Below are 57,671 nucleotides of genomic sequence, written 5' to 3'. Positions count from 1 at the left end.
CTCAAGGTCTGCTGCTGCACTGTCTTCAGGAACAGCTGCAATTCACTTAGCTCTTAAAGCAGCAGGAGTTGGAGAAGGGGATGTTGTTTTCTGTCCGACACTTACTTTCTCTGCTACTGCAAATCCAATCATCTATCAAAATGCAGTTCCTGTTTTTATAGATAGTGATTATGAAACTTGGAATATGAGCCCAAAAGCATTAGAAGAAGCTTTTGAAAAGTATCCAGAAGTAAAGGCGGTACTGGTCGTTCATCTATATGGTTTGTCAGCAGATATGGACAAAATTATGGAGATTTGTAAGAAGCATAACGTAGCGGTTATTGAAGATGCTGCTGAGTCTCTAGGTACTTACTATAAAGGTAAGCATACTGGAACTTTCGGTGACTATGGCATCTTCTCTTTTAATGGAAACAAGATTATCACAACTTCCGGGGGTGGTATGCTTGTTTCTAATAATGAAGAGGGAATTGCTAAGGCAAGATTTTGGGCCACTCAATCCCGAGATCAAGCAAGGCATTATCAACATAGTGAATTAGGATTTAATTACCGGATGAGTAATGTTGTTGCTGGGATTGGTAGAGGGCAGCTTAAAGTGTTAGATCAAAGAGTTGCCAAAAAGAACTACATTTTTGAGTTTTATAAAAGAGAGCTTGGTGGACTTGAAGGTGTTGAATTCATGCCTAGTAATGAATGGGATGAACCGAATTACTGGCTAAGTTCGATTACGTTGACTGGTAAAGTACGACCAATTGATGTATTTAATGCATTGGAAGCAGAGAATATTGAGTCAAGGCCGGTTTGGAAACCGATGCATCTGCAACCGTTCTTTGAAAAGTATGATTTTGTGGGTGAAGGTATATCGGAAAAGTTGTTTGAGAATGGGGTTTGTTTGCCGTCTGATACGAAGATGACGGATGAGGACTTAGAAAGAGTTGTGGAGAATATCAAAGGGTTGTGGTTTAAGTAATGAAAAATTCCAAAGGTGGTATTTATAGAAGATTTATAAAAAGACCGATGGACTTCATACTATCATTAATTGCCATTATTGTTCTTAGTCCAGTAATACTAGTAGTTGCTGTACTTGTGAGAACGAAACTAGGCAGTCCAGTTTTATTTAAACAGGAGCGACCTGGCCTTAATGAAGAAATATTCATGATGTATAAGTTTAGGACGATGACAGATGAAAGAGATAAGAATGGTACTCTACTTCCTGATAGTGTTAGATTGACGAGGTTTGGAAAATTATTGCGTTCTACTTCATTGGATGAACTGCCTGAATTATTTAATATTCTTAAAGGGGATATGTCTATTATCGGTCCAAGACCGTTATTAGGGAGATATTTGCCCTATTATACTGAAACTGAAAGGCTACGACACTCTGTTCGACCAGGACTTTCGGGCTTAGCACAGATAAACGGAAGGAATAACCTCAAGTGGGATAGTAGACTAGCAACAGATGTCGAATATGTGGATAATATAACTTTTCTTTTAGACTTAAAAATTATCTTAAAAACGATATTCAAAGCCTTTAAACGAGAAGGTGTTACTGTTGTTGACCAAGCCCCTTTAAAAGATTTAGATGTAGAAAGGAGATCACTCTTTGATAATTAAAGAATTAAAAATAGATGACTTTCAAGCCGACAAGGTTACCATTTTAGAATTATTAATTGAAACATACGTTACAAATTTAAATATTTCTAAAGAACAGAGTACTAGTTTATGTACTGAAAAAATTAATCTAATTCCTGATTATATCAATCAACAAAATGCGATATTGATAGGGGCATATGAAGGAGAAATATTAGCTGGTTTTTTATGGCTATATAAACATAACTATTTTGGAGAAATGCGTCTCCATATTAATCAAATTATTGTAGACGAACGATTTAGAGGAAAAAAGGTTGGAAGCCAATTGATGAAAGAGGCAGAGAGAGTTGCCAGGCAGTATGATATTAAAATTATTGATTTATTTGTGTCGGAAACAAATCTACAAGCGATTAATATGTATGATTCTATTGGCTATATCACAGAAAGACGGTACATGAAGAAGATATTGTAGGAGGGAAGAAATGTGCCAGTAGCAACTGAGAGTAATGTATCAGTAATACCTGAAGGAAATCTATCGGTAATAACTACGAGCGAAGATGAAAAATGGGACGAGATAGTTAAAAGCTTTAAGGATTATGATGTTTATTATCTGTCTGGATATACCAAGGCATTTGCAATCCATGGTGACGGTGAACCAGCACTTTTTTATTATGAAGGCAAGGATTTTAAAGCTATTAATGTAGTGATGATACGGGATATAGCAAGTGATGTAAGATTTTCAGATAAATTACCTGAAAACACATATTATGATATTACAACCCCATATGGATATGGAGGATTCTTAATTGAAGGTAAAGTAACCCAAGACAATCTACTAAAATTAAATGAGGAGTATATCCTTAAATGTCGGGAAAAAGGAATTATTAGTGAATTCGTCCGGTTTCATCCAGTTCTTAACAATAGTGAAGTAATGGAAGAATTATATGACATAACTAAACTTGGAAGAACTATAACAGTAGAATTAAGTTCCAAGGCACAGATATGGAGTGGAATTACTAGTAAAAATAGAAATGTAATTAGGAAAGCAATAAAGTCGGGAGTTTCAATATACTGGGGAAGAGATAGTAAGTTATTTGAAGAATTTATAGATTTATATAATGCAACTATGGATAAAGATAATGCAAAGGACTATTACTACTTTAATAAAGACTTTTATGAAAGTGTCCTCAACGACTTAAAATATAATTCAATGGTATTTTATGCCCTGTATGAAGGGAGAGTCATTGCAATGTCCATTATATTGTTCTCTAATCAGCAGATACATTATCATTTATCAGCATCAGATAGAAATTATCAGCATTTGGCCCCGACAAACTTATTATTATATGAAGCAGCTTGCTGGGGTAGTGAGAACGGATATAAAACCTTCCATTTAGGTGGTGGGCTTAGTAGTAAAGAGGATAGCCTTTATAAATTTAAAAAAGTATTTAATAAAAATTCAGATACTACTTTTTCAATTGGTACTAAGATAATTAATGAAGAAAAATATCGAGATTTAGTTGAGCTCAGAAGTGCAGAAACTGATTTTGATGAATCTACATCGTTTTTCCCTCTATATAGGGGATAATTAAGATAAAGAGTACTAGTACTAAAAAGGTATTATTGAGGAGAGTACAAAGTATGAAAAGGAATGTTTGGATTTGGAATCATTATGCCACCAATATGTTTAATGATCAAGCCGGCAGACACTTTTGGTTTGCTGAGAATTTAAATAAAAAAGGGTATAACCCTACTATATTTTGCGCGTCTACTATTCATAATTCCAATGAGACTATGGATACTGGTAATTTTAAATATATATCAAAAAAGGTTAATGGCATTCCATTTGTTTTTGTAAAAACACCATTTTATAAAGGAAACGGAAAACAAAGAATTAAGAACATGATTGCATTTTATAAGAATTTATTTTTGGTTTCTAAGAAATATGCAAGTGTTCATGGTAAACCTGATGTAATTTTAGCCTCAAGTGTTCACCCTCTGACCTTGATTGCAGGAATAAAGATAGCAAAAAAATTTAAGATACCATGCATATGTGAAGTGAGGGATTTATGGCCTGAGAGCATTGTTGCTTATGGTGCTTTAAAAAGGAACAGTATTATTGCAAAAGTATTATATCTAGGTGAAAAGTGGATATATAAAAATGCCGACTCTGTCATTATGACATGGGAAGGAGGCAGAAAGTATATTATGGATCAAAGATGGGATAAACAAATTGATTTAGAAAAAATCAAGCATATAAGTAATGGAGTAGTTATTGATGCGTTTGATCAAAATAGTGAAGAATACAAGATACATGATCCGGATTTAGATAATAAAGATTTTAAAAATATTGTTTATGCTGGTTCTATTAGAAAAGTTAATAATATTGGAATGCTGTTGGATGCTGCAAAACTAATTCAAAACCAGGGTAGAAAAGATATCAGGTTCTTGATATATGGATCTGGAGATGAAAGTGAGATGCTTAAAACACGCTGTAATGAGGAGAAAATTAATAATGTCATCTTTAAAGGTCGGGTTGAAAAAAAGTATGTGCCATCCATACTTAAAAAATCGTATATAAATATACTTCACAATTCAAGCACTTCTCTTGATAAGTATGGCCAAAGTCAAAATAAGTTTTTTGAATACTTAGCGGCTGGGAAATGTATTGTTCAAACATATACAACTGGTTTTAGTATTTGTGAAAAATATAATTGTGGAATTAGTGCTCCTGTGCAAAATGCAGAAGAGATTGCTAAGGCTATAATTACAGCAAGTAGTGATGAAAGAAATAATATTTTGATGGGGAAAAATGCGCGCGAAACTGCCTATCTTTTTGATTTTAATAGATTAACAGACAAATTGATTGAAATTGTTGAGAATATGGATGAAAGTGAGGAACAATTAAATGAGCTTGTACAAAAAAGTAGTTAATAGAGAGGAACAAATTTCAGTAGTTGGGTTAGGTTATGTAGGTATGCCAATAGCTGTTGCTTTTGCTAAGAAGGTGAACGTTATCGGATTTGATTTAAATGCACATAAAATTGGGCAGTATAAAAACGGTATAGATCCTACGAATGAAGTTGGTGATGAAGCTATTGCTAAAACTACAGTAGAATTTACGACTGATGAAACTAAGCTTCAAGAGGCAAAGTTTCACATTGTTGCGGTTCCCACACCAATAAATGCGGACAAGACACCAGATTTGCGCCCTATAGAAGGAGTAAGTGCAACAATCGGAAGAAATCTTACTAAAGGGTCGATTGTGGTATATGAATCCACGGTTTATCCTGGGGTTACTGAGGACATTTGTATTCCTATTCTTGAAAAAGAGTCAGGTTTAAAGTGTGGTGTTGACTTTAAAGTAGGATATTCTCCAGAACGTATTAATCCCGGTGATAAAGTACATCGATTAGAGAATATTATAAAGATTGTTTCTGGCACAGATAATGAAGCATTAGAAGAAATTGCAAAAATTTATGAACTGGTTATTGAAGTTGGGGTTCATCGTGCGAGTTCAATTAAAGTAGCGGAGGCTGCTAAAGTGGTTGAAAATAGCCAACGAGATATTAATATAGCTTTTATGAATGAGCTTGCAATGGTTTTTGATCGTATGGGTATTGATACACAAGAAGTAGTTAACGCTATGAATACGAAGTGGAATGCGCTTAAATTTAATCCTGGACTAGTTGGTGGGCACTGTATTGGTGTTGACCCGTACTATTTTATATATGAAGCAGAGAAACTTGGATACCACTCGCAAATAATTTTATCTGGAAGGAAGATTAATGATGGAATGGGTGAATTTGTTGCTGATGCAATCATTAAGAAGTTAATTCTTGCTAATAAAGTAGTCAAACAGGCAAAGGTTGTAATTTTAGGTATCACGTTTAAGGAAAATTGCCCTGATACACGTAATTCTAAAGTAGAAGATATTATTAAACGCCTCAATGAATATAATATTGATCCGATTATTGTTGATCCATATGCAGACCCTGTGGATGCAAAACATGAGTATGGTGTTGATTTAATTCCTCTAGATATGATAAATGATGCAGATTGTCTAGTATTTGCTGTGGCTCATGATATGTTTAGGGATATGAAGGTGGAGCAGTTAGACGGTCTTTTTGGAGAGTTTCCAAATGAGGAAAAAGTCATTGTTGATGTTAAGAGTATTTTAGATAAAGATATGATTGAAAAATGCGGATATAGTTATTGGCGACTTTAGGTACCATTTAAATATCTAATGACTTAGTAAATAAGTACTTGAATTAGTCTCGAGCTATGGAAATTTTAAATAAAAAAGAGTTTTTTTTAGTTAAACGAGTGTTGATGTTTTTTCCAATCATACATTATCAATCTAGAATATGTATACTAAGGTGGTTCATATAAAGTGATTAAAATTCTAAGTATAGGACATTCAGAAAAAGGTGGGGGAATACAGACAGTTTTTAGAGTCAATAATAGTATAAGTGATTCTAATGTTAAAGTAATTAAGGCTTTTCATTCTGATGACGAAAGTATTGCGGACATAGATCTAAATAGGATAAGTGACTATAAAAATCCAATCAAAAAAATCCTTTCTTACTTTTTTATTCCTAAGAACTATTTTGGATTAGCTAAATTTTTGAAAAAAAATAAAGTTGATATTATTCATATACATGCAAGTGCGAATTTAAGCTTGGGAATTTTGTTTGCAATTAAGAAGTATAAAAAGGAAGCTAAAGTTGTTTTTACATCCCATGGATATGGGTTAGCTTGTCCTGTTTACAGTTGTTATTCATATGGAAAGGGAAGTATTTGTACTGATTGTATTAAATTTGGTAAGGAAAGTAGAGTAATCAAAAATAAATGTGATAAACGAGGATATATATTTTCTACATTTAGATATATCGATTTCATAATTAGAAAAAAAGTAACAAATAATTATTCATTATATGATTGTATAGTAACTCCAAGTGAGTACTTACAACAGCTTTTAATAAAGTCAAGACATAAATTTAAGAATATAAAAGTTGTACCTAATCCAATTGAGATGGCGCCAAACATTGGTGATTACGACTCAAAAAGGAATTTAATCACATTTGTTGGGAGATTTAGCAAAGAAAAAAATGTTGATATGCTTATTGATTCTTTTGCTCAAATTATAAAAGATGATAACCTTTCTAATCTAAAATTAAATATTCTCGGTGATGGTCCGGAGAAAGAATATTATTTTAAAAAAATTAAAGAAAATGGTATTGAGTCAAAAGTCTTTATTTCAAATAAGTTCCTTGATCGTCCAGAATTAGAAAAATTATTAGTAGAATCTAAAGTTTTAGTCTTACCATCAGTATCACCTGAGACATTTGGACTTGTATTATTTGAAGGGGTTAGATATAGACTAATACCTGTTAGTCTAAATATTGGAGCGCAATCAGAAAATATTTCTAAATTAGGATTAGGATTTTTATATAGTGAAAATACAATAGAGAGTTTAAATGATGCAATCAAAAAGGCTATATTAAACTATGATAAATTAATAAATAGAATAGATCAGGCTAACCATATTATTGATAAGGATTTTTCAGTACAATCATATCAAGATAATATTATTTCTACTTATTATGAGGCTCTTGAAAATAATTAATGAATCTTCATTAGAACATATTAATATTTCTAACTTGTAGAGAGTCAACCCTCTGAGTACAATTTCTAGATATGTATCCGAAAGTTCTATAAATGTCAGTGATCATCATTACATTTTGTCTATCGAAGGTGTTCGGTAGTGATGATTTTTCAAAAACAGTATTATTATACTTAAATCTAAAGAAAATAAAATGTTTCTATACATTGCACTTTGGATCTAAAGTATATTTGAGGTGTTAATATAAATGAATGTGCTACACATATGTAATGATTATAGAGATAATAATTTATATTCTGTTATGTTTTCAAAATTGAATAAACTTGGTGTTAATCAAACTGTTTTTGTACCATTTAAAAATCATTTAGATATTAGTAGCACCCCAGAATATGAGGTATTCCACTCAGTTTGTTATAAAAATCTAGATAGATTTTTCTTCTTTAGGAAATCAAATAAAGTATATAAATCTTTATTAAACAACATAAATAACATAAATGATTTAGAATTAGTTCATGCTCACACATTGTTTTCAAATGGTATTATTGCATATAAACTAAAAAAGGATTTTAACATAGAATATGTTGTTTCTGTAAGAAATACAGATATAGAGGCTTTTTATAAAAGAATATTATGGTTGAGAAAAACAGGCATTAATATTTTACTTGAAGCTAAAAAAATTATTTTTGTATCGTTTGCTTTAAAAAACAATTTGATGTCGCTAATTAACGATAAAAGTATAAGAGATAAAATTGAAGAGAATTCAGAAGTTATGACAAATGGAATCAATGACTTTTGGTTAAATAATATCAATAAGAAATCAATTCCTACTCATGAAAAATACAATATACTGCAAGTTGGGTGGATTAATGCTAATAAAAATCAATTAAATTCAATCAAGGCAATAGAAATTTTAAATGAAAAAGGGTTTGAGTGTAATTTAACAATAGTAGGAGATATAGAATATAAGAAACACAAAAAGTATAAACAAAAAATAGATAATTATATTCAGAAATGTAAATGTAAGGAACAGGTATTTTTTCTAGGTCGACAAAATATGCAGGAATTGATAAAAACCTATAGGAATTCTGATATTTTCTTAATGCCTTCATTTAAGGAAACATTCGGATTAGTTTTTGTAGAGGCGCTATCACAGGGGCTCCCAATTATATATACAAAAAATCAAGGTGTTGATGGACTGTTTAACGAATATCCCGTAGGCGAAGGAATTAATCCTAATGAACCAAATAACATTGCTGATGGGATAATAACAGTTATCAATAATTATAAAAGTTATAGTGATAATACTGTTAATCAAGTAGAAAGATTTAGTTGGAATAATATCGCAAGTGATATTGTAAAAATTTATGAGGATTAATAAAGTAAATGCTTTGAAAGACCTCATTAAATTTATTATTAGCTGTATATGTTAAACAAATTAAACGGAAATCACTCTTAATAAAGAATTACCTTAATAACTGTTAGTGGAGAAAGTTTAGTATAGTCCTATTCCTTAACATTAGCAAAAATCATATTGTAAAATGCAAAGCTATATTAAGGACCTTAAGCTTTAACCTAATACTTGATAAATTATATTAAGAAAGTTGGAAAATAGAGTAGGTATTTCTCAAATATAGTTTTAATTAAAATTACAATCATAGGAAGGGATATATATGTATATTTTAATTATATCTCGTGGATATCCAACAGAGAAATATAAAATGAATGGAATATTTGAGTTTGATCAAGCAAAGGCGTTGGCAAAGGCTGGTCATAAAGTTATTTTTGCTGCAATAGACTTAAGATCCTTTAGGAGATCAAGGCATTGGGGTTTTGAGAGCTTTCAAAAAGATGGGGTTCAAATTGAAGCTATTAATATTCCTTGTGGGAATATCCCTAAGCCTATACTCAACAGGATGAAAGTCTTAGCATTTAAGAGACTTTATAAAATTATTGAACAAAAGTATGGTAAACCTATTATTATACATGCACATTTTGTAAGTACTGGCTACGTTGCTACACAAGTATTTAAGGACTCAAAAATACCTTTGGTGTTGACGGAACATTCCTCAGGTATAAATAAAAAAGAGATTGCCCCTTATCTAAAGAAAATGGGGGACTATACATACCCTCGTATAGATAAGGTTATTGCTGTAAGTAATTCTCTTTCTGCTAACATCAAGGAAAGTTTCAATAAAGAATCAATAGTTATACCAAATATAGTAGATACTAATAATTTTGAATTTAAAATGCAAAAAGCAAAGGATGGGAATTTCTATTTTATATCAGCTGGTAGTCTGATAGAAAGAAAAGGTATGGACCTTCTAATTAAATCTTTTTATAATGCCTTCAAAGGTGTGGAAAAAGTAAAGTTATATATATATGGAGAAGGACCAGAACGTAAACATTTAGAAAAAATGATTCGAGATTACGGATTAATGAACAGAGTATTCTTAATGGGTTTAGCTAATAGAAAAGAGATCGCTGAAAAAATGAGTGAAAGTGACTGCTTTGTTTTGGCATCAAGACTTGAAACATTTGGTGTGGTTTATATAGAAGCTTTATCTATGGGGCTGCCTGTGATTGCTACAAAATGTGGGGGTCCAGAAGAATTTATAACAGAAAAAAATGGAATATTAGTAAATGTGGATGACTCAGATCAACTTTCAAAAGCATTATATGATGTATATATAAATGCTAATTATTATGATAGAAAAAATATATCCTACTTAAGTAGGGCCAAATTCGGGCCTCAGACTATATCAAAGGAACTAACTAGAGTTTATGAATCCCTTTTGAATAAAGGTTAATAAGGATTTGAAAAATATATGTTAAAAATAGTTGTATATCTTAGTGCTTTAACATCTTTGCTAGGAGCTAGTATTTTTTCAATAAATTTAGGTGTATTTCAGTTATCGATATTTCGAAGTCTAATTTTATTTTTGGTGTTGGCTATATTTATAATATTGTTGCAAACTAATGCAAGTATTCAATTGTCTACGAAAAAGGAAAGTAATTATTCAATAAAATTTATGTTATTTTGGTTAATATATTCAATATTCACACTTATTTGGGTAAAAGATTATGATGCATGGATACGTAATATTTACTTCTTAAGTTTAGGTGTTGCGTGTATCATTATTTTCAGCATGTTCTTAAAAAAAACTAGTGATATTTTAACAACTTTTCGTTTCATGGTAATGATGATTATTATTCACAATCTAATTGGTTGGTACGAAGTTCTTACGGGTAATTATATGTTCTTGAGTGGTGAACTTATTTCATTATATGCACTGAATAATCACCCAGTTTCAATTTTCCATAATACAAATGGGTTTGCGACATTTATACTAATTTCGATTTTTATTGTCTATATTTGTGCAGTAAACGAAAAAAGATTCTTAATAAAGATAATTTATATAGCCACTATTATTTCATCAGTATATTTATTACTCATGACCAGTTCTCGTGCAAATATACTTGGATTAATACTAGCCTTCGCAGTCTTTGTGTATTTTTCTCTGAAAAATAGAAGAACAAGGGCAGCAATTATCTCTTTCTTGGCAGTGTTATTTACAATGGGAATGTTAATGCCTAACCTATTTGATAACTTCTTACAAATGGTTAATAACAATCTTCATTTTGGTTTTTCAAGTGAGACTAGCTCTGACACAGTTAGAACTAATTTAATAAAGAATGGATATATATTTTTATCCAACACATTTGGTTTTGGAACTGGAGCTGGTAATATTGAATATTGGATGGCAAACTATAGTGAATATTACACAGAAGGAATAGTAAATATGCATAATTGGTGGATGGAAATATTAGTTGGCTATGGTGTGATTATTTTTACTTTATATATAATATTTTATTTCAAACTGTTTAAAAGCTTTTATAAAAGATATAGGAATTCAAATGATAAAAAGGATATAACTATATCATTGGGAATTATGTGTAGTATGGCTGGTTTCATTGTAGGGAGTATAAGTAATAGTTCAAATATTAGTAACGAATGGCTTTGGGTGTATTGGGCAATAATTATAGCATTTCAAGGGATCGAATATAATAGGAAGAATAGTTTCAAGAATCTATAATCAGAGAAAAGAATGAATTGACCCGAAATCACAAAGTACAAACATTTAAAAGGAGTAATATAGATGTTTAAAAATAAAACTTTACTAATTACAGGTGGTACCGGTAGTTTTGGGAATGCGGTGCTGGACCGTTTTTTAGATACAGATATAGATGAGATTCGTATTTTTTCTAGGGATGAGAAAAAACAGGATGATCTGCGGCGGTTATATAAAAGCAATAAAATCAAGTATTACTTAGGGGATGTTCGTGATATCACAAGTATAAAGAATGCTATGCATGGAGTTGATTTTGTATTTCATGCTGCTGCATTAAAGCAAGTACCCTCATGTGAATTTTTCCCACTTGAGGCTGTAAAGACTAATGTACTAGGCACCGAGAATGTATTAACTGCTGCTATTGAATATGGAGTGGAAAAGTGTATTTGCCTTTCAACTGATAAAGCTGCATATCCTATCAATGCAATGGGCATATCTAAAGCTATGATGGAAAAGGTTTTTGTGGCAAAGTCAAAAACAGTTGATCCGAAAAAGACTCTAATCTGTGGTACGCGGTATGGGAATGTAATGGCATCAAGGGGTTCAGTTATACCACTTTTTGTTGATCAAATAAAAAGTGGTCAGCCCTTAACTGTTACAGATCCAAATATGACTAGATTTTTGATGAGTCTTGAGGAAGCAGTGGAACTTGTTGTTTTTGCATTTGAAAATGCAATAGCTGGTGATATTATGGTTCAAAAAGCACCAGCTTCCACTATTGGTGACTTAGCATTGGCAATTAAAGAATTATTTGAGGTAGATAACGACATAAAGATTATTGGTACTCGTCACGGAGAGAAATTGTATGAAACTCTTCTTACTAAAGAAGAACATTTAGTAGCTGAAGATTTAGGTGGTTTTTATAGAGTTCCGGCTGATAAAAGAGACCTTAATTATGATAAATACTTTGTTGAAGGGAACGAGAAGTTGCAACAAGTAGAGGATTATAATTCCCATAATACTGAACAGCTTAATATAAATGCTATAAAGGACAAACTTCTTCAATTAGAATATATCCAGGAAGAATTACGAAACTGGAGGGCTAAAAGATGAATATTCTAGTTCTAGGTTCAACTGGAATGGCAGGTCATATTATATCTATTTATCTAAAAGAAAAGGGTCATAATGTAACCGCCTTTAGCAGAAGGCGGTTTAAATATTGCGATAATATAATTGGTGATGTTACTGACTTTTCTTTTTTAAAAGGTATCATTGTAAAAGGAAACTATGATGTAGTTATTAATGCGATAGGTATCTTAAATAAAGACGCTGATATAAACAAATCTGCTGCAATTTTATTAAACGGATACTTACCCCATTATTTAAGTGAGATTACTAGGAATATGAAAACAAGAGTTATCCATATGAGTACAGATTGTGTCTTTTCAGGAAAAACAGGCGGTTATAGAGAAGACTCAATTAAAGATGGAGAAACATTTTATGATAGAACTAAAGCAATAGGTGAACTTGACAATAATAAAGATTTAACTTTTAGAAATTCAATAATAGGTCCAGATATGAATGAAGAGGGCATTGGCCTTTTTAACTGGTTCATGCAACAAGAAGGTGAAATTGAGGGATTTACAAAAGCAAAATGGACTGGTGTTACAACGTTAACTTTAGTAAAAGCGATGGAAAAAGCATTAGAAGAAAATCTGACAGGGTTGTATAATTTAGTGAATAATCAAGTAATTAACAAGTTTGAATTACTTAACCTTTTTAATAAGTACATGAAAAATGAATCTATACGCATTTTACCAAGTGAAACCATTGTTGTAGATAAATCGCTTATTAATAATAGAAAAGACTTTTCATTTGTGGTACCAAGTTATGATGAAATGATTATTGAGTTGAAAAAGTGGATGGAAAATCATAAATATCTTTATCCACATTATTTTAAATAAAGGGATGGGAAATAAATGAGAAAGTTAAAAGTTATGACTATAGTCGGTACACGCCCTGAGATAATTAAACTTTCAGAGATAATTAAAAAGTGCGATAAATACTTTGACCACATATTGGTTCATACAGGTCAAAATTATGATTATACACTTAATCAAGTGTTTTTTGAAGAATTGGGATTACGAGAACCAGATCATTACTTAGAAGTTGTAGGAGATAACCTGGGACAGACAATGGGGAATGTTCTTTCTAAATCTTATGAGCTAATGGTTCAGCAAAATCCAGATGCAGTTTTAGTTCTGGGAGACACAAACTCATGCCTGAGTGTCATATCTGCGAAAAGGTTGAAAATACCTATTTTTCATATGGAAGCAGGTAACAGATGTTTTGATGAAAATCTGCCTGAGGAAATTAATAGAAGAATTGTAGATCATACCAGTGATGTTAATCTTTGTTACACAGATCATGCTAGACGATATTTGAACGCTGAAGGTGTACCTAAAGAAAGGACATATGTTGTAGGATCTCCAATGGCTGAAGTTTTAAGCAATAATGTAGATAAAATTAATAGTAGTAAGGTTATGGAAACTCTTGGCTTAGAAAAAGGGAAGTATATATTACTATCCGCACATCGTGAAGAAAATATTGATAACGAGCAAAACTTTATTGAACTTATGAATGCAATTAATGTAATGGCAGAAAAATATAATATGCCAGTTATTTATAGTACCCATCCTAGAAGTAAACGATTTATAGAAGAGCGCCAATTTAAGTTCCATCCTTATGTAAGAAGCATGCAGCCATTTGGGTTTTCAGACTATAACCATCTTCAAAGTAATGCATATTGTGTTGTATCTGATAGTGGTACCATTGCTGAAGAGGCTTCATATTTTAAGTTTCCGGCAGTTTCCATTAGGACAAGCACTGAACGACCTGAAGCTTTAGATAAAGGAAACATGATAATAGGTAATATAACAACTGAGCAAGTTATCCAATCTGTAGATATGGCGGTCGAGATGAATGTTAATAATGAAATTGGAGCCGATGTACTGTATTATACAGATGAAAATGTTAGTGTAAAGGTGATAAAAATAATTCAGAGCTATACTGGAATTGTTAACAGAATGGTTTGGAGGAAGTTATGAAAAGGATTCTTATAGTTATGGGTAATCATTCACCGGTACCTTCCTCTGTAGCTAATTGCGTTGAACCCTTAGTAAAAAAAATGATTGATAGTGGTTTCGAAGTTGATGTAGTTACAAATAGAAAGCAAGTATCTTTTCCTAAATATGAAAGAATTCATAATGTTAATATATATAGGGTAGATGATTATAGAACCATGAATGCAGTCATTCTAAATGAGGCGCAACAAGTAAACTCAACTAAAGTTTTAAAACTACTAACTAGAATATTTTCATTATGTTTGAAGGGACTCTACTATGCAAAATATTGTGCATTTGCAAAAGAAAAGGAAACAGGTGGATGGCAGATACAAGAAGTAGTTGGAAAATGTCTTGAATTGCATAATCAAAAAAAATATAATGCTGTTTTGTCTATTTCACAACCATTTAAGAGTCATTATATTGCAGAAGAATTTATTAACAAGATAAAAGATCCAATTAAATGGTTTATATATGAGTTTGATCCATTTAGCTTTAATAAAGAAGTAACGAAGAGTCAAAAAAAGCGGAATAGGCTTTTAAAAGATGAATTTCGGATGTTTAATAAGTGCGATAAAGTATTCTTAACACCAGAGTTATTTAATTTCTATAAAAAAACTCCACTCAATAAATTTATGGAGAAATTCCAGTCAGTTCCTTTTGCAAATATGGAGCGAATAGAGTACAAAGAGGAAGAAGCTGCCGAAATTAATTTCAGTTCAGATAAAATAAATTGTCTTTTTACTGGGAGACTATACAAAGATATTCGTAATCCGAAATATGCATTGGATTTTTTCTCGGTTCTAAATAATATACATTTTACATTACTGACCAATTTCAGCAAAGAAACACTTAGACAATATGTTGACGATATTGAAAAGTTCACAATACTCCCAATGCAATCTAGGGATACTGCATTAAATTCTTTGATGAAGGCGGATATATTAGTTAATATAGGTAATTCAGTTGAGTTTCAAGTCCCAGGAAAAATATTCGAATATATGAGTTCTGGTAAACCAATAATTCACTTCTCGAAGTTTCCAGAGGACCCTGCACTCTATTACTTAAGGAAATATCCGTTAGTGTTTATAGTAAATGAGTGGGAAAGAAATACTATAGATTACTCCACAGAATTCGAAAGTTTTTGCCAAAAATATAAGAATTCTAAATTAAGTTTTGAAGAAGTCAAAACTCTCTTATATGAGTTTGATGGTGAAAATGTTGCGAAGGAATTTGTTAATAAATTAGGGAGTTTGATGGAGGATAGAATTTAATAATGTCTATGAGTAAGAGTAAGAAAAGCACCCTAATTGCATTGACCGCCATCTGTTCAACATTATTAAATGGTTTATTTGGATTAGTAATTACAAAATTAATAATAACGACTTATGGTTCGGATTTTAATGGCCTTAACTCAACTGCAAGTCAATTTATTAGCATGTTATTAATTATCGAAGGTGGTTTTACATTAGCAACTAATGTGGCACTTTTTAAGCCACTAGCAAATAGTGATTACAAATCTATAAATAAGATCATGGCAGCAACCAAAGTTATATTCAAAAAAATAGGGCTTTACTTCTTATTGATAGGTATTATTCTTTCGATTGGTTATGCAATGGTATTGAAGAGTGATTTACCGCCTATGATTATAGTATTAACATTGCTGATGACAGTGATTTCTACATCATTTAATCTCTTCTATGCTACAAAATATAGGATACTACTTCAAACTGAGCAAAGGGAATATATATTAAATATTATTAAAATTGGAACATTAGTGCTCTCGCAAGTGCTAATTATTGTAGTCATCTTTTCTCATGGGCATATGTTGTTAGTTAGATTTGTTACAATGATAGGAGCAATTATTAATAGTCTGTTAATAGGGTATGCGTGTAAGAAATATTATAGTTTTATAGATTTTAATGTAGAACCAAATTTCAAAGCAATTAAAGGAACAAAGGATGTTTTTATTCAAAAATTCACTGGTATGATTTATAGTACTATGCCTATTGTTTTTATATCGGCTACAGTAGGTACTTTATTTGCTAGTGTATATTTTGTTTATAATAGTGTTTTCACATTACTAAAGAGTATAATTTATTCGTTGATTAATGCACCGCGTATGGGACTAGGAAAACTTATTGCTGAGAAAAATAAAGAATATGTATTAAAAGTTTTTATACAATATGAGTTTATTGTAATCAATGTAATGCTTTGTCTCCTTACTACTGCTGCAGTGCTTATAATACCTTTTATTTCTATTTATACAAAGGGTATCAACGATTTTGAATATGTAGATGGATATATTGCGATGTTATTAATATTAATAACCTTTTTCGAAATTATCCATATCCCTAGTGGGAATATAATTAATATGTCTGGTAATTTTAAAATTGCAAGAAAAATTCAATCTATAGCAAGTGCTGTCTTAATTATTTTTATGATATTCGGAAACTTAATTTTCGGGTTTTATGGAATTTTAATAGCTGTTATGATTACTGCAATTATCTTGGCAGTATTAGAAATCGGGTATGTTCACAGAATATACTTTAGAAATCTTTCGACAAATTATTTTAAAATTTTACTTCCAAATGTAATTTTAGCTATTATAATTGTATATTTTGAATTAATGCTATTACCTGTAATAAAAGGGTATTTGCAGTTTATGTTTGCAGGCACTATACTAGTAGGTTTAAATGGAACTGTTTTTATTATATTTAATTTAATCGTTAATAGAAGCATTACTAATCAAGTATTAAGAAGAAGTTTAGGGGTCATTAAAAAAAGATTAACCTAATAAAAAAAGTTGAATTACAACTATATTAATTAAATATCTAAAATAACCCGCTGAACTAATGTGCTCGGCGGGCTTATTTGTATTGATTACTTTTTCCTAAAAATGAAATTCTTTATAATCAGTTCCTTGTAAAATAATGATACTCGTTTCAATATCTAAATGTATAGGTTTAAATCTTAAAAATTGCTCTGCCAATTCACGTCTTTCCATCACTATGGAATATTTGGTGATCGGTTTATCGTAAACAGCAAGCCTACCAAACCTCAGAAGAAGTTGTTGACGCCCCATTCCCATTCCAGTTGGATACTTACTTACATCTCTCGTATAAAGGAAATCAATATGCCATACTTCCTTCCCCTTAATTGCAACAATATCTCCAACAGATCCATGACTGTGGCGTTCTATATTATACCCCTGTGAAATTAAATTTGGAGTTATATATCTAATTGCCCTTTCCTCAAATTCCTTAATTTGGGCTAAATGTTTTGTTCTAGTGTCATTTCTAATCACTTTCACTTCATAATCAGATTCCCCAGTATAATCTTTTGTCAAATTAGTAAAATATTCAGGACTTACCTCTAATGCCTCTGATAATATGAAAATTTTATCATAAGGGAGATTTTTAATTCCCCCTGTTTCATACCTCTGCAAAGTAGACTTGCTGATACCTGTTTTATCTGCTAAATCTTGATATGTCATATTTAAAAAGAGTCGTCTTTCTTTTAATCGTCTTTGGAGTATTTCACGATCAGCCTTGCTCATTTCTTTTTTATCCACTATTAATACCCTCCATACTCTCACAACAACTATATTTGTATTATAAGCTATTTATGTGTTTTATGCAATTTTATATTAAAGTTGCATATTTGGGATTGACGCCATTATTCCACTTAAGTATAATGGAAATTGTTAGCAGAAAATAAATGCTTTTTTATTTTTATTATCATTTCCTAAATATGCAACTATGTTTATACTGTTGCAGAAAAGAAGGTGAAACTAATTGATACTTTGGAAAGTAACATAGATAATATACTTACTATACAGAACAAACGTTCTGTTGTAAAATATAATTACAGTGTACTTTTTCACTAAAAAGCTTCAACACAGTTGGGAGGAAAACAAATGATAAAAGAAGCTAATGTTAAGAGGGTTGAGTGTCCTGCTTGTGGACACAGACTAATGGATAAAAAAGAGGATGCAACTGGTAAGGTTCAAGTAAAGTGCAATAAAAGTAAGCATATATGGGAAGTTGATTTAGGTACCAATAATTTTAAATTAATAAGTGGAAGACGATACCGAGACGACAAGGAGTCAGAAAGTTAGAGGTTTAAGATGTTTCTAGAGCTACCTTAAGGGCCGGATACGATTATTTAATAATTGTATCTGGCTCTTTTTTTGTTTGTAAAAGTTCATATCACGATGATACCGAGCGAGGAATCGACTGCATTACCCAAGCCGGATGACGATATTTTGAGAAAAATGATCATCTAGCAAGTGAATGCACATTGAATCTTAAATATTCGGTACCGAGCAATGGAGTCGTGGTGTGAACTACCTATAGGCCGGGCACATATCAACCTACAAATAATGTGGGTGATTGTGCTCGGTCTTTTTTTTGTCCCTTTTTTCCCCCCTACGGCTCCTTGCCGGGCCATGGGAGGAAAAGAGAATGGAGAAGTTCATCAAAGTCGGCAAGGATAAAGTGCGTGTAAGTGAAGAGGTTTATAAAGAATTTTACAGAATGGATCGACGCGAAAGGTACATGGAAAAGGATATTAAGGTTGGACGGATTGTTGTTGATCCTAAGGCAGAAACGGTTGAATATATCCCAAGCAAGGAGGATTCAATCAATCGATTGATGGACCAGGGTGTCGATTTTAATGATGAACAAATGATTGAAGATATTCTTTGCGATAAAGCAACCCTATTAATCCTGCGGGTAGCAATGACTGCCCTTGATGAAAAAGAACAAGAACTAATTCAGGCAATATACTATAAAAATTTGACTGTAAGAGAAGTGGCGAAGGAAGAAAACGTCTCCCATGTGGCTGTTGTTAAACGGCATAAAAAGGTATTGGACAAGCTTAAAAAATATTTTTTGTAATTTTGGTTACCAAACCACCCTTCCCGTTGGCTAATAAGTGAAGGGCATTATCGAAGACGAGGAGGTGAGCGTGATGACAGCTCAAGTAAAGCAACAAGGTGTTAACAAAGATATGCAGGAAGAGATGGTTGGGGTCCTTACGGCTATCAGTATTGTTTCTAAGAGACTAGCAAATCGACTAAGCCAGCTTGATGAACAAAATGAAACGAAAGGAGAAAAGGTAAATGAGCAAAATTAAACTCGCTCTTGATGTTGTGACGGATTTACGTAATTTAGCAGGAAGTATTGAAACCTTGGTGTTTGCATTAGAAACGAATCAAACGGACTCTGCAACTCCTGTTGAGAAGAAACAAACGAAAGAAAACAAGGAACCTAAGAAACCAGCACAACCTCCGAAAGCTAAGCTTCCAACATTGGAAGATGTCAGAGCAAAACTTGCAGCACTTTCGCAAGATGGCAAACAGGTGCAGGTGAAAGAGCTAATTACGAGTTTTGGGGCAAAGAAATTAAGTGACATCTCAGCTGAAAAGTATCCAAAGCTTTTAGAAGAAGCGGGGAAACTTGGATGAAAAATACGGGAGTTGGATCTGTGAATCATTCAGAAAGAGCTCATGCGAGTTTAAGTGCTTCTGGTGCGAGTCGCTGGTTAGCTTGTCCACCAAGTGTTCGGTTGTCAGAACAGTACGAAGAAACGGCAAGCGTCTTTGCCAAAGAAGGTACATTCATGCATGAGCTGTCAGAGCTCTATTTGTCTCATGAACTAAAAAACATAACAAAAGCACAGTTGAACAAAAAGCTGAAGCAGATGAAACAAAGTGAATTTTATAACACAGAAATTGAACAGGCTGTAAAAACCTATGTAGATGTTGTTACTGAAAAGATGAACGAGGCTAGGGCATCTAGCAAGGATCCGCTCATCCTTATTGAGGAAAGGGTAGATTTTAGTCTCTATGTTCCAGATGGATTCGGAACCGGGGACGTATTACTGATTTATGGTGATAGATTAGAAGTTATTGATCTTAAGGGTGGGAAAGGTGTCAAGGTTTCAGCAGTTGAAAACCCACAAATGCGACTGTACGCTTTGGGTGCATTAAACAACTTTGGTGTACTCTATGATACTCAGAAAATAATGATGACCATTGTGCAGCCAAGGTTAGATAATATCTCCACTGATGAAATGCAGGTCGAAGAACTATTGGAATGGGCAGAGAATGAGGTCAAGCCCAAAGCGGAGTTAGCATTTAAGGGTGAGGGTGACTTCATGGCTGGCGAGCATTGCCGCTTTTGTAAGGTGAAAGCGACTTGTAGAGCGAGAGCAGAAGAAAATCTGAAACTTGCTTGTATGGATTTTCAGAAGCCTCCCTTACTGACAGATGATGAAGTAGTAGAAGTGTTAACTTCCATTGATCAGCTGCTGAGCTGGGCAAAAGATGTACAAGAATATGCATTTGCTATGGCGATGAATGAAAACAAGCAATGGCCAGGGATGAAACTGGTCGAGGGTAGAGGTAGCCGTAAGTATAGTGATGAAAATGCAGTAGTTGAGACACTTACTACTGCAGGATATGACAGTGATGTGATTTATAAGAAATCACTCAATACGATTACTACTCTAGAAAAAGAGTTAGGTAAAAAAGCATTTCAAGAGTTGCTGGGGTCGCTTATTACAAAAGCACCGGGCAAGGTCAAGCTCGTACCAGAAGAGGACAAGCGACCAGAAATAAAAGCTTCACCTGAAGCAGATTTTCAATAATGAGGAGGAAATAAGTTATGGTAAAAATCACAATTGGAACAAAGGAAAACCCAGTACGGTTCAGTTATGCAAATGTACATCAAGCAGTCAGCGTTAATGGAAGTGACCTGAAGTATTCAGTAAGTATCATTATCCCGAAGTCGGACAAGAAGACCATCAAAAAGGTTAAAGATGCGATTCAAAAAGCGACTCAAGAAAACAAGGACAAGTTTGGCGGCAAGGTGCCTTCGAATTTGAAGACGCCCCTGCGGGACGGTGATGTGGATCGTGAAGATGATGAGGCATATGCGGATTCCTATTTCATTAATGCCAACAGCAAGATTAAACCAGGAATTGTCGATGCGGATTTGAATCCAATCATGGACCAAAGTGAGTTTTACTCGGGCTGCTATGGACGTGTTAGTTTGACCTTTTATGGGTTTAACGTCAATGGAAATCGCGGGGTTGCTGCAGGGCTTCAAAACATTATGAAGACGGATGATGGAGACCCACTTGGTGGCCGAAGCAGTGCTGAAGCTGATTTCGGCGATGATAGTGACGACGATGAAGATGACATCTTAGGTTGATGTCTATGAAACTCTTATCCATTGATATAGAAACTTACAGTAGTGTAGACCTCATTAAATCTGGGGTCTATGCCTATTGTGAATCACCTGATTTTGAAATTCTTCTCTTTGCTTATGCCGTTGATGATGATGAGGTACAGATCGTTGATTTAGCATCTGGCGAAGAGATACCAGATGACATTTTAAAAGCAATGATGGATCCAGCTGTGATAAAGACAGCTTACAATGCCAATTTTGAAAGAACTTGTTTAGACAAACACTTTCACCAGCCGATGCCGCCAGAACAATGGCGGTGTTCATCGGTTCATGCTTTAATGCTTGGTTTGCCTGGTTATCTCGATGGGGTGGCGAAATGCCTTAGGTTGAAGGATCAGAAAATGAAGGAAGGGAAAGCTTTAATCCGTTATTTTTCTGTTCCTTGTAAACCTACCAAAGTGAACGAGGGAAGGACACGGAATCTTCCAGAACATGATTTGGATAAGTGGGTTACTTTTAAGGATTACTGCAAACAGGATATTGAGGTTGAAAGACAAATCCGAAAGAAACTAGAGGCTTTTCCCATTTCGAAGGTTGAACAGAAGCTTTGGGAGTTGGACCAGAAAATAAATGATGAAGGTGTTCTTATTGATTCAATTCTTGTTGAGAATGCTCTTCGAGCAGATAAGGAATTTCAGGACAGATTATTCGAGGAAGCAGTTCGTTTAACAGGACTTGAAAACCCGAACAGTCCGGCACAGTTGAAAGGCTGGTTGCTGAAGCAAGGGATAGAAGTCGATAGCCTTGCGAAGAAAAATGTAGAAGCATTGATGGGTGAAGTGGAAAATCCAGAGGTAAAGCGGCTGTTGGAATTAAGACAAGCAATGTCCAAAACATCGGTAAAGAAATACGAAGCGATGGAACGATCCATCTGTTCTGACCAAAGAATTAGGGGGTTATTGCAATTTTATGGAGCAAATCGTACAGGGCGCTGGGCTGGCAGGCTCGTTCAAATTCATAACCTTCCAAGAAACAGTTTAATAGATTTACAGATTGCAAGGGACCTATTGAAATCAGGAGTCTATGAAGCCTTGGAGCTTCTTTTTGAAAGTGTATCGGACGTGTTATCACAATTAATTCGAACGGCATTTATTCCATCAAAGGGCCATCGTTTTGTTGTAGCAGACTTTTCAGCAATTGAAGCTAGAGTGATTGCATGGCTTGCGGGCGAGCGTTGGCGGATGGATGTGTTCCAATCCCATGGGAAGATTTATGAAGCCTCTGCTGCACAGATGTTTAAAGTACCCATTGAAACCATCGATAAAGGTAGCCCGCTCAGGCAAAAAGGGAAAATTGCTGAATTGGCTCTTGGCTACGGTGGCTCTAAAGGGGCGTTGATGCAGATGGGTGCTTTAGATATGGGCCTGACTGAAGACGAACTTCCGGAGTTGGTTTCTGCTTGGCGAGAGGCTAACCCAAATATCGTGAAACTTTGGTGGGGCATAGAAGCGGCAGCAATTAAAGCTGTGAAGGAAAGAGCAGTAGTAAAGATGCAGTATGGTCTTACTTTTCATTACACCAAAGGGATTTTATTTATCACACTTCCATCAGGTCGTTCACTTGCTTATGTAAGACCCAGAATCGGGGTGGACGAGCGTTTTGGAAAAGAACAGCTTACGTATGAAGGAACAGAGCAAGGCTCCAAGCAGTGGGGGAGGATTCCTACTTACGGTGGCAAACTTACCGAGAATATTATTCAAGCCATTGCTAGAGATTGTCTGGCTGTATCAATGCTTCGATTGGATGAAGCAGGATACCGCATTAATTTCCATGTCCATGATGAAGTCATTCTTGATGTTCCTATCTCTACTGGGTCAATGGAAGAAGTCGAAAACATAATGGGGCAATCGATTGATTGGGCACCTGGTCTTCCTCTTGGGGCGGATAGCTTTGAAACCTTCTATTACAAGAAAGATTAAATACGGACAGGAGCGATGGCAATTGGCTGACATGGATACAGTGAAATTTCTAATGGCCTTAAAACGGTACAAAGATGTGCTACCAAAACAAACAATGAAAACATTAAAAGGCCAGGCTCTTTCCGGTGATGTGGAGGGAGCCAAAAAGGGCCTAAAGACCGTGCTACGTAGGAGGGTTGGTAGATGTGAAAGAGCTCAGTGAAAGAAGAAGCCACAGTATAAAACATGATGGAAATCTTACGATTGCAACCGGAAGAAACAGAAAAGAACTGAACTGGAAAAATCGGGATATGCTATGGTCTGAGGTGGTTCAGAAGCTAAGTAGCACGATTCGAACTCATGAAACGTATGAGGAATATAAAAAGCTTTCTAAATCAAAACAGGATGAGATTAAAGATGTAGGTGGCTTTGTAGGTGGTACTTTAAAGGGTGGCAGAAGAAAGCATGACAGTGTAGTTTGGCGACAAATTGTTTCCCTTGATGCTGACTTTGTGAAAGGGGACTTATGGGCATCTGTTGAGACCATGTTTGGCTATGGGTGCGCCATGTACTCTACTCATAAACACCATCCGAAGAATCCAAGGTTAAGACTAGTCATTCCGTTATCCAGACCAGTTACCGCCGATGAATATGTACCAATTGCAAGAAGGATTGCTGCAGATCTTGGAATTGACTTTTTCGATGATACCACCTATCAAGTACATCGGCTGATGTATTGGCCTTCGACATCATCTGATGGAGAATTTGTCTTTAAAGTACTAGACGAGCCATGGATTGATCCAGATGCTGTTTTGGCAAGATATCCAGATTGGCGGGATTCTTCCTATTGGCCGGAAAGCTCGAGAACCGTTCATGAACGAAAGAAGCTAGCGGATAAACAAGGAGATCCAAAAACTAAAGAAGGAATCGTCGGTGCATTTTGCCGGACGTACTCTGTCGTGGATGTGATTGAGAAATATTTAAATGATATTTACGTCCCTTGTGAGGATCCGAACCGTTACACGTATTCAGCTGGTTCCACAGCCGGTGGGTTGGTGATTTACGAAGATGGCGACTTTGCGTACTCTCATCATTCTACTGACCCTATTGGTGGAAGGCTTTGTAACGTATTTGATTTAGTTCGTATGCATTTATTTGGTGACCTGGATGAAACGGTGAAAGAAGGAACACCAATCAATCGATTGCCTTCGTATAAGGCCATGGTGGAAGAAGCGTTAAAGGATAAGCAGGTCAAACTGACTCTTGGTAAAGAACAGTTAAGTCTTGCTGCAGATGATTTTGAAGATGAGGATATGGAGTGGCTTACAGAACTAACAAGGGACCAGAAAGGAAATATCGTCTCGAGTGCACCGAATGTCATCCTCATTCTTGAAAATGATCCAGTTTTAAAAGACCGAATCGCTATGAACGATTTCGTACATCGGGTGGTTATAAAAGATGATTTGCCTTGGCGAAGTGCTGAAAGAGGAGAATATTGGTCAGACACTGATGATGCTAGTTTAAGAAATTACCTTTACTCCATCTATGGCATTAAAGGAGCGGGGGTTATTGCTGACGCTTGGAGTGAAGTGGCGGTAAAGTATGCCTTTCATCCGATTAAGGAATATTTAAACGGACTTGTTTGGGATGGCCAGGAGCGGATTGAAACCTTACTGATAGATTATCTTGGTGCTGATGATAATGAGTGCGTCCGAACATTTACTCGAAAAATTATGCTTGCAGCAGTGACAAGGATTTATAGACCGGGTGCCAAGTTTGATTACTGTGTTGTCCTTGTTGGCCCTCAGGGTGTGGGGAAGAGTTACATTATTAAGCTTATAGGCAAGGAATGGCACTCGGATTCCTTGATTACTGTGAAGGGCAAAGAAGCCTATGAACAGCTTCAGGGTGCATGGATTTTAGAGATGGCCGAGCTGACGGCAACAAAGAAAGCAGACACGGAAGCAGTAAAGCATTTTATTTCCAAATCCGAGGATACCTTTCGGGTCGCTTATGGCAGACACAATGAAACGTTCAAGCGGCAGTGCGTGTTTTTTGGAACCACCAATGATTATGATTTTTTAAATGATCCTACCGGGAACCGCCGCTTTTTACCCATAACGGTTAATGGTGGCGGTAGGAAAAACATGTGGGATGATTTGACGGAAGAGGAAGTGGATCAGATTTGGGCGGAGGCAAAGGTGCTGTATGAAAAGGGAGAGACCTTGGCTTTGAGTAAAGACATTGAAGAAAAGGCTTATGAACTTCAGGCTGCTCATACTCAGGAAAATCCGATTGCAGAAAGCATTCGAACTTATCTAGAAACAATGGTGCCAACGAACTGGTATGAACTAGATATTGGCTCAAGAAGAGCTTATTTGCATATGGACCAGCAGGGTGATGAATCAAGTAAAAAAATGAAGCTAACTAAGGTGTGTGCTCAGATGGTTTGGGAAGAACTTTTCCAAAAGGATGTATCCATTATGACCAGATATGATGCCAAAGAAATTAATATGATCATCCAACATACACCTGGCTGGAAAAGGGTTAGTACGATTCGTTTTGACAATAGTTATGGGACACAACGGGGATTTCGAAGAGAAGAATTGTAAACACGTAAACTTTGAAATTATTTTATTGTTTACAACCAACTCCTTATATCCTCTATCTATATACTTTGTAAACATGATAAACAACTATAACTATATAAGAAGAAATAGAGAATAACATATATAACCTATACACCCTAATAGCCATATATGTATAGATTAACTATTTTTATGTTTACTTGTTTACGAGAAGGTTGAAAGCATTATGAATACGGCGTTTTGACTGTAAACATTTATTTTAGGGGTGACCGATAGATGAATGAAGTGAGTGTAGAACAAAGGCTAAAAAGGAAAGTGAACGAACATGGTGGGTTGGCTTTAAAACTTGTGTCGCCCGGTTTTGCAGGTGTGCCAGATAGGTTGGTGCTCTTTCATGGATCAAGAGTTGCCTTTGTAGAATTAAAGGCACCAGCTAAAAAGCTACGAGCATTGCAACGAAAAAGGAAAAAACAACTGGAAGCATTAGGTTTTAAAGTTTATAAGATTGATAGTTATGAGGCAGTCGATCGATTGCTAGAGGAGATGGTTCTTTGAAATACAAACCATATCAATATCAAGCTTATGCCACTCAGTGGATTATTGATAAAAAGAAATCAGCTCTTTTTCTTGAGATGGGAATGGGGAAATCGGTGTCAACGCTGACTGCAATTTTGGAACTGATGTATGACTACTTCGATGTGGCAAAAGTGCTTGTTATTGCTCCGATCCGAGTGGCAAGTACCACTTGGGAGGAAGAAGTGGAAAAGTGGGACCATTTGAAAGAGCTTCGAATTTCCAAAGTGCTAGGAAGTGAAAAGCAAAGAGTAGCTGCTTTATATAATAAAGCTGACGTCTATATCATCAATCGAGAAAACGTCACCTGGCTAGTGAATTTGTTTGATGCCGACTGGCCTTTTGACATGGTGGTCATTGATGAGTTATCAAGTTTTAAATCTTCCAAAGCACAACGGTTTAAGTCTTTAAAAAGGGTGAGGCCATTTATTAAAAGATTGGTTGGACTAACAGGAACTCCAGCACCAAACGGTTTGATTGATTTGTGGCCACAGATTTATTTACTGGACGGTGGGGAACGATTGGGGAAAACAGTCACTGGTTACCGGGAAAAATACTTCCTTCCAGATAAGCGAAATCAAATGATGGTCTACACTTGGAAGTTAAAAGATGGAGCGGAAGATACCATTTATGAAAAGCTCTCTGATATTTGCGTGAGTATGAAGGCCAAGGATTACCTTGAGTTACCTGGAAGAATGGACAATGTGATACCTGTTGAATTGCCGAAAAAGGCAAAGGAGCAGTATGACCAATTAGAAAAGGAACTTATTTTATCGATTGAAGAAGCGGATGTGTTAGCTGGATCCGCAGCAGTACTGGCGAATAAGTTATTACAAGTAGCTAATGGTGCTGTTTACGATGAGGATGGAGATGTGAAGCATATTCATGATGAAAAGTTAAAAGCTTTGGATGAATTGATAGAAGCTGCAAGTGGAAAGCCAATGCTAGTGTTCTATGGGTACCAACATGATAAGGACAGGCTTTTACATCATTTAAAGAAACTAAAGCCGAGGCTCCTTCAAACAGACCAAGACATTAAGGACTGGAATCAAGGAAAGGTTCAAGTTTTATTAGCCCACCCAGCATCAGCTGGTCATGGGCTGAACCTTCAAATAGGTGGAAATATCATCGTTTGGTTTGGTCTAACCTGGAGCCTCGAACTCTACCAACAAGCCAATGCAAGACTATGGCGGCAAGGTCAAAAACAAACGGTCGTCATTCATCACATCATTGCAAAAGACACGATTGATGAACGAGTGATGAAAGCATTAGAAGATAAGGATGTGAGCCAAGCTGCACTGATTGAAGCAGTCAAGGCACGAATGAACCAATACAAAGAGGGTTTGCCACATGGATTGTAAAGACAGGAGGAATTGCCGGTGAACGCAAAAGAATATTTATCCCAGGCTCTTCAGCTTGATCAGAGAATAAACAGTAAACTTGTACAAGTTTCGATGTTACGAGACCTTGCTTTGAAAACAACATCCGTCCTTCAGGATGACAAAGTCCAAAGTACAAAACAGCAATCACCAATGGAAAGTGCCCTCGTTAAGTTAATGAGCCTTGAGGAGGAAATCAATGACGACATTGATCATTTGATTGATTTAAAACGTGAGTTGGCTACCTTCGTTTCTGAAATACAGAATCCCTCCTACCGACTACTTCTTGAGCTTCGTTATCTTAGTGGTAGTACATGGGAAGAAGTCGCTGCCATCATGGGGTATGATGTACGATGGGTTTATCGCTTGCATCGGAAAGCGTTGAAAGAAGCAACGGAACGATTAGAAAGTAGCCCGGTGGAATGCATATGAAAAAGAAGATTATTCACAACACCCTTGGAGGATCAGTTCCTTTAAGGGTTTTTGTTTGGAATTAAAAACACGCCATGAAAAGCCATTATAAGCCACCCCATCTCTGTGATAGAGTATAAGCTATAGAAATAGAATGATACAGCCCTTGGAGGACAAACCTTCGGGGCTTTTTTAATAGGATTAAACGGAGTTGAGAGTAATGCCAATGAAACCAAAGAAGCCGTGCAAACACAACGGTTGTCCTTTGTTAACGGACGACAAGTACTGTGAGTTTCATGCGAAGCTTCACGTAGATGATAGAGCTAATGCAAACGAGCGTGGTTATGATAGCCGTTGGAGGAAGGCAAGCAAACGGTTCTTGAACGCCCACCCTCTTTGCAAACACTGTGGGCAGAAAGGAAAGCTGACTCAAGCAACGGTGGTAGATCATATCAAACCTCATCGAGGAGACCAGAAACTGTTCTGGGATGAAAGTAACTGGCAACCTTTGTGTAAGAGGTGTCACGATCGGAAGACGAGAACAGAAGATCAGTTTCCTGTTTATTCTTTTTGACGGGCCTAGGGGGTGTAGAATCTCTACAACCTTTTATACGGCGACCGCGCGCCCCCTTCACGTGAATTTTCGCGGAATTAAACAAGGGGGGTTACTCTTGACGGCCTGAATAAGGGTTTCACCTCAATAGTGATAAGGGTTTAGGTACCTTTAGATTTTGCGAAAAGGTTCGATTTAGGAAATGACAAAAGCGGTGTTCAGCCATTGCCAGGACTGGGTTTTAACAGTCTTAACCAAAAAATGAAAAAGAGGATGAAACGCATATTTTAGCTTGCTTAATAGCTGATTAATGCGTTTTTTTATGCCCTTTTAAATACTGTTTACGCAGAAAGGAGTAGGAGTGATGACCGAAGCCGAGAGACAACAAATCTATAACTTGCGGCTTAAAGGTGTTGGATATAAAGCGATCGCTGCGGTATTGGGAAAGTCTCGTGATACTGTACGTATCTTTTGTAAACAAAATGGTCTAGACGGGGATGCAAAAGTTGTTGCATTAAATGTGAAAGAACAAATGAAGAACCATGTACTCTGCTCCTCCTGCGGTAAACTCCTTAAACAAAAGGGACGAGGTAGGATTCGGAAGTTTTGCTCTGATGAATGCCGCCGAATATGGTGGAATGAAAATCCCCAAGCGAGAACGAAAAGAGAAACAGCTATTTATAACTATATGTGTCCACAATGCGAGAAAACGTTCAGTTGCTACGGAAACAAGAAACGAAAGTTCTGTAGCCATGATTGTTATATCAAATATAGATTTTGGAGTGAAGAAGATGGAGTTTAATAAACTACCGATTGATGATTTAATTCCTGCGAGTTATAACCCCAGGAAAAAGCTAAAGCCGGGGGACAGTGAATTTGAAAAGATTAAAAATAGTATTGAGCAATTTGGTTATGTAGAACCTGTCATTGTCAATCAGGATATGACGGTGATCGGTGGGCACCAAAGAATCACGGTCTTAAAGACGTTAGGGTTTACAGAAATAGACTGTGTAGTTATCGATATTGATAAGACAAAAGAAAAAGCGCTTAATATTGCTTTGAATAAAATCAGTGGTGAATGGAACAAGGAATTGTTAGCGGACCTTATTCAAGATTTGCAGTCTTTGGACTATGATGTTTCGTTTACCGGTTTTGACCCACCAGAAATCGATCAGCTTTTTAATGAGGTACATGATAAAGATATTACGGAAGACGATTTTGATGTTGAAAAGGAATTAGCTGAACCAGCTATTACCCAAAAAGGTGACGTATGGTTACTTGGTAGGCATCGTTTAGTTTGTGGGGACAGTACAGATCCGGAAGTTTATCAAGTTCTCATGAATGGGCAGAAGGCAAATCTTGTCGTAACGGACCCGCCTTACAACGTCAATTACTCTTCACAAGCAGGTAGTATCCAGAACGATAACATGAAAGATGAAGAGTTTTATAACTTCTTACTCAAAGCCTATAAGAATATGGCTGCTAGTATGGAAAAGGATGCATCCATCTATGTGTTCCATGCGGATACGGAAGGTTACAACTTTAGAAAGGCTTTCAAGGATGCAGGCTTTTACTTATCGGGTGTTTGCATCTGGGCCAAGCAGAGTCTGGTTCTTGGAAGAAGTCCATACCAATGGAAACATGAACCGATTCTATTTGGTTGGTTAAAGGAAGGTAAACATAACTGGTACGCCGATCGTAAGCAGAGCACTATCTGGAACTTCGATAGACCGTCGAAGAATGCTCTTCACCCAACGATGAAGCCGGTTAACTTGTGTGCCTATCCGATTCAAAACAGTAGCATGAGCAATTGCATCGTGCTGGATCCTTTTGGCGGGAGCGGGTCTACTCTTATGGCTTGCGAACAAACCAACCGAATCTGCTATACGATTGAACTGGATGAAAAATACGCAGATGCAATTGTCAAACGGTATATCGAACATGTTGGAACGGATGCGAATGTTTATCTGGAAAGAGACGGAGAGAAGCTATCGTATTCAGATGTTCCTAAACCTGTATTAGATGAAATATTATAGACGAACTAAGTTGCTATACCCCAGGTATGTATGGCAATATGCTACTACCTTGAAGAGATTGGAGGCAGAGTGATGGAAGAAAACCATAAACCAACAGTCAAACTTATTGGCGAAGACGGCAATATATTTTCTATTCTTGGGAGAGTGAGCAGAACACTAAAAGAAGATGGGAAAGAAGAACAAGTTAAAGAAGTAAGTGAGCGGGTGATGGCATCCAACTCCTATGGTGAAGCCCTCCAAATCATCATGGAATACGTTGAGGTGGAGTGATGGTTAATGAAAGCATTGTTTGGAAGGAAAGTTAGTAATCTAGCGGAGCTGAAGGAAATCACTAAAGAAGCCATTAAGCAAGGACAGCAAGGTCAAACCTACATCGTAACAAAAGAAGTGGAGTTAGAAGATAAGGATTTTCATAACTTTGCAAATGACTTCTTTAACGACCAGCCTTGGATCACTGAGGAAGACGGTGGAGTGAATCAGAACCGAGAGGCACGCTGCATTAGAGTGATCGACAAAGATACGGGTGAAACAGTTTTAGTGAACAGCGAAGGCTATAGTTATCCAAGATATACAGCAATTGAAAACGACTAGAGTGGGGCCTTAACGGGCCTTTTTCTATTGATCTATAAATATACGCATTTTGGTCAGGAATGACTTGCTATTACTTGTGTTTAGAGTGATATATGTACTACACCAAAACACAGGAGGTAGTGAAAATGGATCGAAAAGAAATGGTTAAAAAACTAGGAGAATTTTTAGGAGTGAAACCCAAGTATCTAAACGTTCCAACCTTTGCCTACGAAATTATAACCGAGGATGAAACCTACACCATTGATAGGCAGGGCACGATTACAAACTCAGCCGGAGAAGTGAAAACCTTTGAAGAGATAACTAATCCGCCAGAGCCTGAAGAAGAAAAAGGTGAGGAACAGCCTGCGGTTCTTGATTTGGATGGGATTGAGGTAACGCTCCCGCTTGAGGGCCACACGGGAAACACATTAAGAAACCTAGTAAACATGCTTTATAGCAAACAGCACCTGATCATGATGGCATTTGAAACAACCAAGCCGCTGATGGATGAAACCTTCCCAGAGGATTTGAGCGAAAAGGAAACGAGTACCTTTGAAGAGTTTAAGAAGGCACTTGATGAACTTGGCCTTGAGAGAATCTCGGGCTTAGCTTTCGATTTTGAAAATGAAACATTGACTATCAAACTAGCAGCGCAAAACTTGGATTCAGAGAAAATGGCAGCCTTTCAAGACCTCGCAGCATTCATCAACCAAAATGCCAAAAAGCAAAAGCGAGCCACTTTCAAACGAGCTCAGGATGACAATCCGAAATATGCATTCAGGACTTGGCTGATTCGACTTGGGATGAATGGCCCTGAGTACAAAACAACGAGGAAGGTACTGCTCAAAAACCTTGAAGGAAGCGGAGCCTTTAGAAAGGTGAGTGAACCGAATGAATGAGCAAATCTATCAAGCAATGATACAGGGGCTTAAGGCAACCATCATTGAAAAAGAGGTTGTCCTTGGTGAAGCGGATGCTAAAGAAGTTGTGCTTAACATTCTCGACTTGCTAGAGGAGCTGGATCAATTTTGGAACAGTGAAGAGGACTTGGATCCGAACGCTAGTGTCCTTGAAACATTCATTGGGGAAACAAGGAAGAAGTACAGTTCTGAGGTGAAGCAAGATGGATAAGTTTTTCTCACAAACACATTGTGATCGATGTGGCGGTAGCTTAAAAAGCGGACGGATTATGTCCATGTACAATACCGATTGCATTTGCTTAAGCTGCAAAGATAAGGAATATAAGCGGGCCGACTATGGTGAGGCAGTTAAGGCAGAACATAGGGAAATTAAAAAGGGGAATTACAATTATAAAGGCATTAAGGGCGATAATTAACTTGATAATCCCTGTGTTTAGAGTGATGTATAGACTACCAAAACACAGGGAGGTTGTTTGAATGACCAGAGATATGGTTCAGATGCTACAAGGGAATGTTGATGCAGTGAGAGGGATGGAACTTTTACTTCAGCAAAAGCGGGATCTAGAAGCAGCGGGATACCAAGAAAATGAGATGTATCTTTTGCCGGGAATGCTAATCCTACAACTTGAAGATGGGGAAGTACGCTGGATGGTTTTTGAGGGAGAATTCAAGATGGAAATATGGAAGAACTAAGCGAATGAATCAATTGGAGTCTATCAGGAGGTAGGCTCTTTTCTTATGCCAAATTTGAAAGGAGGTGGCGCCTGTGGCTCAACGTGGAAGGAAACCAAAGCCAACTGCACTGAAGGCATTAGAAGGCAACCCAGGGAAGCGAGATCTGAATCAGAAGGAACCGAAGCCTGAAAAGAAAGCACCAAGATGCCCATCATGGTTGGAACCTGAGGCCAAGAAAGAGTGGCGAAGAATGGTCAAACAACTAGAGCAGTTAGGAATCCTGACTGAAGTAGATATGGCTGCCTTTGCTGGATATTGCCAAGCCTATGCAAGATGGAAAGAAGCAGAAGAGTTTATCACCAAGCATGGAACCATTGTCAAAACCCCTTCAGGATATTGGCAACAGGTGCCGCAGGTTTCCATTGCCCAGAGCTATTTAAAAATTATGAATAAGTTCTGTGAGCAGTTTGGATTAACTCCTTCATCACGGACTAGAATTGTGGCGGATAAACCAAGCGATTCAGAAGACCCAATGGAATTTATGCTCTTTCAAGGTGGTGGTAAGGGTGTATGACGAGGAAAAGGCAAAGCATGCCGTTAACTTTATCAACTGCCTAAAGCATACAAAAGGTCAGTGGCGAGGGGTTCCTTTTGATCTTTTGCCTTGGCAGGACAAAATCATCCGAGATGTATTTGGTACGGTCAAAGAAAATGGCTATCGGCAATATAATACAGCTTATATTGAGATTCCGAAGAAAAATGGAAAGAGCGAAATAGCTGCTGCCGTAGCTTTATTGATGACTTGTGCTGACAATGAGTGGGGAGCAGAAGTTTATGGTTGTGCTTCTGACAGACAACAGGCATCGATTGTTTTTGACGTTGCAGTGGAGATGGTGGATCAGTCGCCAGCCCTTAGGAAAAGATTCAAGCCTATCATGTCAATGAAACGGTTGGTCTATAAACCTACTAATAGCTTTTATCAGGTGCTTTCAGCAGAGGCATATACAAAGCATGGTCTTAATGTTCACTCGGTTGTCTTTGACGAACTGCATGCCCAACCGAACCGAGAGCTATTTGATGTTATGACAAAAGGTTCTGGTGATGCCCGACTTCAGCCGCTGTTCTTTTTAATCACGACAGCAGGTACAGACCGAAATTCAATCTGCTATGAAGTGCATCAAAAAGCGGTAGACATCATCGAGGGAAGGAAGATTGACCCTACATTCTACCCAGTCATTTACGGAATCAAAGACGACGATGATTGGACTGATGAAAAGAACTGGTATAAGGCCAATCCATCATTGGACCATACCATTGACATAGAGAAAGTTAGAAATGCATTTATTAGTGCAAAGGAAAATCCAGCGGAAGAAAATATCTTCAGGCAACTGAGGCTGAATCAATGGGTGAAACAATCCACTCGTTGGATGCAAATGGAGAAATGGGATGCTTGTGATGAGCCTGTTGATTTTGACAGCCTCCGGGGAAGAGAGTGTTTTGCTGGGCTGGACCTTTCAAGCACAACTGATATTACAGCTTTTGTATTGGTTTTTCCACCAAGAACAGAAGATGAGAAATTCATTGTTCTCCCCTACTTTTGGATACCAGATGAAAACCTGAAAGTAAGGGTTAGGAGAGACCATGTTCCTTATGATATTTGGGAAAAGCAAGGATATATCAAAACAACAGAAGGAAATGTCGTTCATTACGGATTCATTGAGGCTTTCATTGAAGAACTAGGTACGAAGTACAACATTAAAGAAATTGCTTTTGATAGATGGGGTGCTGTACAGATGGTCCAGAACCTTGAAGGAATGGGCTTCACCGTTGTTCCGTTTGGACAAGGGTACAAGGATATGTCACCAGCATCAAAAGAATTGATGAAAATAACCCTTGAGAAAAGAATCGTTCATGGTGGAAATCCAGTTTTAAGATGGATGATGGATAACATCTTTGTTAAAACAGATCCTGCAGGAAACATAAAGCCCGATAAAGAGAAAAGTACAGAACGTATTGATGGTGCTGTTGCTTTGATTATGGCACTGGACCGAGCGATTAGGAATGAAAATAGAGAAAGTGTTTATGATGGTCGAGGGATTTTAATCTTATAAATCACAGCCATTTGAGGAGGTTTGTGAATGAAAATACCACTTTTATCTAGACTATTTCAATCAAGAGATGGTCCAAAAAACAACTTTTTAGGAAGTACTTACAGCTTTTTCTTTGGTGGTACCACAAGTGGAAAAACAGTTAATGAAAGAACTGCGATGCAGACTACTGCCGTTTATGCTTGTGTGCGGATTCTAGCGGAGACCATCGCAAGTCTTCCGCTACATCTATACAGGTACACTGACAATGGGAAAGAAAAAGCAGTAGAAAACAGTTTATATTACAAGCTCCACGATGAGCCGAATGCCGAGATGACTTCGTTTGTGTTTAGGGAAACACTGATGAGTCATCTTTTATTATGGGGAAATGCCTATGCACAGATTATACGAGATGGCAGGGGCAATGTGCTTTCACTTTATCCTTTACTTCCAGACAGGATGGTAGTGGACAGAACTTCTACCGGGGAACTTTTCTATGAATATCGGAAAGACACGGGTTCGGTCATCCTACGAAGGGAAGAAGTGCTTCATATTCCTGGCCTTGGGTTTGATGGGCTCGTTGGATATTCACCGATTGCAATGGCTAAAAATGCAATTGGAATGGCCCTAGCCACTGAAGAATATGGAGCAAAGTTCTTCGCAAATGGAGCAAACCCAGGTGGTGTATTAGAGCATCCGGGAGTTGTAAAGGATCCTTCAAAGATCCGAGAAAGCTGGAATGCGGTTTATCAAGGAAGTAGCAATGCACATCGGATTGCAGTCCTTGAAGAAGGGATGAAATTTCAAAGTATTGGCATTCCGCCAGAACAAGCACAGTTCCTCGAAACGAGAAAATTCCAAACGGAAGAGATTTGTAGAATCTTTCGGGTTCCACCTCACCTTGTAGCCAATTTGGATAAAGCGACCTTTAGCAATATTGAACACCAGTCTATTAGTTTCATAGATAACACCATCATGCCCTGGGTGACAAGAATTGAACAGTCCATGAAGAAGGCTCTGTTAAGTGAAACCGATAAGAAAGAGTACTTTATCAAGTTTAATCTGAATGGACGACTCCGAGGAGATGCAGGTTCAAGGGCTCAATTCTATCAAATTATGAGACAAAACGGGGTAATGTCAGCCAATGATATCCGAGAACTTGAAGAAATGAACCTGATCCCAGAAGAACAGGGTGGATCGAAATATTTAGTGAACGGGAATTTTGTTGATATGTCAAAAGCCGGAGCATGGACAGAAAAATATGAGGAGGGATAAGCCATGAAGAAGTTTTGGAATTGGGTCAAGAATGAAGACGGCAGGACACTTCATCTGGATGGAGTCATTGCTGAAGAATCATGGTTTGGCGATGAAGTAACACCGAAACAGTTTAAATCAGAGCTAAACAATGATGGTGGGAATATCACTGTTTGGATTAATTCACCAGGTGGCGACGTTTTTGCAGCGAGTCAAATTTACAACATGCTCATGGATTACAAAGGGGATGTGACCGTAAAGATTGACGGAATTGCTGCAAGTGCTGCCTCAGTGATTGCGATGGCAGGTGGGGAAGTTCACATGTCACCTGTCTCCATGATGATGATTCATAATCCGATGACCATTGCCTTTGGGGATACAGCTGAAATGAAGAAAGCGATCCAGATGTTGAGTGAAGTAAAAGAAAGCATTATCAATGCTTATGAACTGAAGACAGGTCTTTCAAGGACCAAGCTCTCGCACATGATGGATGATGAAAGTTGGTTTAATTCCAAAAAAGCGGTGGAGCTTGGCTTTGCCGATGAGATTATGTTCCAAGAAGAAAGTGAACAGGACTCATCGGATGAAGGGATTATTTACAACAAAATGGCGGTTGTGAATTCCTTTTTACACAAGCTGCCACAAAAGAAAACAGGAACTGATATCGCTGTATTAGACAAAAGGCTAGACCTTTTAAAATTTTAAGGAGGAGATTTGGATGAGTAAAGTATTAGAACTGCGTGAAAAGCGAGCAAAAGCATGGGAACAAACAAAAGCATTTCTTGATTCAAAAAGAGGGGAAGATGGAATTCTTTCTGCGGAAGATACATCCACCTATGAAAAGATGGAGGCAGAGGTTGTTAATCTCGGGAAGGAAATTGACCGATTAGAAAGACAGCAAGCCATCGATTTAGAACTTTCCAAACCGATTAACCAGCCGATTACTTCAAAGCCAACGGGTGCTGAAGGTCAAAAAACTGGGCGAGCTACAGATGAGTATAGGGAAGCGTTCTGGAAATCAATGAGAAACAAAAGTAACTATGAAGTACAGAATGCCCTAAAGGTTGGAACGGATTCCGAGGGTGGTTATCTTGCACCAGATGAGTTTGAAAGAACGCTTATTGAATCGCTAGAAGAGGAAAATATCTTCCGGTCATTAGCCAAGGTCATCACGACTTCCTCAGGAGATCGTAAAATTCCGGTGGTTGCTTCAAAAGGAACCGCTTCATGGGTGGATGAAGAAGGACTGATTCCTGAATCGGATGATAGCTTTGGACAAGTTTCGATTGGAGCTTATAAATTAGCCACCATGATTAAAGTGTCCGAGGAACTTTTAAATGATAGTGTGTTTAATCTTGAAGCGTATATTGCAAAAGAATTTGCCAGACGGATTGGTGCCAAAGAAGAGGAAGCTTTCTTTGTTGGAGATGGTACCGGAAAACCGACTGGTATTTTTAATGCCACGGGTGGAGCTGAGCTTGGTGTGACTGGAACTTCTGCAACGGCTGTTTCAGTGGATGAGATTATGGATTTATTCTATTCCTTAAAATCACCGTATCGTAAAAAGGCAATTTTCGTCATGAATGATGCAACGATCAAGCTGATTCGAAAGCTAAAAGATGGGAATGGGCAGTACTTATGGCAGCCTTCGATCCAAGCGGGTCAACCTGATACGATTTTAAATCGTCCTGTGAAAACATCTGCTTATGTACCAACGGTTGAAGCGGGAGCCAAGACGATTGCTTTTGGTGACTTTGGGTATTACTGGGTAGCCGATAGACAAGGTCGTTCTTTTCAGCGACTAAATGAACTGTATGCGGCAACTGGCCAAGTTGGATTTAAGGCAACGCAAAGGGTAGATGGGAAATTAATTCTTCCTGAAGCAATCAAAGTGCTTCAACAGAAAGGGTAGGTGATAGTGGATGAGTAATGTTAAAAACTATACTGAACAAGGCGGAGAGAAAACGGTTATTGGTGGAACTTTAGAGATTACTCCAACTGGAAAGCTGTCCTTTGATGGAACGGGAGTACGACCAGCTGATACCCAAGGAGATAGTAATGCTGTAGATGTTGCTAGTCTTGTTACAGACTTTAATGCTCTACTAGCAAAACTAAAAGCAGCGGGTCTAATGAACACTGAATGATGAAGAGGTGAGCGGTGATGGAGGATTTATTATCGAAGGTGAAACAAAACTTAATCCTAAACCATGATGAAGATGATAGCCTGCTTTCCAGCTTCATCACTGCAGCTATTTCCTATGCAGAGAGCTATCAAAAGAAACCTGAGGGCTTTTATCAAAAGAATCCGATGCATCCAACGACCGAACAAGCTGTCATCATGCTATCATCTCACTTTTACGAAAGTCGGGATGGTAGCACGGGTGGCTTTTTTGCTGACAATGTAGAAGCGAGTAAACAAGTATGGAATGTGATCAATATGCTGCTCCGCCTCAATAAGGACGTGATCATATGAGTTTGGGGAAAATGAATGTCACGATTGAAATTTATAAAGAGGAATCTACTAAAGATGCTGAGGGCTTTGTTACGAAAGATGAACAACTTCTAACTTCGATGAGAGCATATAAAGAGAATCGTCATGGAAGTGAAGCCTGGAAAAATAGGGCTAGCTTTTCAGAGGCTAGTTCTCTTTTTCGTTTTAGAAAACCTCGAGGATTAGAGCTAACCACGGATTTAATCCTTCGCTGTAACGATGAGCGATATAACATATTAAGTGTTGAAGATATTAAAGAGCGGGGCATGTATGTAGAAGTGTTAGCAGAGAACATCTCTGGGTCAAAGGGGTGAGTTCATGGCAAGAGCAGGAGTGAAAATGCCAGATGACTTTTTGGAAAGAATCTCAAAACTAAACCGTCACTTTGATGACATTGTACCAAGAGTGCTAGAAAAGGGTGCTGAACCTGTCGTTCAGAAGGCTAAAAGCAATCTAGCGGCGAGAATTGGTCAGGGTACAAAAGAACCCTCTCAGTCTACAGGAGAATTAGTGGCTTCCCTAGAAACCACAAAGGCGGTACAAGATGCGAAAGGTGACTGGAACCTAAGGGTGGGGATTCCAACAACCAAGGACAGCAAAGGGGTTTCTAATGCCCTGAAGGCAGCTGTGCTGGAGTATGGAAAATCAGGTCAGCCCCCTAAACCTTGGTTGAAACCGACCAAGTCAGCAACAAGAAAAGCCTGTGTGGAGGCGATGGAAAAGGCATTGGATAAGGAGATTGAAAGACTATGAGTTTATTAAAGAATCTAAATAGCTTACTTGAACCCATCGGCATTCCAATTGAAACAGGGGTATTCTCGGGAAAACCACCTGAAGAATATATCGTGATAACACCTATGTCGGATAGACTTGATTTTTATGCGGATAACCAGGCTCATTCCGCTATTGAGGAAGCAAGGTTATCTCTTTTCTCAAAAAAAAATTACCAGTCACTTAAAAAGGAAGTAACAAAGGTGCTTTTAAAAGGGGAAATGACCATTACAGACCGACAATATATCGGGTTTGAGAATGATACAAAGTACCACCATTACGCCATTGATGTAATGAAAGAATATGAAATGGAGGAGAGTTAGATGGCTACGATAGGATTGGATCGTTTATTTTATGCCAACATTACTGAAGATGAAAATGGCGTTGAAACATATGGGCCACCGAAGATAATGGCCAAAGCCATGACTGCTGAATTGAGTGTCGAGTTGATTGAAGCCATTCTTTATGCGGATGATGGCGCATCTGAAATTGTCAAAGAGTTTAATAGCGGAACCTTAACACTGGGTATTGATGATATTGGATCATTAGTGGCTCAAGATTTAACAGGAAGCAAAATTGACAGTAACAATGTAGTCGTATCAAGAAGTGAGGATGGAGGGAAACCCGTTGCGATTGGATTTCGTGCGAAAAAAGCGAATGGAAGATATCGATACTTTTGGCTTTATCGAGTTATTTTTAACATTCCCACCACAAGTCTTGCAACAAAAGGGGAATCGATTACCTTTAGTAGTCCCACCATAGAAGGTACGGTTTTTAGACGAAATAAGCTGGATGGTGAGAATAAACATCCATGGAAGGCAGAAGTAACAGAAGGGGATACTGGAGTGGCTCAAGAAACGATCTCAAGTTGGTTTACTACCGTTTATGAGCCTGACTTTTCACCCGTAACTCCTACAATTACCGTGACTACCCAGCCAGCGGAATTGACGGAAGTAGTGGAAGGTAGTATTTCTGGAAGTGTTTCAGTGGTGGCAAGCACAAATACAAGTTACCCAGTGACTTATCAGTGGTATGAAAACTCTGTGGACAGCACAAGTGGTGGAAGTATTATAAACGGAGAAACTTCTGCAAGCTTGGACATTCCGACCGATCTTACAGCGGGAACCTATTATTTCTATTGTGTGCTGAGCTCTGTTGGGGCTAGTAGTGTAACAACGAATGTAGCTACAGTATCGGTATTGTAAAGGAGGAAGATGAACATTGGCGAATGAAAAAGTAGAGACTTCACCGATAGATGTTGATTTTGCAGCGGATGAAAGAAGTGCTGTCATTGAAGTTGGTGATGAAGAATACAAACTAATTTTGACCACAAAGGCAACAAAAGAAATCGCAAAACGCTATGGTGGCCTTGAAAATCTTGGTGCCAAACTGATGAACACAAAGGACTTTGAATTGGCTCTTGATGAGATTGTTTGGCTTATTACCTTGCTAGCGAATCAGTCTATTCTGATTCACAACCTACGAAATAAGGGTGAAAAGAAAGAGTTGCTGACGGAAGATGAAGTGGAATTATTGACCACACCTTTTGAACTGGCAGAGTACAAAAATGCCATCATGGCCAGTATGCTGAAAGGAACAAAACGGCATATCGAGAGTGAACCAGCAAAAAACGTGGAAGTCGGGTAAGCGATGATGAGTTGTTTATCCGACTTATTTATTATGGAACAGCTCAATTAAATCGAAGCGAAGAAGAAGTTTGGCTTATGCCTTTGGGTCATTTAATGGATATATGGGAATGCCATAAACAGTTTACTGGATTAGCCAAGCCAAAGCAGGAGATTTTTATTGATGATGTGATTCCAGTGGGGCTTTAGTTTGAGTGCACTCATAAAAGGGTGTATTTTTTTATGCCTAAAAAGAGGGGAGGTGGAGTCGTGGCAGACAATTTCGGACTTCGGATTGGTGTTGAAGGAGAGAAAGATTTTAAGAATGCTCTAAGAGATATCAATCGGAATTTCAAAGTATTAGGCAGTGAAATGAAACTTGTAACCGCCCAATTTGATAGGCAAGATCAATCGATTGAGGCACTGACTGCAAGAAATGGAGCGCTCACCAAGTCAGTTGATGCCCAAAAGGATAAGATCAGTACATTAGAAGCGGCACTTAGAAATGCGGCAGATTCTTTTGGAGAGAACGACAGACGTACTCAAAATTGGCAAATTCAGCTCAATAACGCTAAATCCGAATTGATGAAGATGGAGCGGGAGCTGGAAAATAATAATCAAGCCATTCAAGAGTTGAACGAAGGGTTCAATGATGCTGAGGGAGAAGTTGAGGAGTTTGCTGATGAAGTTGAAAATGCAGCAGATCAGACAGAAGATGCATCCGGTCGCTTTGAAAAGTTGGGTGGTGTCTTGAAAGGGATAGGAGCAACTATTGGTGCAGCAGTGGCCGCAATTGGAACAGCTGCAGTTGCTACAGGGGCTAGCCTGATTAAACTTGGTGATGAGTACAATATGGCCGTAAACCAAATCTCTGCTTCAACAGGCGCAACAGGGGCTGAACTCGAGGAATTGGGTAAGGTTGCTCAAAATGTGTACAAGCACAATTTCGGTGATAGCTTGGATGATGTGGCAGTAGGGATTTCAGAGGTTCAAAAGATAACCGGACTCATGGGTGAAGAGCTAGAAAAAGCCACCGAGTCCGGTTTTGCATTGAGAAAAACTTTTGACTTTGATATGCAGGAATCTGCTAGAGCGGCAAGTGCTCTTATGAAAAACTTCGGTATCTCAGCTGATGAAGCCTACAACATCATTGCAACGGGTGCACAAAATGGGGCTGATAAAAACGGAGATTTGTTGGATACCCTGAATGAATACTCTGTTCAATATGCTTCCCTTGGTCTTAGTGCCGATGAGTTTATTGCTAGTTTAATAGGTGGTGCAGAAAGCGGAGCATTTAGTATTGATAAGGTCGGGGATGCTGTAAAGGAATTTAACATACGGGCAAAAGACGGAAGTACAACGAGTATGGAAGCCTTCACGGCCTTAGGTCTCAATGCGGAAGAAATGACAAGGAAGTTTGCGGAGGGTGGCGAAACAGCCAATGCTGCTTTTTTCAGTGTCATTGAAAAGCTACAGGAAATTGAAGATCCTCTCCTCAAAAATACGATAGGTGTTCAGCTATTTGGTACACAGTTTGAAGATTTAGAAGCTAATGTATTACCTGTACTTGCAGGGATAAAAGACAGTACCGTAGCTAGTGGTGATGCATTGGCCCAAATCACAGAAGTGAAATACGATAACTTGACCGATGGAATTGAAGGAGTAAAACGTTCCTTGCAAGGGGTGTTTTTACCCGCTGTAAGTGAAGTGTCCTCAGGAATAACTGATTTATTTTCTGGTCTTTCCAATGGCATTAATGAGGCGGATGGGGATTTTGAGAAGATCGCTGAAGTTATTGGTGAGACGGTTGCTGGTATTACAGAACTAATTACAGAGCAACTACCTCAATTTGTTACATTAGGGCTTCAAATCATTATGTCCCTTGTCGGTGCCATTGTAGAAAACCTCCCAATGATCATTGATTCCGCCATGCAAATTGTAACGACTCTACTTCAGGGACTTATTGAGGCTCTACCTCAAATCACAGAAGGAGCTCTTTACCTAGTTCTTAGTTTAGTAGATGGAATTATTGCCAATCTGCCTGCATTAATCGAAGCGGCACTCACTATGATTGTGACCCTGGCTACTGGTATTGGTGAGGCCCTGCCAAACTTGATTCCATCGATTGTAGCAGCAATTCTATTAATCGTTGAAACAATCATAAATAATCTCGGTATGATTTTAGATGCAGCTTTTAAAATTATTGAAGGCCTTGCTGTTGGAATTTTAAATGCATTACCTAGATTAATTGAGGCTCTTCCAGCCATTATTTCATCAATTATAAATTTTATTACTAGTAATCTACCAAAGATAGTTGAGATGGGCATTAAGCTAATCATTCAATTAGCTGCGGGTTTAATCCGGGCGGTTCCTCAGCTTGTGGCACAGTTACCACAGATCGTTTCTGCAATTATTGTAGGTATTGGAAAAGCAGCCATTTCAATTGGTCAAGTAGGGGTAAACATCGTCCGAGGGCTTTGGAATGGGATTTCTTCCATGGTTGGTTGGATTAAAGATAAGGTCAGCAACTTTGTCGGAGGTATTGTCAGTAGTGTAAAAGGGATCCTTGGAATTCGCTCACCTTCCAGAGTCTTCGCTGGTATCGGGGAGAACATGGGCGAAGGGATTGGTGTTGGATTCTCTGATACCATGGGCAATGTAGAAAAGGAAATGGAAGGCGCCATTCCTACTGATTTTGATTTGAATATGGATAGTGTGGTCACTGGAGTTGAGGGAGGAAAGAGTGGTGCATCATTTGATGTCACAATTCCATTAACGATCGATGGGAATGTATTAACTCGGATTATTGCCCAGCTTCAATGGAACCAAAATACAGTGACCGTCAGAAACTTAGGAGTTGCAGGTTCGTAAAAGGAGGGCAGACTGGTGATTGAAATCTATGCAGGAAGTACACTTATTCAAACGATCAGAAAAGTAATGTCAGCGAACTTGAGAGAAACACTTGAAGGCGAGCTAACTTTATCGTTTACCGTATTAGCCAAGTCTGCCCTTGCTTTAAAAACAAAACAGCTGGCAAAACTAAACGATCAATATTTTGAAATCGTACAAATAGCAAAGTCGTTACAAGGAAGCCTTCCAGTATGTTCGGTAACTTGTGAACATGTATCTTACATCTTAAATGACGAGATTTTTAATATAGATGAATTTGATTTCACTGGAGACCCCAAAGCTGGACTAAATCAGTTACTTTCAGGGACTCCTTTTTCTGCAGGAATCGTTGATTTTACAGAAACCTGCACGATGAAAATTAATCAGGAAGTGACAAGAAGGGCAGCACTTAAGCAGTATATAGCCATCCTAGGTGGCGAGATTGAATACGACGGCTACCAGATTAACATTCGCAAACATCGTGGTAGTAGTGTGTATCAACCAGTCATGGATTCAAAAAACGTTACGGACGTATCGGTCTCCCATGATTCAAGGGAAAATGCGTCCTCGTATAGCATTTCCTTTTTCAAGCTCTTAAATCTTAGAGTAGGAGATAATGTGCACATTGTTTTCAGACCTCTAGGCATTGATGTGAAGACGAGAATTATTTTATTAGAATATAATCCTTTTTATCGTTACGATATTCGAGTTGAGGTTGGTAGGTACAAGCCGAGTATTTCAGACACCTTTTATCGGATTGAAAATTCCATGAACAAGGTGGAAAGTTCACTGACTGAGGTAGGGAGTTCTGTTGATGGTTTGCAGTACCAAATGGACCAGCTCGGCATTTCTTATACCATCGTGAAGAATTTGACGATTGATGGCAGCATGATTCATGTAACCTATGAAGTTGAAAAAGGGGATACACATCAATACTTTGCCGACTATAGTTACACCACTGATAGCAATGGAAGGATTACGAGCATTACTTTGGAAGATATTTTTTCAGAGTTGTTATTAAAAGAAGTGTCCACTTTGTTGGTCGATGCTTCAAGATTTGAAATTACGTATGCAGATGGAGAGACTGCTAGTTATAACTATTCGACAGATAGCAGTGGCAGAATTACCGGAATTGAAAAGGTGGTGGAGGGATGAGTTATCATAGGAATTTTAATAATACATTAGCGATTTGGGCAGCTTTTGGTGGCAGAGGCGAACTCATTCTTCCTATCCCCACATTGAGTTGGCAAAGAAAATACTATCATGATTTTGGTTATACCAAGTATGGCAGTGAAACACAAATTAAGGTTCATGACAACGGGAATGCTCAGATTGCCGTTTATCATGCCAAAACACCATATATGTCTTATTTTAATAAAAGCACAGGCAAATGGACCGTGGCTAGTGTTCCTTGGTGGAGCTACGGAGCACCTGAGGTTTTATGGGCTGGGGACGGGGTGTTTTTAGCCAAGATTACAGGCATGGCGAACATTATTGCTTCTTTTGATGGAATCACTTGGCATAATGCCGGTTATTGCCAAGGAGCACAGAACTCGATGACCACAGGGGCCTATGATTCTAGTAGGGGCTCTGGGGTTGTTAGTTGGTGGTACTATAAATCTCCGGTGTACTACAGTTTTGATTCATTAACAGAAAGAACAGAATGGACTTTAGTGGGAGCGGATGGTTCATCGGTTCCTATCTTTAGTTACATGACGACACATAAAGGAAAATTTGTCGGAGTTGTCGGTGGGGATCGTTCGATTGCAGTAGCAAGTACCTCCAGCCCTGGCTCTTGGACGACAACTATTCCTGAAGATTTAAATACTTACTATATGTTTATCCGGTCCATTCACGACAAACTCTTTGTGATGAAGTACCGCTACGTTAGTGGAACATTCCATGTCAAACTTTGTGTAATGAACGATAGTGCCACTGAGCTTACGGAAACGAACCTTTCTCATGTAGGGAATCTAGCGGATAACCGCATTCCAGATCCAGAAAACATCATATGGATGGAGGATTGGGGGAAATACGCTCTTTTCAATGAAGGGATGCTGTATGTATCGGCGGATGGCTTAACATGGGAAGGTGTAAAACAGCCAGGGTTCACCACAACAAATTCTGATACCTTTGGTGGAGCTATTTATGTACCGGGCGATGGATTTTATGTGAAGTGTAGTGGTTATGTTTATTATGCACCGTATTAAAATAACTCAAGAAAATACAGGCGCTTTGTGGCTATTCAGGTCACAGGCGTCTTTTTTATATAGATAAAATTGATTGAGAGCGAGGGGAGAAACATGGCAATAAAAGAAGCTTGGGTATTTGTACAAACAGCAATTGCAGCACTGGGTGGATGGTTGGGGTGGTTTCTTGGCGGCTTAGACGGATTCCTATATGCCCTAATTATCTTTGTAATTGTTGATTATATAACTGGAATTATGGTTGCGATTATCAATCGAGAGCTTTCCAGTGAAATTGGTGCGAGAGGAATTTTCAAAAAGATCCTTATTTTTATTCTAGTCGGGATTGCTCATATCATTGATAGCCGACTCATTGGTGAAGGTAGTGTCATTCGCACAGCCGTCATCTTTTTTTATCTTTCAAATGAGGGGATCAGCATTATAGAAAATTCCTCGAGGATTGGACTACCTATCCCACAGAAGCTGAAAGATGTCTTAGCTCAATTGCATGGAAAAGCGAAAGGGGAAGATAAGAATGAAACTAAACACTAAGTATATGACCAGAAATGATTGCTTTACAGCTGGAAGGAAAATCGCTCCTAAAGGAATTATGGTCCACTCTACTGCAACCCCAGGTGTCATGGCGGCAGACTGGTTTAGTCGTTGGAATAAATCGTTCAAGGCCGGTGAAACCAATCGACAGGTTTGTGTCCATGCTTTTGTTGATGACAAAGGGGTATGGCAGTACTTACCTTGGAACCACCGTGGCTGGCATGCTGGTGGAAGTGCAAATAATACGCACATTGGTTTTGAGATTTGTGAGCCAGGTGGGTTTTCTTATGGAAAAGGATCTGCGATGGTGGGCTATAACGTTTCAAAGAATGAGGCTTATTTTAGAAAGGCTTGGCAAAATGCGGTGGAACTTTGTGTGATGTTATGCCAAAAGTATGGCCTTACTGAAAAGGATATTATCTGTCACTCAGAGGGAAGTAAAAAGGGAATTGCCAGTAACCATGCGGATGTGATGCATTGGTTCCCTAAGCATGGGGAAAGTATGAATTCTTTCCGAGCAGCAGTGGGTGCCGCATTAAATAAAACTAGTAGTACATCAAGCTCACCAACTTCGATTCAAGTAGGAGATGTAGTGGAAGTGAAGTTTTCAGCAAGTAAGTATTATCCCGGTGGGGCGACAATTCCATCTTGGGTGAAAACAGGATCCTATCATAAGGTGACTCAGGTTGTTTCAAATGGGAAACCGGTCGTTAAAGGTGGGAAGACTTGTGTACTGCTGGGTAAAAAAGTAGATAAGAAGAAAGGTAAAGAATCTGCGGGGATTATGAGTTGGATTGATGTGGGTTCATTGATTGTCATAGTTTCGAAGTCTAAAGAAGTCAAAAAGCCAATTGAAAGCAATAGTCTGTATAGGGTCCAGATAGGAGCTTTTTCTAATAAAGAGAATGCAGAAGTATTGCTAGACAAAGTGAAGAAAGCTGGATTTGACGGCTTTATTAAGAAGGGTTAAAGCGGGATTATAAGGGCTGATAATTCTCAGGATATCAGCTCTTTTTCTGCTTTTTATCCATTTAATTACTTGCTATTAGGATGGAATTAAGTGATATATACAATAACCAAAGAAGCTGATGAACCTTGATGCAGAGCGGATTCAGCAGTTTCTTTTGGGGAGCCAGATTGAATAGAAGAAGCCAGGTGTTAAGAAATAGGGCTAAAATTTGAAAGGAGGCAAAAACATGGCAGAAGCATTGTTTGGTTCATTTGGGCAAAGTGCAGGTGGCCTTTCATTAATGGATCCACCAGCAGAACAACCTAAGAAATTAAGAGTGGCTGCATATGTACGAGTCAGCAGCCTCTTAGATGAACAAGAAGGATCTTTTGATAACCAAAAGACACATTACACTCAATTAATTCGCTCCACACCGGGTTGGAAGATGGTTGACATTTATACAGACCAAGGAAGGTCTGGGACTTCGATGGCGAAGCGACCAGGCTTTAATAGAATGATTCGACACGCTTATGAAAAGAAAATTGATATCATCCTTTGCAAATCGGTGTCCAGATTTGCGAGGAATGTACTTGACGCCATTAACACGATTCGAGAGCTGACTGAGTTGGGAGTTCGAATTATTTTTGACAAAGAAAATATAGACACAGGCGATATGGCTAGCGAATTTATTCTCACCATGTTATCTGCGACAGCACAGGAAGAGAGCCGAAGTATTTCGGAGAATATAAACTGGGCATTAGAAAAGCGGTATGAAAGAGGTGAACCAGTCTTTGTTAGAAAGCTTGGCTACCAAAAAAACGAAAAGAAAGAATGGATCATCATAGAAGAAGAAGCGCACATTGTTCGAGAAGCATTTGAAGAGGCAATGAATGGAAAGACACCTGCTCAAATTGCTAAGCAATTCATAAAAAAGAGATATAAAAAAATTAACGGACGAACAGACTGGTCTTCCACCACAGTTCGGTTGATGCTACTCAATCGGGACTACACAGGAGATGTCATTTGCCAGAAATATTATACGGAAAGTTACCTTTCCCATAAGAGAGTGGCCAATAATGGAGAACGAAATCAGTATTTTATCGAGAACCACCATGCACCGATTGTGAGCCGAGAAACATTTGAAGCAGTCCAGCGGGAACTAGAGAGGCGTAAAAAACCGAATAAAAATAAAAAGGTAAATCGCTACCCGCTTTCCAGCCGGATTCAATGTGGGAAATGCGGGGGGAATTTACATCGATTCATTTGCAAAGGGATTGTTAGATGGCGCTGTGAGAATAACGTAAGAAGCAAAGAGTTGTGTACCATGGGAAGTATTAAGGAAGAAGTGATTAGGGAAGCCATGCAAGATGCTTTTCTCGAGCGTTACCGGCTGGCACGGTTTATGTACGACATGGAGAGAATGAAAAAGGATCTTACAAGAGCTGTTGCTGCAAGGGACTTTTCTTACAACAGACTTCGCTTGGATTTAGAACAAATTTTATTAGAAGAGAATATTGCACTTATTAATGCCAATGGGTCTGAAGCGGATAGTACAGATGAGAAACTTGGGGAACTGGCATCAAAAAGAGCATCTATTGAAAAAGAACTAAAGATAAGGGAGGATTGGTGGGAGCTTCTGGATCAAGATTTTGCATTAAGAGAAGAAGCAAAGACAAAACTCAAGGAACTAGATGCAGTGAGGGATCCATCTAAACAATTACAAAAAGAACTTCGAAATATTTCATTCTTAAGGGCATGGGTAGTACGTGTAAAAGCGATAACACCAATGTCCTTTTGTATGCATTGGATTGACGATAAGGAAACAATAGTTGATTTAAGAAAGGAGTAGGAAATAATGAGTAGCCATCAAAGTTCATCAAGGGTACGGATAATTCCGGCAAAAGCTAGAACAGGCCGAACGGAAGCGAATCCTGGTGGACAAAAGAAACGGATTGCAGTGTATGCCCGAGTATCCACTGACTCAGAAATGCAGGCTAGCAGCTATGACCTCCAAGTGGCTCATTACAAGGACTATGTAAGTAAAAACCCTGCTTGGATACTTGCTGATGTGTATGCAGATGAAGGGATATCAGGGACCTCAACGAAGAACCGGACAGAATTTAATCGAATGATTCAAGACTGTGAAGAAGGGCGGATTGACTATATTTTGACCAAGTCAATCAGTCGCTTCGCACGAAACACATTGGACTGCATATCAATTATCAGGAAGTTAAAAGGGCTCAAAAGTCCAGTTGGCGTTTTTTTTGAGAAAGAGAATATTGACACACTGGATTCAAAGTCAGAGCTTTTCTTAACCATTTTATCCTCGATGGCACAGGAAGAAAGCCGTAGCGTAAGTGAAAACACGAAGTGGGGAGTGCAGAAGAGATTCCAACAAGGAATAGTTCATATGCCAACCACGTTTTTCCTGGGTTACGACACAACTGAGGATGGAGAAATAGTCATCATCGAAGAACAGGCAAAGGTGGTACGGAGGATTTTTCGAGAGTTTTTAGAAGGAAAAGGATGTCCAAGCATTGCTAGAGATTTAATGAGAGACGGGTTAAAGACGGGAAAGGGAAATAAAACGTGGACAGGAGATTCGGTCTATAAAATCTTGAGACAAGAGAAGTACCAAGGACATTGTTTAGCACAGAAGACCGTCACGCTCGATTTTTTATCGCATAAAAGGGTACGCAACACAGATATTCAACCGCAATATTTTGTGAAGAACACCCACCCAGCCATTATCAGCGAGGAAACATTTGAAGCAGCCCAACAGGAAATGAAAAGGCGGAGTTTGATGATGCGGGACCCAGATAAAAAGTATCGACAGCACTACAGTGGAGTTAGCCCATTTTCCAATGAGTTCTTTTGCGGAGAATGCGGAAGGCCGGTCATACGAAGAAGGATGACCTCTAGTAGAAAAGGGGAGAAGTATTACATTTCGGGTTGGCAATGCAGGGTTACCGCAGGAAGAGATCCGGACTATAAGGACTGTAAAACGAGCTATGTCCAAGAAACGGATTTAGAAAACGCCTTTATGAAAATCATGAGGGAAATGAAAGAAAACCTTGATGAAGTAAAACAAGAAACGCAGCGAGCCATTGAAAAAGCATCCCTCTTGCCATCAGAACAACAGCGGCTAGAGGAGTTGAACACGCAAATTGAAGCCATAACTGATCGCATCAGTGACCTAGCAGCAAAGGAATCTACGACAAACGATGCCATCTACGACGCGACATTGAGGCACTTGATTTACGAACAAGAAATACTCCAACAGGAGCGGGATAGTCTGGAGGACAACATGCAAGAGCAACTTTATTTAGAAAAGCAATTCCAATCCCTCCTAAACTCATTAGAAGAAACTGAGAACCTAGAGGATTTTGATGTGAAGCTTTTCAAAAATACAGTTGAGCGAGGCATTATTTACAAAGAGCGAGTGGTTGAATTTCAATTTAAATGCGGCGTAAAACGGACCATTTGCGCAAGGGAACGAAAGACACCCAAGAAGAAATAAGCGCAATTTAATCGAATAAACATAAACCTCTTTCCACCCGGAAAAAGAACTTGAAAGTTCTCGGGATGTGAGTGATAGATGGACACGAACCATTATCACTTACGGGAAAGAGGTTTTTATTATGAATGAATTTCAAAAAGGTATGTGGGTCCGTACCTTATGGGATCCAGTCAAGGAAAGAGAGGAAAGCCCACTCCTTGGAGACAAGCAAGTTAAAGTCGCAGCTTATTGTCGAGTGAGTACCGACTTTGAGAATCAGATTCGCTCACTGGAGAATCAGGTACATCACTATACTCACCTAATTAGAAGTAAACCAAATTGGAAGTTTGTAGGTGTGTATTTTGATAGTGGCACAAGCGGTAGTAATGCTAAAAAGCAACGAGGACTACAGCGATTGCTTCGCCATTGCGACGAAGGAAGAGTCGATTATATTCTTACAAAAGATTTATCTCGCCTAACGAGAAATGCAGAACATTTGATAGAAATAGTAGAGGATCTTAAAGCTAAAAATGTGGGGATTTACTTTGAAAAGGAACAAATTGATACATCTATTACGTTTAATCAATTTTTACTCACCACTTATGCAGCCCTTGCCCAAGAAGAAATCGAGAACCTATCTACCTCTACAAAATGGGGATACGAGAAAAAGTTTCAAAAAGGTGAAGCTAAATTCTCTAGACTATATGGCTATAACCTAGTTCGAGGGGTGTCAGGAAATACACTGGAGATTAATGAGCAAGAAGCGGCGGTTGTTCGTAACATTTTTGATTGGTTTCTACAAGGGTGGTCGAGGGCTGAAATTACAAGAGAACTCTACAGACAAGGGATTAAAACAGCTAACGGAAAAGATAGATGGTTGGCTTCCAATATCAAAAAAATGCTAATGACTTACACATACACGGGAAATATGATGGCAAGAACTGCGACCAGAGATCTTTTCACTCACAAAATGACTTATCACGATCGAGAGGAGATTGAGATAGAAAACACTCACCCTCCAATCATCAGTCGGGAAGTATTCGATGAAGTGCAGAGGCGTATTGAAAGCAACAAAAGAAATACAGGAACACCAACGAAGAGAAATCGACCTGCATTCTCCCAAAAGCTCATTTGCCATGCCTGTGGATATCGATATAAATTTTTTCCTAGTCCTAGAATTGACTACTGGAAGTGTGCTTCGAGTAATGCCAAAACATGCGATGCTCCAAACATTAATGAAGAGCAGTTAAATCAAATGGCATTACAAGCGATGAGCTTAAAATATGAATTGAATCAATCGGACAGTCTTGCCCAGTTGCAGAAAGAACTCAAAGCGACCAATCAGCAGGACCATTTTGAATTTCATCGGTTGAAATGGTTAACGGAATTGGAGATAGCAAAGGAAAGTAATGAGGATCCAGAAAAGATAAATGCCTTAGAAAAAGAATACCAAGCATTTGAAAAACAGGTTGCTCAAATAGAGGATGATCGTCCTTTTCGTGTAAAGACATTGGAATGGCTAGAAACACTACAGTCTATGGAAGACTTTCAGCAAAACGTAACGACGGATTACCTACGTGCATGGATTCATCAAATCACGATAGAAAATGAAAGAAACTATCAAGTTGAATGGTTTGATGGGACAAGCCTGGCGGTTGGTCAACTATCTGAAAGCAAATCCATTCATTCATCTCAAGAAGATAAACCAAAGAAAAAAGAAAGCCCCAAGAAGGAGGTGAATCAAGAACTGACCCTTCTCGATGAACATGGGGCTTTAAAAGAGAAGAGGGGAAAAGAAGTGAATACTACGGTTGAGCGAGAAGTACAAAAGATAGAACCAGGTGAGGGGAAGGCTATTCTTGAAACGATTGAGAATGCACGGATAGGAAATGAAAAGCCTGATCATTTGCAAAAAAGTAAAAAAACACTTAAGACAGCTGCTTACTGCAGGGTTTCCACCGATCGCTTAGAACAGAAAACAAGCATGAAAACACAGGTAGCATACTATACGTATCTCATTCTAAAAGACCCAGCCTACGAGTTTGCGGGTATCTACGCAGATGAAGGAATCACAGGGCGTTCCTTGGAAAAGCGAGATCAATTAAACCAACTATTGAAGGATTGTGAACGAGGGCTTGTTAACGTCATCATCACCAAGTCCATTTCTCGCTTTAGCCGGAATGCATTAGATACCCTTTCCATTGCACGACACCTGAAACAACTCCCAACCCCTGTGTATATTTATTTTGAGAAAGAAAACATCTGGACGTCAGATCCTCAATCGGAGCTGATGATGTCCATCTACGGTGCCATCGCCCAGGAAGAAGTGATGAATGTGGGGAGGAGCATTGCTTGGGGACATCGGAGTCAGGCCAAACGAGGAATTATCCGGTGGAAAAAGGCTACGTATGGATATTGGGTAGACGAAGATTATCGCTGGCACATCCAGCCAGAGCAAGCCAAAATCATCAAACGTATTTTTAGGGAAGTGATAAAAGGTAAGACAGTAAATAAAATTTGTGAAGACTTAGCCGGTGATGGGATTAAAACAGCAACAGGAAAAGACTATTGGAATCCTAAATCAGTGATGGCGATGTTAACCAATGAAGTGTATAAGGGAGATTATTTATTCCAAAAACACGTGACCGTTGATACCCTACAATCCAAGGTCATCCGTAATCAAGGAGAGGAACCACAGTATTATATTGAAAATCATCATGAGCCGATCATTAAGCCAAAGGACTGGGACCGGGTTCAGGATATTTTAGAAGAACGGAAAAAAGGATTTATCAAAGATGGACATCGGAAGTATGAAAAAGATGAAATGAAAAATGAAGCGTTTATTGAAAAACTGTATTGTGGTGAATGTGGTTACTTGATGGGGCATAGACGGCATGTAGAGAGACGATGGAAAAAACCTTTTGAAACGCACTTCTGGGTGTGCTGTCGCCATGACCAGAGATATAGAACTGAACGATGCGATACAAGGCGTATTCGCCAGGATTATTTAGAGTGGAACTTCATCCACTTTTTAAGACAGATTCATAGGAACCCTAATTTTAAAAATGACGTCTTGCATTGGATTAATAGATTGGAATTAACAGAGGAAGAGAAGCAGGAAGAAATAGATTTGCAGGACAAAGTGGAAGCACAAAACCAAGCCTTGTACAGTGCGGTTGAAGAGGGTATTCATGAAAACGGCCAAAACACTCAGCTGGTGGATAAGCTGACAGAAGAATTGGTGGAGTTGCATGACCGACTGAAACACTTTAGTGAACGAGAAAGACGCGTGGAACATGAAAGAATAATGTTTAAGGAAATCATGAAAAAGGTGAAAAAGCATATGGAAGGAGCAAGCGAGGACTTTCCTGAGAATTTGTTTCAAGAATTTATTAGTCGAGCAGAAGTGTGTAAAGATGGAAAGGTCACCTACCATCTCATATTTGAACTGGAACAAGAAATGCCGGAAACCTATGCTGATTATGTTGAAATAAAAAGACAGCATAAAAAGCAGAAAACCAAGGAAAAGCATGAGGCATTACTCAAAGGGCCTGAGGTGGAGGAGCTGTTAGTATTTTGCGAGGAGCCAAAGGATCTGAAAGAGATTGTTAGTTTTATGAATGAAAGGATGGTCATTTCTGATTCGCACATCTTCCAAGTTATTTTGAGACCCTTAATGAAGGAAGGAAGAATGGAAAGATTCAAAGCACCGGAAAAGGGTGGAACTAGAGAAGTGTTTCATTACCGGATAAAAAAACATAACTATTAATTAGGTACCCATTGAGTAGGCTAGTGGCCACTTGATGGGTTTATTTTTTTTGAATTAGTTAGTAAAAATAACTGGGAAATTTAACCGCAAGATGTGTTAAATGTTGTAGAATAATAGGAGTATTGGTCGATAAAACCTGCGAGAACATATATTTAATAGGTTTTCTAAAATCAGAAAATATAGGGAGGTGCATGTATATGGGTGAATTTTGGAGATCTCTATCTTGGGATTTAAGGGTATTAATAGTAGTAGCTGGAATTTTGTCGGTTCTAATTTTCTTTTCATTCTTAGACCCTGATAAAAACAGTTCCTTTGCATCTTCGCTAGTATTTTTGACTATCGGTGTTATCACAATAATGGTATCGTCAAAACCTACATTACAAGATTCTTCAACAACCTTTGCAGCAACCATTATAGGGTCTTTTGTTATTGTTTTAGTGATACTGCCGATAATACCAAATGTTGATTATTGGGCTGAGATACTTTCATTAAGTGGATTATTGGTAGCGGTTCTCATTTCGTTAACAAGGAATTTAATATATGTTTATCAAGAAAGACGTTATGATGTTTATGGTCAAAGGGATATAAGAAGAAGGATGTTAAAATGGGCAAACACGGATAGATTCGCTCATTTGACTGAACAGGAGGCAAATCAGATACGAGAATTTTTAGATCAACACAATATTGAATAAATTAAGTGGGGCATTACTAAATGATGTAATGCTCTTTTCTTTAGATGGGTTGTAATATCGTGGTTAAACTAGAATTTTTATAAAAATATTAGTTGGAGGGAATTATGGAGATTTACTTCGAAAACTGGATTAAAGAACAAGATGTATCAGAAGACGCAAAAATTTTATTTAATGAATCTATTATGTGTTATAGAGTCGGGGCATTTCGTGCAGCATATATTATGTCTTATCTAGGATTTTTCAAAACCATAAAAGATCGTTTATTAAGAAGTGAAATCCCGGAGTTGATGAAAGACGAAGAAGGGGTTTGGAACAATTTAGTTAATAGATTAAAAGATGATAGAAAGTGGGAGGAGGCTGTCATCCAAGCAATACAAATGAAAAAGAAAATCGATGAAAGCGAAGAAGTACAAAGTAAAGTATTTTTAATAACTAACGATATCATTGAAGAAATCCCATTTTGGAGAAGGAAAAGAAATGAGTGCGCACATGCCAAAGATACTATAATTGGTCATAGTCATGTAGAAATGTTTTGGCTATTTCTAAGATCTAACCTTTCAAAATTCATTGTAAATGGTGGGAAACAGGCTTTATTAGAGAAAATAAAAAAACACTTTGATCCTACTTATACTAAGCCTAATTCTGATTTCACATACCTTATAAAAGAAATTCCCTTAGTTGTAAAAAAAGATGAATTAAAAGAGTTACTTAAAGACATTTATAATGATTATGTGAATTTATCCCTTTTTGGTAGGAAAAAGCAAGAAACCGAATTTTGGAGAGCCATTGCTTACTCAGAAAACAGAGATATAGTAGAGTCATTTGTTGAATTTATTACATCTGATGAAGATGTATTTACTCAATTCGTTGAAACGTTTCCCGATAGACTTACCTTGTGTTTGGGTAAAGAGGAGTTAATCAGAGTATTCTGGAGAGAACTTCTTTTCAAAGATATAGGCAATTTTAATCATGTTTTTTGGGAATTAGCTATAACCTTACTAACAAGTGGTGTTATTCCAGAAGAGGAGAGACAGACATTTGTTAGAAAATTATCTAGGCAACTAAAAAATGGAGCTTATCCAGATGAAGATCAAGCAAGGGTATTACGGAAACATGATTTCTTTAAAATAATTAAAGATACCTTGTTTGAAAGTGGAGATTTAAATAAAGTATATACTGGCTATCAATTTGCCAATAGTAATGGCAAGAAAATTGTATACTACTTAGAAAATAATCCTTTGGATGCAAAAGTTGTAAGTGAGTTAAATATTTTATTTAAAAGTTATACGTTTGGGGATTTGTATAGTAGGATGGAAAGCTTTATGGAAAGGAGTCCGAGATTCATTTATGAGTTTAGGGCAATAGCTGAGGAGGAAGGCATGGAATTAGCTGAGTTCTTTAAGGAAAAAGGTGGATCAGATGAAGGAGAAACTAGTGAACAGTAGTCATAGGTAAAATAAGCAAGTATGCTCATCACAATACGTGGTGGGCATTTTTTTGCGTTTTATGAAGTGAGATTCACCATAATAGTGAACCGGGGAAATAGAAGGGGAAGGGCTAAGAATAATCGGTCTATATAATAGTAGAAACTCGGATTATTTAATCTATATTTTGCGTATTTTTATCCATTCAGCCTCACGGCG

The 57,671-nt window shown here is 37.9% G+C and carries 58 protein-coding genes (1 of these 58 running past the window's edge); 57 read left to right on the top strand and 1 reads right to left on the bottom strand.

The window, feature by feature from the left end:
• The 15 genes from BQ5321_RS00475 to BQ5321_RS00405 form a co-directional block, all read left to right on the top strand.
• On the top strand, positions 1–967 hold the 3' portion of the coding sequence (locus BQ5321_RS00475; RefSeq protein ID WP_071392710.1) for a DegT/DnrJ/EryC1/StrS family aminotransferase. Its footprint begins 149 nt before the window's first position; 967 of the gene's 1,116 nt are visible here — the last part of the coding sequence; the start codon falls outside the window, past its left edge; it ends in the stop codon at positions 965–967.
• The gene (locus BQ5321_RS00470) at positions 967–1,611 is read left to right on the top strand and encodes a sugar transferase (RefSeq protein WP_071392705.1); all 645 of its coding nucleotides are present in this window, start codon (positions 967–969) and stop codon (positions 1,609–1,611) included. The genes BQ5321_RS00475 and BQ5321_RS00470 overlap by 1 nt, the downstream gene beginning before the upstream one ends.
• Positions 1,601–2,059 (top strand): GNAT family N-acetyltransferase, encoded by a 459-nt coding sequence (locus BQ5321_RS00465; protein WP_071392704.1) that lies wholly within the window; start codon positions 1,601–1,603, stop codon positions 2,057–2,059. Before BQ5321_RS00470 ends, BQ5321_RS00465 begins: the two co-directional genes overlap by 11 nt.
• A 12-nt stretch (positions 2,060–2,071) precedes the next feature.
• Positions 2,072–3,175: a lipid II:glycine glycyltransferase FemX gene (locus BQ5321_RS00460; protein ID WP_200798699.1), complete on the top strand. Its 1,104-nt coding sequence runs from the start codon at positions 2,072–2,074 to the stop codon at positions 3,173–3,175.
• Positions 3,176–3,228: 53 nt separating this feature from the next.
• Complete coding sequence (locus tag BQ5321_RS00455) at positions 3,229–4,521, top strand: glycosyltransferase family 4 protein (protein WP_071392703.1); 1,293 nt, start codon at positions 3,229–3,231, stop codon at positions 4,519–4,521.
• Positions 4,496–5,815 carry a nucleotide sugar dehydrogenase gene (locus tag BQ5321_RS00450; protein ID WP_071392702.1) on the top strand — a complete coding sequence of 440 codons (1,320 nt, stop codon included), beginning with the start codon at positions 4,496–4,498 and terminating at the stop codon, positions 5,813–5,815. Before BQ5321_RS00455 ends, BQ5321_RS00450 begins: the two co-directional genes overlap by 26 nt.
• A gap of 165 nt (positions 5,816–5,980) precedes the next feature.
• A complete protein-coding gene (locus BQ5321_RS00445; RefSeq protein WP_071392701.1) occupies positions 5,981–7,216 on the top strand; it encodes a glycosyltransferase family 4 protein in 1,236 nt (411 codons plus the stop codon).
• A gap of 244 nt (positions 7,217–7,460) precedes the next feature.
• Positions 7,461–8,588, top strand: coding sequence for a glycosyltransferase family 4 protein (locus tag BQ5321_RS00440; RefSeq protein ID WP_071392700.1), 1,128 nt, complete (start codon positions 7,461–7,463; stop codon positions 8,586–8,588).
• Between the two features lie 295 nt (positions 8,589–8,883).
• Positions 8,884–10,020 carry a glycosyltransferase gene (locus BQ5321_RS00435; protein WP_071392699.1) on the top strand — a complete coding sequence of 379 codons (1,137 nt, stop codon included), beginning with the start codon at positions 8,884–8,886 and terminating at the stop codon, positions 10,018–10,020.
• 18 nt (positions 10,021–10,038) lie between these two features.
• A complete protein-coding gene (locus BQ5321_RS00430; RefSeq protein ID WP_071392698.1) occupies positions 10,039–11,307 on the top strand; it encodes an O-antigen ligase family protein in 1,269 nt (422 codons plus the stop codon).
• A gap of 63 nt (positions 11,308–11,370) precedes the next feature.
• Positions 11,371–12,396, top strand: coding sequence for a polysaccharide biosynthesis protein (locus BQ5321_RS00425; RefSeq protein ID WP_071392697.1), 1,026 nt, complete (start codon positions 11,371–11,373; stop codon positions 12,394–12,396).
• Positions 12,393–13,247, top strand: coding sequence for an SDR family oxidoreductase (locus BQ5321_RS00420; RefSeq protein WP_071392696.1), 855 nt, complete (start codon positions 12,393–12,395; stop codon positions 13,245–13,247). Before BQ5321_RS00425 ends, BQ5321_RS00420 begins: the two co-directional genes overlap by 4 nt.
• Positions 13,248–13,262: 15 nt before the next feature.
• A complete protein-coding gene (wecB, locus tag BQ5321_RS00415) occupies positions 13,263–14,390 on the top strand; it encodes a non-hydrolyzing UDP-N-acetylglucosamine 2-epimerase (protein WP_071392695.1) in 1,128 nt (375 codons plus the stop codon).
• Positions 14,387–15,679, top strand: coding sequence for a glycosyltransferase family protein (locus BQ5321_RS00410; protein ID WP_071392694.1), 1,293 nt, complete (start codon positions 14,387–14,389; stop codon positions 15,677–15,679). The genes wecB and BQ5321_RS00410 overlap by 4 nt, the downstream gene beginning before the upstream one ends.
• Positions 15,680–15,681: 2 nt before the next feature.
• Complete coding sequence (locus BQ5321_RS00405; protein ID WP_071392693.1) at positions 15,682–17,202, top strand: lipopolysaccharide biosynthesis protein; 1,521 nt, start codon at positions 15,682–15,684, stop codon at positions 17,200–17,202.
• Positions 17,203–17,298: 96 nt separating this feature from the next.
• Here BQ5321_RS00405 and BQ5321_RS00400 read toward each other — a convergent pair whose 3' ends face one another.
• Entirely contained in the window at positions 17,299–17,979 is a 681-nt protein-coding gene (locus BQ5321_RS00400; protein ID WP_071392692.1) for a helix-turn-helix domain-containing protein, read from the bottom strand.
• A gap of 345 nt (positions 17,980–18,324) precedes the next feature.
• Between BQ5321_RS00400 and BQ5321_RS00395 the strand changes: the two genes are divergently transcribed.
• From BQ5321_RS00395 to BQ5321_RS00190, 42 genes are all read left to right on the top strand, one after another.
• Positions 18,325–18,525: a hypothetical protein gene (locus BQ5321_RS00395; protein ID WP_071392691.1), complete on the top strand. Its 201-nt coding sequence runs from the start codon at positions 18,325–18,327 to the stop codon at positions 18,523–18,525.
• A gap of 346 nt (positions 18,526–18,871) precedes the next feature.
• Positions 18,872–19,306, top strand: a complete 435-nt coding sequence (locus tag BQ5321_RS00390) for a sigma factor-like helix-turn-helix DNA-binding protein (protein ID WP_071392690.1) — start codon at positions 18,872–18,874, stop codon at positions 19,304–19,306.
• Positions 19,307–19,379: 73 nt separating this feature from the next.
• Positions 19,380–19,544: a hypothetical protein gene (locus tag BQ5321_RS24325; protein ID WP_187143705.1), complete on the top strand. Its 165-nt coding sequence runs from the start codon at positions 19,380–19,382 to the stop codon at positions 19,542–19,544.
• Positions 19,531–19,875, top strand: coding sequence for a hypothetical protein (locus BQ5321_RS00385; protein ID WP_071392689.1), 345 nt, complete (start codon positions 19,531–19,533; stop codon positions 19,873–19,875). The genes BQ5321_RS24325 and BQ5321_RS00385 overlap by 14 nt, the downstream gene beginning before the upstream one ends.
• On the top strand, positions 19,872–21,059 hold the full coding sequence (locus BQ5321_RS00380; RefSeq protein WP_071392688.1) for a DUF2800 domain-containing protein: 1,188 nt from the start codon (positions 19,872–19,874) through the stop codon (positions 21,057–21,059). The genes BQ5321_RS00385 and BQ5321_RS00380 overlap by 4 nt, the downstream gene beginning before the upstream one ends.
• Before the next feature lie 17 nt (positions 21,060–21,076).
• On the top strand, positions 21,077–21,625 hold the full coding sequence (locus BQ5321_RS00375; protein ID WP_071392687.1) for a DUF2815 family protein: 549 nt from the start codon (positions 21,077–21,079) through the stop codon (positions 21,623–21,625).
• Positions 21,626–21,630: 5 nt separating this feature from the next.
• Positions 21,631–23,580, top strand: coding sequence for a DNA polymerase (locus BQ5321_RS00370; protein WP_071392686.1), 1,950 nt, complete (start codon positions 21,631–21,633; stop codon positions 23,578–23,580).
• Between the two features lie 22 nt (positions 23,581–23,602).
• The gene (locus BQ5321_RS00365) at positions 23,603–23,782 is read left to right on the top strand and encodes a hypothetical protein (RefSeq protein WP_139187730.1); all 180 of its coding nucleotides are present in this window, start codon (positions 23,603–23,605) and stop codon (positions 23,780–23,782) included.
• Positions 23,766–26,171 carry a virulence-associated E family protein gene (locus BQ5321_RS00360; RefSeq protein ID WP_187143704.1) on the top strand — a complete coding sequence of 802 codons (2,406 nt, stop codon included), beginning with the start codon at positions 23,766–23,768 and terminating at the stop codon, positions 26,169–26,171. Before BQ5321_RS00365 ends, BQ5321_RS00360 begins: the two co-directional genes overlap by 17 nt.
• A gap of 252 nt (positions 26,172–26,423) precedes the next feature.
• Entirely contained in the window at positions 26,424–26,702 is a 279-nt protein-coding gene (locus BQ5321_RS00355) for a PDDEXK family nuclease (protein WP_071392684.1), read from the top strand.
• Positions 26,699–28,081, top strand: a complete 1,383-nt coding sequence (locus BQ5321_RS00350) for a DEAD/DEAH box helicase (protein WP_071392683.1) — start codon at positions 26,699–26,701, stop codon at positions 28,079–28,081. The genes BQ5321_RS00355 and BQ5321_RS00350 overlap by 4 nt, the downstream gene beginning before the upstream one ends.
• An 18-nt stretch (positions 28,082–28,099) precedes the next feature.
• Positions 28,100–28,531 carry a DUF1492 domain-containing protein gene (locus tag BQ5321_RS00345; protein ID WP_071392682.1) on the top strand — a complete coding sequence of 144 codons (432 nt, stop codon included), beginning with the start codon at positions 28,100–28,102 and terminating at the stop codon, positions 28,529–28,531.
• A 199-nt stretch (positions 28,532–28,730) separates the two neighbouring features.
• Positions 28,731–29,084 (top strand): HNH endonuclease, encoded by a 354-nt coding sequence (locus tag BQ5321_RS00340; RefSeq protein ID WP_071392681.1) that lies wholly within the window; start codon positions 28,731–28,733, stop codon positions 29,082–29,084.
• A 343-nt stretch (positions 29,085–29,427) separates the two neighbouring features.
• Entirely contained in the window at positions 29,428–29,865 is a 438-nt protein-coding gene (locus BQ5321_RS00335; RefSeq protein WP_071392680.1) for a helix-turn-helix domain-containing protein, read from the top strand.
• The gene (locus BQ5321_RS00330) at positions 29,855–31,099 is read left to right on the top strand and encodes a site-specific DNA-methyltransferase (RefSeq protein ID WP_071392679.1); all 1,245 of its coding nucleotides are present in this window, start codon (positions 29,855–29,857) and stop codon (positions 31,097–31,099) included. Before BQ5321_RS00335 ends, BQ5321_RS00330 begins: the two co-directional genes overlap by 11 nt.
• Positions 31,100–31,171: 72 nt before the next feature.
• Positions 31,172–31,369, top strand: a complete 198-nt coding sequence (locus BQ5321_RS00325; RefSeq protein ID WP_071392678.1) for a hypothetical protein — start codon at positions 31,172–31,174, stop codon at positions 31,367–31,369.
• Between the two features lie 6 nt (positions 31,370–31,375).
• On the top strand, positions 31,376–31,690 hold the full coding sequence (locus BQ5321_RS00320) for a DUF6329 domain-containing protein (RefSeq protein WP_071392677.1): 315 nt from the start codon (positions 31,376–31,378) through the stop codon (positions 31,688–31,690).
• A gap of 125 nt (positions 31,691–31,815) precedes the next feature.
• Positions 31,816–32,568, top strand: coding sequence for a hypothetical protein (locus BQ5321_RS00315; protein WP_071392676.1), 753 nt, complete (start codon positions 31,816–31,818; stop codon positions 32,566–32,568).
• Entirely contained in the window at positions 32,561–32,800 is a 240-nt protein-coding gene (locus BQ5321_RS00310; RefSeq protein WP_071392675.1) for a hypothetical protein, read from the top strand. The genes BQ5321_RS00315 and BQ5321_RS00310 overlap by 8 nt, the downstream gene beginning before the upstream one ends.
• 266 nt (positions 32,801–33,066) lie before the next feature.
• Entirely contained in the window at positions 33,067–33,282 is a 216-nt protein-coding gene (locus BQ5321_RS00300; protein ID WP_071392673.1) for a hypothetical protein, read from the top strand.
• Between the two features lie 73 nt (positions 33,283–33,355).
• A complete protein-coding gene (locus tag BQ5321_RS00295; RefSeq protein WP_071392672.1) occupies positions 33,356–33,838 on the top strand; it encodes a phage terminase small subunit P27 family in 483 nt (160 codons plus the stop codon).
• Positions 33,831–35,375 (top strand): terminase large subunit, encoded by a 1,545-nt coding sequence (locus tag BQ5321_RS00290; protein WP_071392671.1) that lies wholly within the window; start codon positions 33,831–33,833, stop codon positions 35,373–35,375. The genes BQ5321_RS00295 and BQ5321_RS00290 overlap by 8 nt, the downstream gene beginning before the upstream one ends.
• Before the next feature lie 27 nt (positions 35,376–35,402).
• Complete coding sequence (locus BQ5321_RS00285) at positions 35,403–36,626, top strand: phage portal protein (RefSeq protein WP_071392670.1); 1,224 nt, start codon at positions 35,403–35,405, stop codon at positions 36,624–36,626.
• A 3-nt stretch (positions 36,627–36,629) separates the two neighbouring features.
• A complete protein-coding gene (locus tag BQ5321_RS00280) occupies positions 36,630–37,310 on the top strand; it encodes a head maturation protease, ClpP-related (protein ID WP_071392669.1) in 681 nt (226 codons plus the stop codon).
• A gap of 13 nt (positions 37,311–37,323) precedes the next feature.
• Positions 37,324–38,517, top strand: a complete 1,194-nt coding sequence (locus BQ5321_RS00275) for a phage major capsid protein (RefSeq protein WP_071392668.1) — start codon at positions 37,324–37,326, stop codon at positions 38,515–38,517.
• A gap of 10 nt (positions 38,518–38,527) precedes the next feature.
• Positions 38,528–38,749 carry a head fiber protein gene (locus tag BQ5321_RS00270; protein WP_071392667.1) on the top strand — a complete coding sequence of 74 codons (222 nt, stop codon included), beginning with the start codon at positions 38,528–38,530 and terminating at the stop codon, positions 38,747–38,749.
• A gap of 17 nt (positions 38,750–38,766) precedes the next feature.
• A complete protein-coding gene (locus tag BQ5321_RS00265) occupies positions 38,767–39,078 on the top strand; it encodes a head-tail connector protein (RefSeq protein ID WP_071392666.1) in 312 nt (103 codons plus the stop codon).
• On the top strand, positions 39,075–39,410 hold the full coding sequence (locus BQ5321_RS00260) for a head-tail adaptor protein (RefSeq protein WP_071392665.1): 336 nt from the start codon (positions 39,075–39,077) through the stop codon (positions 39,408–39,410). Before BQ5321_RS00265 ends, BQ5321_RS00260 begins: the two co-directional genes overlap by 4 nt.
• Before the next feature lie 4 nt (positions 39,411–39,414).
• Positions 39,415–39,849, top strand: coding sequence for an HK97-gp10 family putative phage morphogenesis protein (locus BQ5321_RS00255; RefSeq protein ID WP_071392664.1), 435 nt, complete (start codon positions 39,415–39,417; stop codon positions 39,847–39,849).
• Positions 39,846–40,190, top strand: coding sequence for a hypothetical protein (locus tag BQ5321_RS00250; protein WP_071392663.1), 345 nt, complete (start codon positions 39,846–39,848; stop codon positions 40,188–40,190). The genes BQ5321_RS00255 and BQ5321_RS00250 overlap by 4 nt, the downstream gene beginning before the upstream one ends.
• Positions 40,191–41,072: a major tail protein gene (locus tag BQ5321_RS00245; protein ID WP_084786570.1), complete on the top strand. Its 882-nt coding sequence runs from the start codon at positions 40,191–40,193 to the stop codon at positions 41,070–41,072. It abuts the gene before it with no gap.
• Between the two features lie 16 nt (positions 41,073–41,088).
• Positions 41,089–41,514: a hypothetical protein gene (locus BQ5321_RS00240; RefSeq protein WP_187143703.1), complete on the top strand. Its 426-nt coding sequence runs from the start codon at positions 41,089–41,091 to the stop codon at positions 41,512–41,514.
• 248 nt (positions 41,515–41,762) lie between these two features.
• The gene (locus BQ5321_RS00235) at positions 41,763–44,363 is read left to right on the top strand and encodes a phage tail tape measure protein (RefSeq protein ID WP_200798698.1); all 2,601 of its coding nucleotides are present in this window, start codon (positions 41,763–41,765) and stop codon (positions 44,361–44,363) included.
• 15 nt (positions 44,364–44,378) lie between these two features.
• Complete coding sequence (locus BQ5321_RS00230; protein ID WP_071392661.1) at positions 44,379–45,536, top strand: phage tail spike protein; 1,158 nt, start codon at positions 44,379–44,381, stop codon at positions 45,534–45,536.
• Entirely contained in the window at positions 45,533–46,591 is a 1,059-nt protein-coding gene (locus tag BQ5321_RS00225) for a hypothetical protein (protein WP_071392660.1), read from the top strand. Before BQ5321_RS00230 ends, BQ5321_RS00225 begins: the two co-directional genes overlap by 4 nt.
• Positions 46,592–46,684: 93 nt before the next feature.
• Positions 46,685–47,119 carry a phage holin family protein gene (locus tag BQ5321_RS00220; protein WP_139187729.1) on the top strand — a complete coding sequence of 145 codons (435 nt, stop codon included), beginning with the start codon at positions 46,685–46,687 and terminating at the stop codon, positions 47,117–47,119.
• Positions 47,103–48,089 carry an N-acetylmuramoyl-L-alanine amidase gene (locus tag BQ5321_RS00215; RefSeq protein WP_071392659.1) on the top strand — a complete coding sequence of 329 codons (987 nt, stop codon included), beginning with the start codon at positions 47,103–47,105 and terminating at the stop codon, positions 48,087–48,089. Before BQ5321_RS00220 ends, BQ5321_RS00215 begins: the two co-directional genes overlap by 17 nt.
• Positions 48,090–48,315: 226 nt before the next feature.
• On the top strand, positions 48,316–49,917 hold the full coding sequence (locus BQ5321_RS00210) for a recombinase family protein (protein WP_071392658.1): 1,602 nt from the start codon (positions 48,316–48,318) through the stop codon (positions 49,915–49,917).
• Positions 49,918–49,923: 6 nt separating this feature from the next.
• Positions 49,924–51,588 (top strand): recombinase family protein, encoded by a 1,665-nt coding sequence (locus BQ5321_RS00205; RefSeq protein WP_071392657.1) that lies wholly within the window; start codon positions 49,924–49,926, stop codon positions 51,586–51,588.
• A gap of 121 nt (positions 51,589–51,709) precedes the next feature.
• Positions 51,710–55,336 (top strand): recombinase family protein, encoded by a 3,627-nt coding sequence (locus BQ5321_RS00200; protein ID WP_071392656.1) that lies wholly within the window; start codon positions 51,710–51,712, stop codon positions 55,334–55,336.
• A 197-nt stretch (positions 55,337–55,533) separates the two neighbouring features.
• Positions 55,534–56,028 carry a hypothetical protein gene (locus BQ5321_RS00195; protein WP_071392655.1) on the top strand — a complete coding sequence of 165 codons (495 nt, stop codon included), beginning with the start codon at positions 55,534–55,536 and terminating at the stop codon, positions 56,026–56,028.
• A gap of 104 nt (positions 56,029–56,132) precedes the next feature.
• On the top strand, positions 56,133–57,473 hold the full coding sequence (locus BQ5321_RS00190) for a hypothetical protein (protein ID WP_071392654.1): 1,341 nt from the start codon (positions 56,133–56,135) through the stop codon (positions 57,471–57,473).
• Positions 57,474–57,671: the final 198 nt, after the last annotated feature.

This window comes from Bacillus tuaregi (assembly GCF_900104575.1).
Classification (GTDB): domain Bacteria; phylum Bacillota; class Bacilli; order Bacillales; family Cytobacillaceae; genus Bacillus_BD; species Bacillus_BD tuaregi.
This window is presented reverse-complemented; position numbering and strand designations above follow the sequence as displayed.

Excerpts from the sequence above, each read along its gene's own strand:
- BQ5321_RS00225 (WP_071392660.1), top strand. The coding sequence starts at position 45,533 with ATGAGTTATCATAGGAATTTTAATAATACATTAGCGATTTGGGCAGCT.
- BQ5321_RS00405 (WP_071392693.1), top strand. The coding sequence starts at position 15,682 with ATGTCTATGAGTAAGAGTAAGAAAAGCACCCTAATTGCATTGACCGCC.
- BQ5321_RS00425 (WP_071392697.1), top strand. The coding sequence starts at position 11,371 with ATGTTTAAAAATAAAACTTTACTAATTACAGGTGGTACCGGTAGTTTT.
- BQ5321_RS00440 (WP_071392700.1), top strand. The coding sequence starts at position 7,461 with ATGAATGTGCTACACATATGTAATGATTATAGAGATAATAATTTATAT.
- BQ5321_RS00310 (WP_071392675.1), top strand. The coding sequence starts at position 32,561 with ATGAATGAGCAAATCTATCAAGCAATGATACAGGGGCTTAAGGCAACC.
- BQ5321_RS00190 (WP_071392654.1), top strand. The coding sequence starts at position 56,133 with ATGGAGATTTACTTCGAAAACTGGATTAAAGAACAAGATGTATCAGAA.
- BQ5321_RS00430 (WP_071392698.1), top strand. The coding sequence starts at position 10,039 with ATGTTAAAAATAGTTGTATATCTTAGTGCTTTAACATCTTTGCTAGGA.
- BQ5321_RS00340 (WP_071392681.1), top strand. The coding sequence starts at position 28,731 with ATGCCAATGAAACCAAAGAAGCCGTGCAAACACAACGGTTGTCCTTTG.
- BQ5321_RS00335 (WP_071392680.1), top strand. The coding sequence starts at position 29,428 with ATGACCGAAGCCGAGAGACAACAAATCTATAACTTGCGGCTTAAAGGT.
- BQ5321_RS00420 (WP_071392696.1), top strand. The coding sequence starts at position 12,393 with ATGAATATTCTAGTTCTAGGTTCAACTGGAATGGCAGGTCATATTATA.
- BQ5321_RS00220 (WP_139187729.1), top strand. The coding sequence starts at position 46,685 with ATGGCAATAAAAGAAGCTTGGGTATTTGTACAAACAGCAATTGCAGCA.
- BQ5321_RS00370 (WP_071392686.1), top strand. The coding sequence starts at position 21,631 with ATGAAACTCTTATCCATTGATATAGAAACTTACAGTAGTGTAGACCTC.
- BQ5321_RS00205 (WP_071392657.1), top strand. The coding sequence starts at position 49,924 with ATGAGTAGCCATCAAAGTTCATCAAGGGTACGGATAATTCCGGCAAAA.
- BQ5321_RS00265 (WP_071392666.1), top strand. The coding sequence starts at position 38,767 with ATGGAGGATTTATTATCGAAGGTGAAACAAAACTTAATCCTAAACCAT.
- BQ5321_RS00210 (WP_071392658.1), top strand. The coding sequence starts at position 48,316 with ATGGCAGAAGCATTGTTTGGTTCATTTGGGCAAAGTGCAGGTGGCCTT.
- BQ5321_RS00255 (WP_071392664.1), top strand. The coding sequence starts at position 39,415 with ATGGCAAGAGCAGGAGTGAAAATGCCAGATGACTTTTTGGAAAGAATC.
- BQ5321_RS00285 (WP_071392670.1), top strand. The coding sequence starts at position 35,403 with ATGAAAATACCACTTTTATCTAGACTATTTCAATCAAGAGATGGTCCA.
- BQ5321_RS00410 (WP_071392694.1), top strand. The coding sequence starts at position 14,387 with ATGAAAAGGATTCTTATAGTTATGGGTAATCATTCACCGGTACCTTCC.
- BQ5321_RS00330 (WP_071392679.1), top strand. The coding sequence starts at position 29,855 with ATGGAGTTTAATAAACTACCGATTGATGATTTAATTCCTGCGAGTTAT.
- BQ5321_RS00250 (WP_071392663.1), top strand. The coding sequence starts at position 39,846 with ATGAGTTTATTAAAGAATCTAAATAGCTTACTTGAACCCATCGGCATT.
- BQ5321_RS00215 (WP_071392659.1), top strand. The coding sequence starts at position 47,103 with ATGAAACTAAACACTAAGTATATGACCAGAAATGATTGCTTTACAGCT.
- BQ5321_RS00245 (WP_084786570.1), top strand. The coding sequence starts at position 40,191 with ATGGCTACGATAGGATTGGATCGTTTATTTTATGCCAACATTACTGAA.
- BQ5321_RS00390 (WP_071392690.1), top strand. The coding sequence starts at position 18,872 with ATGGAGAAGTTCATCAAAGTCGGCAAGGATAAAGTGCGTGTAAGTGAA.
- BQ5321_RS00325 (WP_071392678.1), top strand. The coding sequence starts at position 31,172 with ATGGAAGAAAACCATAAACCAACAGTCAAACTTATTGGCGAAGACGGC.
- BQ5321_RS00320 (WP_071392677.1), top strand. The coding sequence starts at position 31,376 with ATGAAAGCATTGTTTGGAAGGAAAGTTAGTAATCTAGCGGAGCTGAAG.
- BQ5321_RS00375 (WP_071392687.1), top strand. The coding sequence starts at position 21,077 with ATGGTAAAAATCACAATTGGAACAAAGGAAAACCCAGTACGGTTCAGT.
- BQ5321_RS00455 (WP_071392703.1), top strand. The coding sequence starts at position 3,229 with ATGAAAAGGAATGTTTGGATTTGGAATCATTATGCCACCAATATGTTT.
- BQ5321_RS00450 (WP_071392702.1), top strand. The coding sequence starts at position 4,496 with ATGAGCTTGTACAAAAAAGTAGTTAATAGAGAGGAACAAATTTCAGTA.
- BQ5321_RS00275 (WP_071392668.1), top strand. The coding sequence starts at position 37,324 with ATGAGTAAAGTATTAGAACTGCGTGAAAAGCGAGCAAAAGCATGGGAA.
- BQ5321_RS00380 (WP_071392688.1), top strand. The coding sequence starts at position 19,872 with ATGAAAAATACGGGAGTTGGATCTGTGAATCATTCAGAAAGAGCTCAT.
- BQ5321_RS00385 (WP_071392689.1), top strand. The coding sequence starts at position 19,531 with ATGAGCAAAATTAAACTCGCTCTTGATGTTGTGACGGATTTACGTAAT.
- wecB (WP_071392695.1), top strand. The coding sequence starts at position 13,263 with ATGAGAAAGTTAAAAGTTATGACTATAGTCGGTACACGCCCTGAGATA.
- BQ5321_RS00355 (WP_071392684.1), top strand. The coding sequence starts at position 26,424 with ATGAATGAAGTGAGTGTAGAACAAAGGCTAAAAAGGAAAGTGAACGAA.
- BQ5321_RS00280 (WP_071392669.1), top strand. The coding sequence starts at position 36,630 with ATGAAGAAGTTTTGGAATTGGGTCAAGAATGAAGACGGCAGGACACTT.
- BQ5321_RS00195 (WP_071392655.1), top strand. The coding sequence starts at position 55,534 with ATGGGTGAATTTTGGAGATCTCTATCTTGGGATTTAAGGGTATTAATA.
- BQ5321_RS00270 (WP_071392667.1), top strand. The coding sequence starts at position 38,528 with ATGAGTAATGTTAAAAACTATACTGAACAAGGCGGAGAGAAAACGGTT.
- BQ5321_RS00200 (WP_071392656.1), top strand. The coding sequence starts at position 51,710 with ATGAATGAATTTCAAAAAGGTATGTGGGTCCGTACCTTATGGGATCCA.
- BQ5321_RS24325 (WP_187143705.1), top strand. The coding sequence starts at position 19,380 with ATGACAGCTCAAGTAAAGCAACAAGGTGTTAACAAAGATATGCAGGAA.
- BQ5321_RS00435 (WP_071392699.1), top strand. The coding sequence starts at position 8,884 with ATGTATATTTTAATTATATCTCGTGGATATCCAACAGAGAAATATAAA.
- BQ5321_RS00470 (WP_071392705.1), top strand. The coding sequence starts at position 967 with ATGAAAAATTCCAAAGGTGGTATTTATAGAAGATTTATAAAAAGACCG.
- BQ5321_RS00300 (WP_071392673.1), top strand. The coding sequence starts at position 33,067 with ATGACCAGAGATATGGTTCAGATGCTACAAGGGAATGTTGATGCAGTG.
- BQ5321_RS00395 (WP_071392691.1), top strand. The coding sequence starts at position 18,325 with ATGATAAAAGAAGCTAATGTTAAGAGGGTTGAGTGTCCTGCTTGTGGA.
- BQ5321_RS00315 (WP_071392676.1), top strand. The coding sequence starts at position 31,816 with ATGGATCGAAAAGAAATGGTTAAAAAACTAGGAGAATTTTTAGGAGTG.
- BQ5321_RS00260 (WP_071392665.1), top strand. The coding sequence starts at position 39,075 with ATGAGTTTGGGGAAAATGAATGTCACGATTGAAATTTATAAAGAGGAA.